44 protein-coding genes (2 of these 44 cut by a window edge) are annotated in these 57,671 nt (G+C 47.8%); 25 read left to right on the forward strand and 19 right to left on the reverse strand.

Annotated elements, in window-relative coordinates; genetic code table 11:
• Positions 1-372 carry the 3' end of an efflux RND transporter permease subunit gene (locus GA0116948_RS07270; RefSeq protein WP_089710615.1) on the forward strand. The gene continues 2,670 nt to the left of window position 1, outside the view, so only the last 372 of its 3,042 coding nucleotides appear in the window; its start codon lies beyond the left edge, outside the window; it ends in the stop codon at positions 370-372.
• 771 nt (positions 373-1,143) lie between these two features.
• Here the strand turns inward: GA0116948_RS07270 and GA0116948_RS07280 are convergent.
• Entirely contained in the window at positions 1,144-2,397 is a 1,254-nt protein-coding gene (locus tag GA0116948_RS07280) for a formylglycine-generating enzyme family protein (protein WP_089710619.1), read from the reverse strand.
• Positions 2,398-2,584: 187 nt separating this feature from the next.
• Positions 2,585-3,043 (reverse strand): NUDIX domain-containing protein, encoded by a 459-nt coding sequence (locus tag GA0116948_RS07285; protein ID WP_089710621.1) that lies wholly within the window; start codon positions 3,041-3,043, stop codon positions 2,585-2,587.
• Positions 3,044-3,373: 330 nt separating this feature from the next.
• On the opposite strand from GA0116948_RS07285, the gene GA0116948_RS07290 reads away from it, so the two are divergent.
• From GA0116948_RS07290 to GA0116948_RS07310, 5 genes are all read left to right on the forward strand, one after another.
• Positions 3,374-7,333 carry a response regulator gene (locus GA0116948_RS07290; protein ID WP_165798375.1) on the forward strand — a complete coding sequence of 1,320 codons (3,960 nt, stop codon included), beginning with the start codon at positions 3,374-3,376 and terminating at the stop codon, positions 7,331-7,333.
• Positions 7,334-7,377: 44 nt separating this feature from the next.
• The gene (locus GA0116948_RS07295) at positions 7,378-7,746 is read left to right on the forward strand and encodes a response regulator (protein ID WP_240619164.1); all 369 of its coding nucleotides are present in this window, start codon (positions 7,378-7,380) and stop codon (positions 7,744-7,746) included.
• Between the two features lies 1 nt (position 7,747).
• Positions 7,748-8,575: a CheR family methyltransferase gene (locus GA0116948_RS07300; protein ID WP_240619163.1), complete on the forward strand. Its 828-nt coding sequence runs from the start codon at positions 7,748-7,750 to the stop codon at positions 8,573-8,575.
• Between the two features lie 46 nt (positions 8,576-8,621).
• Positions 8,622-9,200, forward strand: a complete 579-nt coding sequence (locus tag GA0116948_RS07305) for a chemotaxis protein CheB (RefSeq protein ID WP_205686075.1) — start codon at positions 8,622-8,624, stop codon at positions 9,198-9,200.
• A gap of 189 nt (positions 9,201-9,389) precedes the next feature.
• On the forward strand, positions 9,390-11,021 hold the full coding sequence (locus GA0116948_RS07310) for a hybrid sensor histidine kinase/response regulator (RefSeq protein WP_089710629.1): 1,632 nt from the start codon (positions 9,390-9,392) through the stop codon (positions 11,019-11,021).
• A 516-nt stretch (positions 11,022-11,537) separates the two neighbouring features.
• On the opposite strand, the gene GA0116948_RS07315 is transcribed toward GA0116948_RS07310, so the two are convergent.
• Together GA0116948_RS07315 and queG are read right to left on the reverse strand one after the other, a co-directional pair.
• On the reverse strand, positions 11,538-12,095 hold the full coding sequence (locus GA0116948_RS07315; RefSeq protein WP_089710631.1) for a DUF1543 domain-containing protein: 558 nt from the start codon (positions 12,093-12,095) through the stop codon (positions 11,538-11,540).
• Between the two features lie 287 nt (positions 12,096-12,382).
• Complete coding sequence (queG, locus tag GA0116948_RS07320) at positions 12,383-13,315, reverse strand: tRNA epoxyqueuosine(34) reductase QueG (protein WP_089710633.1); 933 nt, start codon at positions 13,313-13,315, stop codon at positions 12,383-12,385.
• A 138-nt stretch (positions 13,316-13,453) separates the two neighbouring features.
• On the opposite strand from queG, the gene GA0116948_RS07325 reads away from it, so the two are divergent.
• The 5 genes from GA0116948_RS07325 to GA0116948_RS07345 all read left to right on the forward strand — a co-directional run bounded on the left by GA0116948_RS07325 (position 13,454) and on the right by GA0116948_RS07345 (position 23,470).
• On the forward strand, positions 13,454-15,478 hold the full coding sequence (locus tag GA0116948_RS07325) for a transglutaminase domain-containing protein (RefSeq protein WP_089710635.1): 2,025 nt from the start codon (positions 13,454-13,456) through the stop codon (positions 15,476-15,478).
• A gap of 183 nt (positions 15,479-15,661) precedes the next feature.
• The gene (locus GA0116948_RS07330) at positions 15,662-17,698 is read left to right on the forward strand and encodes a transglutaminase domain-containing protein (protein WP_089710637.1); all 2,037 of its coding nucleotides are present in this window, start codon (positions 15,662-15,664) and stop codon (positions 17,696-17,698) included.
• Positions 17,698-19,614 carry a DUF3857 domain-containing transglutaminase family protein gene (locus GA0116948_RS07335; RefSeq protein ID WP_089710639.1) on the forward strand — a complete coding sequence of 639 codons (1,917 nt, stop codon included), beginning with the start codon at positions 17,698-17,700 and terminating at the stop codon, positions 19,612-19,614. The genes GA0116948_RS07330 and GA0116948_RS07335 overlap by 1 nt, the downstream gene beginning before the upstream one ends.
• A gap of 638 nt (positions 19,615-20,252) precedes the next feature.
• Complete coding sequence (clpB, locus tag GA0116948_RS07340; protein WP_089710640.1) at positions 20,253-22,886, forward strand: ATP-dependent chaperone ClpB; 2,634 nt, start codon at positions 20,253-20,255, stop codon at positions 22,884-22,886.
• Between the two features lie 104 nt (positions 22,887-22,990).
• Positions 22,991-23,470 carry a nucleoside deaminase gene (locus GA0116948_RS07345; protein WP_089710643.1) on the forward strand — a complete coding sequence of 160 codons (480 nt, stop codon included), beginning with the start codon at positions 22,991-22,993 and terminating at the stop codon, positions 23,468-23,470.
• A 78-nt stretch (positions 23,471-23,548) separates the two neighbouring features.
• Here GA0116948_RS07345 and GA0116948_RS07350 read toward each other — a convergent pair whose 3' ends face one another.
• From GA0116948_RS07350 to GA0116948_RS07365, 4 genes are all read right to left on the reverse strand, one after another.
• The gene (locus GA0116948_RS07350) at positions 23,549-23,902 is read right to left on the reverse strand and encodes an anti-sigma factor family protein (RefSeq protein ID WP_089710645.1); all 354 of its coding nucleotides are present in this window, start codon (positions 23,900-23,902) and stop codon (positions 23,549-23,551) included.
• 20 nt (positions 23,903-23,922) lie between these two features.
• Positions 23,923-24,501: an RNA polymerase sigma factor gene (locus tag GA0116948_RS07355; protein ID WP_089710647.1), complete on the reverse strand. Its 579-nt coding sequence runs from the start codon at positions 24,499-24,501 to the stop codon at positions 23,923-23,925.
• A gap of 132 nt (positions 24,502-24,633) precedes the next feature.
• Complete coding sequence (locus tag GA0116948_RS07360) at positions 24,634-25,767, reverse strand: tetratricopeptide repeat protein (protein ID WP_089710649.1); 1,134 nt, start codon at positions 25,765-25,767, stop codon at positions 24,634-24,636.
• Positions 25,757-26,323, reverse strand: coding sequence for a sigma-70 family RNA polymerase sigma factor (locus tag GA0116948_RS07365; RefSeq protein WP_089710651.1), 567 nt, complete (start codon positions 26,321-26,323; stop codon positions 25,757-25,759). The genes GA0116948_RS07360 and GA0116948_RS07365 overlap by 11 nt, the downstream gene beginning before the upstream one ends.
• A 67-nt stretch (positions 26,324-26,390) precedes the next feature.
• On the opposite strand from GA0116948_RS07365, the gene GA0116948_RS07370 reads away from it, so the two are divergent.
• Positions 26,391-27,167, forward strand: coding sequence for a C40 family peptidase (locus GA0116948_RS07370; RefSeq protein ID WP_089710654.1), 777 nt, complete (start codon positions 26,391-26,393; stop codon positions 27,165-27,167).
• Positions 27,168-27,390: 223 nt separating this feature from the next.
• Here GA0116948_RS07370 and GA0116948_RS07375 read toward each other — a convergent pair whose 3' ends face one another.
• The 4 genes from GA0116948_RS07375 to purE form a co-directional block, all read right to left on the reverse strand.
• A complete protein-coding gene (locus GA0116948_RS07375) occupies positions 27,391-27,924 on the reverse strand; it encodes an inorganic diphosphatase (RefSeq protein ID WP_089710657.1) in 534 nt (177 codons plus the stop codon).
• A 156-nt stretch (positions 27,925-28,080) separates the two neighbouring features.
• Positions 28,081-28,560, reverse strand: a complete 480-nt coding sequence (locus GA0116948_RS07380; protein ID WP_089710659.1) for a DUF4878 domain-containing protein — start codon at positions 28,558-28,560, stop codon at positions 28,081-28,083.
• A gap of 193 nt (positions 28,561-28,753) precedes the next feature.
• A complete protein-coding gene (locus GA0116948_RS07385; protein ID WP_089710661.1) occupies positions 28,754-29,755 on the reverse strand; it encodes a PhoH family protein in 1,002 nt (333 codons plus the stop codon).
• A gap of 680 nt (positions 29,756-30,435) precedes the next feature.
• A complete protein-coding gene (purE, locus tag GA0116948_RS07390) occupies positions 30,436-30,891 on the reverse strand; it encodes a 5-(carboxyamino)imidazole ribonucleotide mutase (RefSeq protein WP_089710663.1) in 456 nt (151 codons plus the stop codon).
• Positions 30,892-31,172: 281 nt separating this feature from the next.
• On the opposite strand from purE, the gene GA0116948_RS07395 reads away from it, so the two are divergent.
• Together GA0116948_RS07395 and GA0116948_RS07400 are read left to right on the forward strand one after the other, a co-directional pair.
• On the forward strand, positions 31,173-34,187 hold the full coding sequence (locus tag GA0116948_RS07395; protein WP_165798374.1) for a PAS domain-containing sensor histidine kinase: 3,015 nt from the start codon (positions 31,173-31,175) through the stop codon (positions 34,185-34,187).
• Complete coding sequence (locus tag GA0116948_RS07400; protein WP_089710666.1) at positions 34,184-34,609, forward strand: response regulator; 426 nt, start codon at positions 34,184-34,186, stop codon at positions 34,607-34,609. Before GA0116948_RS07395 ends, GA0116948_RS07400 begins: the two co-directional genes overlap by 4 nt.
• 78 nt (positions 34,610-34,687) lie before the next feature.
• Here GA0116948_RS07400 and rpe read toward each other — a convergent pair whose 3' ends face one another.
• The 5 genes from rpe to thrA form a co-directional block, all read right to left on the reverse strand.
• Positions 34,688-35,353, reverse strand: coding sequence for a ribulose-phosphate 3-epimerase (gene rpe / locus GA0116948_RS07405; RefSeq protein WP_089711135.1), 666 nt, complete (start codon positions 35,351-35,353; stop codon positions 34,688-34,690).
• A gap of 82 nt (positions 35,354-35,435) precedes the next feature.
• The gene (locus GA0116948_RS07410) at positions 35,436-36,455 is read right to left on the reverse strand and encodes a tetratricopeptide repeat protein (protein WP_089710668.1); all 1,020 of its coding nucleotides are present in this window, start codon (positions 36,453-36,455) and stop codon (positions 35,436-35,438) included.
• Between the two features lie 133 nt (positions 36,456-36,588).
• Positions 36,589-37,890, reverse strand: coding sequence for a threonine synthase (gene thrC / locus GA0116948_RS07415; RefSeq protein WP_089710670.1), 1,302 nt, complete (start codon positions 37,888-37,890; stop codon positions 36,589-36,591).
• A gap of 60 nt (positions 37,891-37,950) precedes the next feature.
• The gene (locus GA0116948_RS07420; protein WP_089710672.1) at positions 37,951-38,886 is read right to left on the reverse strand and encodes a homoserine kinase; all 936 of its coding nucleotides are present in this window, start codon (positions 38,884-38,886) and stop codon (positions 37,951-37,953) included.
• 40 nt (positions 38,887-38,926) lie between these two features.
• On the reverse strand, positions 38,927-41,368 hold the full coding sequence (thrA, locus tag GA0116948_RS07425) for a bifunctional aspartate kinase/homoserine dehydrogenase I (RefSeq protein WP_089710674.1): 2,442 nt from the start codon (positions 41,366-41,368) through the stop codon (positions 38,927-38,929).
• 668 nt (positions 41,369-42,036) lie between these two features.
• On the opposite strand from thrA, the gene GA0116948_RS07430 reads away from it, so the two are divergent.
• The 7 genes from GA0116948_RS07430 to GA0116948_RS07465 all read left to right on the forward strand — a co-directional run bounded on the left by GA0116948_RS07430 (position 42,037) and on the right by GA0116948_RS07465 (position 50,188).
• Positions 42,037-43,194 carry a homogentisate 1,2-dioxygenase gene (locus GA0116948_RS07430; protein ID WP_089710676.1) on the forward strand — a complete coding sequence of 386 codons (1,158 nt, stop codon included), beginning with the start codon at positions 42,037-42,039 and terminating at the stop codon, positions 43,192-43,194.
• A 121-nt stretch (positions 43,195-43,315) separates the two neighbouring features.
• The gene (locus GA0116948_RS07435) at positions 43,316-44,317 is read left to right on the forward strand and encodes an aldo/keto reductase (RefSeq protein WP_089710678.1); all 1,002 of its coding nucleotides are present in this window, start codon (positions 43,316-43,318) and stop codon (positions 44,315-44,317) included.
• Positions 44,318-44,353: 36 nt separating this feature from the next.
• Complete coding sequence (hppD, locus tag GA0116948_RS07440) at positions 44,354-45,484, forward strand: 4-hydroxyphenylpyruvate dioxygenase (protein ID WP_205686074.1); 1,131 nt, start codon at positions 44,354-44,356, stop codon at positions 45,482-45,484.
• A 549-nt stretch (positions 45,485-46,033) separates the two neighbouring features.
• Positions 46,034-46,786, forward strand: a complete 753-nt coding sequence (locus GA0116948_RS07450) for a L,D-transpeptidase family protein (protein ID WP_240619162.1) — start codon at positions 46,034-46,036, stop codon at positions 46,784-46,786.
• Between the two features lie 343 nt (positions 46,787-47,129).
• Positions 47,130-47,699, forward strand: a complete 570-nt coding sequence (locus GA0116948_RS07455) for a gluconate 2-dehydrogenase subunit 3 family protein (RefSeq protein ID WP_089711136.1) — start codon at positions 47,130-47,132, stop codon at positions 47,697-47,699.
• A 103-nt stretch (positions 47,700-47,802) separates the two neighbouring features.
• Positions 47,803-49,500, forward strand: a complete 1,698-nt coding sequence (locus GA0116948_RS07460; protein WP_089710686.1) for a GMC oxidoreductase — start codon at positions 47,803-47,805, stop codon at positions 49,498-49,500.
• A gap of 241 nt (positions 49,501-49,741) precedes the next feature.
• Positions 49,742-50,188: a CBS domain-containing protein gene (locus GA0116948_RS07465; RefSeq protein ID WP_089710689.1), complete on the forward strand. Its 447-nt coding sequence runs from the start codon at positions 49,742-49,744 to the stop codon at positions 50,186-50,188.
• 276 nt (positions 50,189-50,464) lie between these two features.
• Here GA0116948_RS07465 and GA0116948_RS07470 read toward each other — a convergent pair whose 3' ends face one another.
• Positions 50,465-52,912 (reverse strand): outer membrane beta-barrel family protein, encoded by a 2,448-nt coding sequence (locus GA0116948_RS07470; RefSeq protein ID WP_123891727.1) that lies wholly within the window; start codon positions 52,910-52,912, stop codon positions 50,465-50,467.
• A 356-nt stretch (positions 52,913-53,268) separates the two neighbouring features.
• Positions 53,269-54,531 (reverse strand): aspartate kinase, encoded by a 1,263-nt coding sequence (locus GA0116948_RS07475; RefSeq protein ID WP_089711138.1) that lies wholly within the window; start codon positions 54,529-54,531, stop codon positions 53,269-53,271.
• Positions 54,532-54,751: 220 nt separating this feature from the next.
• Between GA0116948_RS07475 and fbp the strand changes: the two genes are divergently transcribed.
• The 4 genes from fbp to GA0116948_RS07495 form a co-directional block, all read left to right on the forward strand.
• Positions 54,752-55,768, forward strand: coding sequence for a class 1 fructose-bisphosphatase (gene fbp / locus GA0116948_RS07480; protein WP_089710692.1), 1,017 nt, complete (start codon positions 54,752-54,754; stop codon positions 55,766-55,768).
• Positions 55,769-55,840: 72 nt separating this feature from the next.
• Positions 55,841-56,344: a CAP domain-containing protein gene (locus GA0116948_RS07485; protein WP_089710695.1), complete on the forward strand. Its 504-nt coding sequence runs from the start codon at positions 55,841-55,843 to the stop codon at positions 56,342-56,344.
• A 157-nt stretch (positions 56,345-56,501) separates the two neighbouring features.
• A complete protein-coding gene (locus tag GA0116948_RS07490) occupies positions 56,502-57,266 on the forward strand; it encodes an ABC transporter ATP-binding protein (RefSeq protein ID WP_089710697.1) in 765 nt (254 codons plus the stop codon).
• A gap of 18 nt (positions 57,267-57,284) precedes the next feature.
• On the forward strand, positions 57,285-57,671 hold the 5' portion of the coding sequence (locus GA0116948_RS07495) for a YfiT family bacillithiol transferase (protein ID WP_089710699.1). The gene runs 156 nt beyond the window's last position; the window shows 387 of its 543 coding nt (coding positions 1-387); it begins with the start codon at positions 57,285-57,287; its stop codon lies beyond the right edge, outside the window.

Consider the following 57,671-nt stretch of genomic DNA (forward strand, 5'->3'; position numbering starts at 1 on the left):
GTGGGTACGGTAGCTATCCTGCTTATTACGGGTAATACACTTTCCTTCATATCCGTAATCGGAATTATAGCGCTGGCGGGTATTGAGGTGAAGAACAGTATTTTGCTGGTAGACTATACCAACCAGCTACGTGCAGGTGGTATGGACTTGGAAGCAGCCATCCAGGAAGCCGGGGAAACCCGTTTTCTGCCTATTATTCTCACCACACTCACTGCGATTGGTGGCCTTATTCCGCTGGTGATGGAACGCAGTCCATTGTATTCTCCACTGGCCTGGGTACTTATTGGAGGTTTAATCAGTTCTACCATTCTTACACGTTTGGTAACACCGGTGATGTACAAAATACTAAAGCCTACCGTACAGCATGATTAAGTTTTTATAATGGTGGTGAGTAGTTACTGCAACAGATATTTGCCAGACCTGAAAAAAGGTCCGGTAAATGTCTGTTGCATTTTTTTTATAAGCTAATTATTTATAGGGTTGTTGATATGTGAAATGATTTTATTATAATAATTTATTTAATATAATGAAGTGAAGTAAGATGATCAACTTGCTGAAAGTGGCTACCGGCAATGGTTACACGCAGCTCAAAAATAAATGGCATATTTATTATGTAATAGAAAATTTATTATCTTAACAGTGGCATATGAGTAGCTTATGATGAGATGTTGAATGGTTGAATCTTAAACTTATGTCTGATATTATTGCATCTTGTTTAATTGCTTGCGTTGTTTTTGTTTTTGTATTTATGCTGGTGGCCGTATTTATGTTGGGCCGTTTGCAGCGATCAGCGCATTCTCACATTAAATTCGACTGGTATCGCCGGGTGAATAGCAAAGCTTTGCGGAGTTACATGTTCATGACACAGGATGTTACGGAAAAGCGTAAGGTAAAAACAGCCTTGTTGTGTATGAGGGCAGCGGATTTACTGACCGTATCTTTGATCTGTATGTTATTGGTGTTGTTAGTATTCCGGCTATAACGCAGGGTAAAAGCACTACTTTATTTATTTTGTAAAATCTTACTAAGTTTATAATATGTAACCGGTTGGCACCGGAATGGGCTTTCGCAACTGCGGATGCCTTTTTTTATGAAGGCATGTTATCGCTGTTCAGGTTAAGTTATATCTTCTTCCTTATCTTACTACTTACTGGCCAGCAGATGGTTACTTTTTCGCCATTCCTCTTCGCTCATTACAGGGCGGAAGCCGGTATGGTTTTCCCCCGAATAGGGGTCGGTTTTCATTCGTGCCGAAGGCCGGTAGCTTGCGCAGTAATGAATGTTACACAGAAAACTGCCCCCCCTGATTACCTTTTTTTGTGCATAAGGTTCATCCGGATCGTAGGCTTTGGAAGGGCCTGCAGGATCGGTGGCGTTGGGCAGAACTTGGGAATAGGTATCGGGGCGGTACCAATCGCTGCACCATTCCCATACATTACCTATCATATCGTAAAGACCATAACCATTAGGACTATACGACATTACCGGGGCGCTCAGCTCATAGCCGTCATGTAGCAGGTTTTTATAAGGGAAATCACCCTCCCATAAATTGGCTTTGATATTTGTAGCGGAAGGAGCGTCGTCGCCCCAGGCAAATTCTTTGGCCGACAGCCCGCCCCTGCAGGCGTACTCCCATTCTGCTTCACTGGGCAGGCGTTTGTGCGCCCATTTACAATAAGCCACGGCATCGTACCAGCATACCTGGGTTACCGGATGGTTGTCGAATTGGGAGGTGCTCCACACATCGCTGGCAGGCCCATTGGGATGTCGCCAGTTGGCCCCAGGTACATACTGCCACCAGCGTGCAATATTATCCAGCGGTACCGCTCCATCGGTTTTTGTAAATACCAGCCCGCCTGCTAGAAGGGTACCTGGCTCCGGCTCCGGGGTGCCAGGGGGTAGCTGCTGTTTAAGTTGCGACCATTGCGGTGTTTTTTCTGCCTCAGTAATGAAACCAGTGGCCCGCACAAAACGTTTAAACGCACCAATGGTAAGCTCTGTTTTATCCATCCAGAAGCCTGTTATTTTTACCGGGTGTACGGGATATTCATCCTTGCGGGCCTCGCTGCCCACGCCGCCCATAATAAAATGGCCGGCAGGAATCCAAACCATATGAGGGGGCCAGGGCTTAGCTGGCCAATGTGCAGTATCCAGCACGCCTGCCTGGGCCGGCGACTGGCCGGCTACTGGCTGACTGCCGCCGTTATTACTTTTTTGCGCCATGAGTGCAGATCGTGATGCCGGGTTAATGCAGGTCAAGCTACGCGATGCTTTGCCACTAGTATCTATAGAGAAGGTGCTGGCCGTATTGGTAGCCGTTTGGTGGCAACCACCTGCCATTACTGCGAGCAGTAGAACTTCTGCAGTATGGCGCCATATATTTTTTGGATAGAGCATATAAATAATAGTTGTGCCGGGAGGCCCGTTAAAGCGGCTTATCCGGTGCCTGGCCCACCGTGGTGGCAATGGTAGGCCTGGCAACCTAAAAAATGAGAAAGTGACAACAAGATAGTAAAAGTGGGTAAGTGTTGCAAGTGGAGATTAGCCAAGTATTAGGCGGCTATGATGGGGGCAGTGGGCAGGTTTATGCCAATAGTTGTTCCAGCTCGTTAAGCAAGGCCACCTGCGAAGGAAGGATTTTTTCCCTGGCCGTGGAAATATCAAACCAGCCTGCCTTGTCTACTTCCGGGAAAGATTTTTGAATACCGGATTTTGGGGGCCACTCCATGGTAAAGGTGTTGCTGGTAATAGCGGCGGCATCCAGGTTGCCGGCAGTAGCCCAGGCGTATATTACTTTCCCGGTTTTTTGCCGGATGGGTTGTAAAGTATGGAATGGCCCGGCAAGCGTGTGGCCGGTTTCTTCTGCAAATTCCCGCTGCGCGGCAGCCAGCGGATTTTCGTTTGTATCAATTAGTCCTTTGGGGATAGACCAGACACCAACATCCTTGCGCGCCCAGAAAGGGCCGCCAGGGTGTACGAGTAAAACTTCCAAGTGTGCCTGATAAAAGCGGTAAAGTAAGATGCCTGCACTTTGTTGTGGCATGTGGTATTTTATAGGAGTAAAGATAAAAAGCTAAGATGATCTGGCATCGTTAACAACCTGTTAACTAATATTAATTTTAACTTGCATACTCAATCTACTCAATTTTTTTTTTATTCATAACCTAGCCAATTTTACGCAGGCGCCCATTCGGGTGCCTGTTTTTATTTGGCATGTCATGTGCTTATTGCATCTACAATTGGTGTACATTTAAAATAATGTTTAATTTATTAGTAGGAACAGTATCCCCACATCGTTTATATGAGAAATTTTTTTCAACGCTTACCCCTCCACGTTAAGCTTTCTCTAGTTGTGCTTATACCCTTGGTTTGTATGGTCTATTTCTCCGTTCAGCTTTTGTTTAGACAAACCGAGGAGGTTAAGGCTGTTCAACAACTCAGGGTGGGCGTAGCCGAAACGATAGGCATCATGAATATTGTAGATGAGCTACAGAAGGAACGTCGCTATACTGTGCGCTATTACTTTTCTCACAGTGACAATGTCAATGAAATGTTGTTGCAACGCAGCAAAACTGACGCCGCTATTAACAACCTGGAAACCAAGCTTCAAATACCTGCTACCAATTTTGAAAACAACTCATTGCTTGCTTTGCTAAATGCCAAACGTAAGCTGATGGATAATAATGAGATGAGCCAGCATGCAGCCATGCAGTATTTTTCCGCCATCATCTTGAGACTCAATGGGCTTGTTATCAATAACTTACCGGATATTCCCGCTGCCCGCCAGCTAAATCCCTACCTACGTGCCAAAAACATCCTGTCGCAGATGACTACCTATCTGGGCATTATGCGGCTAGACCTGTACATGCTCCTGGTTAAGGGCAGCAACGACTTCGCCGATGTGGAACAAATGCAAAGCAACCTGGAAATTTATAATTCTTTGTTGGCCGAATTTGACGAGCAAGCTCCCTCAGAAATAAAAGTGGCCTGGCAACGCGCATCCGAGAATGATGCCTATCATACTACCATGGATGTGATCGGGCGTTTTATAAGTAGCCGACAGATAGACCAGGCAATGCAGCCGGAAAACTGGTGGGCTAATAGCATTAATGGATTGCGCCCACTGAAAGAGGTAGAAACAAACCTGATAGCAAACATTAACAGCAGTACAGGAAAAATTTATGATCGGCAGTCCTATCTACGCATCCGGAGTTTTATTATACTTATATTATTGATTGGGCTGGTATTGTACATTATTGGCAGTACCCTGCGCAACATGGCGGCCCAGCTCCGGGAGCTGGAAGGGGCAGCTATCCGCATTGCCAGGGGGGCCACCGGTGTAAAGCTGCCTGCCTATACCCGCGATTCTATTGGGCAGCTTACCAAGGCATTTGCGCAGATAGACCAGCACAATGTACAACTGGCCCAAGCCGCCAACGACATTGGGCAGGGGCGTTTAAATGTAGTTATCAAACCCCGCAGCGCGGAGGATTTGCTGGGGCAGGCGCTGGTACGCATGCGCAACGATCTTAAGGCCTACCAGGATAATAACAACCAGGCGCTCTGGGTACAAACCGGGCTAAATGAATTGAGTGAAAAACTAATTGTAGAAAACGACCTGCAATCCCTGGGCAAGGTAGCCCTACATACCCTGGCCAATTATCTCCAGGCGCATGTGGGTGTGCTGTACATCCGCAACCAGCAATGGCTGGAGTTTAGCGCCGGATATGCCCTTAACGAACGTTTCCCGGTGCCGGAGCACATTGCCATAGGAAAAACCCTGCTGGGCGAGGCCGCCGAAAAACGGCAAGTGTTGCTGCTGCAACATACCGCCGATGATTTTATCCGCATCAGCAGCGCCACTGCCGAAACCATGCCTGCCCATACCCTTATCGTGCCGCTCCTGCATAACCGGCAGGTGGAAGGTGTGGTAGAACTGGGCGCTACCCAGCCCTTTGCTAGCGGCACCAAGGAATACGTGGAGGAAGCCGCAGGCAGTATCGCCATTGCCTTACAGTCGGCCCGCGGCCGCTTGCGCATGCAGGAACTGCTGGAAGAAACACAGTCCCAGACCGAAGAATTGCAAACCCAACACAGCGAACTGGAAGCCCTCAATAAAGAACTGTCTTTCCAAACACAAAAACTACAGGCATCCGATGAAGAACTACGCGTGCAGCAGGAAGAACTACAACAGAATAACGCGGAACTAACTGCGCGCAGCCGATTGCTGGAAGAAATGAACCAGGTAATTACTGCCCGCAATCTCGACATACAAAGGCAGGCCGAAGCCTTGACCCAGAGTACGCGTTATAAATCGGAGTTCATGGCCAACATGAGCCATGAGTTACGCACGCCCCTCAATTCTATCCTGCTGCTTTCCCGGCTCCTGGAGGAAAATCATGGACGCAATCTCAACGAAGAACAGGTAGAATATGCGCAAGTGATCCTTAAAAGCGGTAAAGGCCTGCTATCGCTAATCGATGAAATATTAGACCTTAGTAAAATAGAAAGCGGTAAGATGGAGCTGGAATACCAGCCGGTAAAACTAGCATTGCTCCTAGAAGATCTCAAGGCGTTGTACAATCCCATGGCCCGGGAAAAAGGGTTGGAAATTTTTTGGGAACTCCAGGAAGGCACCCCGGAATTTATTGAAACAGACCGGCAGCGACTAGACCAGGTATTGAAAAATTTATTGAGTAATGCGTTGAAATTTACCCAAAAGGGGGGCATCTATTTGCAGGTGTCTGCACTGGGGGCAGAAGAGGTACAGTTTCGCGTAAAAGATACAGGTATTGGTATTCCATTGGAAAAACAAGATGTGATTTTCGAGGCCTTCCGTCAGGCAGATGGCACCACCCGCCGCCAATTTGGTGGCACCGGGTTAGGACTGAGCATCAGCCGGGAGATCACGAAACTGCTGGGTGGCCGAATAGCGGTGGAAAGTGTGCCTGAAGAGGGTAGTACCTTCATCGTGGTAGTGCCAATTGCAAAACCAGCCGTGCTGCCCGTGGCACCGGCACCGGTAGTGGCAGCCCCCGAAAGGGTGGTACAGCCGGTTTCTGTAGCCCAGGCCGAGCCAGCCCACTACATAGCCGATTTCATTCCGGAACCCGTACCCGATGACAGGGCGCAGCTACATGCCGGCGATAAAATAATTCTGATTATTGAAGACGATAGGGCTTTTGCCAAAGCGCTGCTAGACTATACCCGCGCCCGGGGTTATAAGGGCTTGGTAGCAGTACGGGGCGACCAGGGTATACAACTGGCCCGCGAATTTCGCCCTTTAGGCATTCTGCTGGATATTATGCTGCCCATAAAGGATGGCTGGCAGGTGATGGACGCATTGAAAAGCGACCCGCTTACCCGGCCCATACCCGTGCATATGATGTCTAGTATGGAGATGAAAAAAGAAAGTCTCAACCATGGCGCGATAGACTTTATTAATAAACCCGTGGCTTTCGAACAGCTTCCCGATGTGTTTGCAAAACTGGAATACGTTTTGAATAAGCATCCAAAGAAAGTATTGATCGTGGAGGAGAATGCCCAACATGCAAAAGCATTAGCCTATTTTCTCGGAACTTACCAGGTAAACACCGAGATTATTGAGCGGTTAGACGATGGCTTAAAATTGCTGTTGGAAAAAGATATCGATTGTGTAATATTGGATATGGGCATCCCTGATCCCAGGATATATGAAACCCTGGAGGCCCTGAAAGTTAGCGCTGGCATGGAAAGCGTGCCGGTTGTTATTTTTACGGGCAAAAACCTTAGTAAGTTGGAAGAGCAGCGCATTCACCAATATGCAGACTCTATCGTGATTAAAACAGCACATTCTTACCAGCGCATCCTGGACGAAATTTCACTGTTCCTTCATTTGGTGGAGGAGCAAAACATTTCCGCCACCCCCCGCAGTAAATCACCGATGGGAAATGGCTTGAATGAAGTACTTAATGGGAAAACTGTATTGGTGGCCGATGATGATGTGCGTAATATTTATTCATTAACCAAGTCGCTGGAAAAGCATCATATGAACGTGATCTCCGCCATAGACGGGAAGGAGGCACTGGACCAATTGGAGCTGCACCCGGTAGATATAGTGCTGATGGATATGATGATGCCCGAAATGGATGGTTACGAAACCATTGCACACATTCGTGATAACCATAAATGGAGGCAATTGCCGGTGATCGCAGTAACCGCCAAAGTAATGATGGGCGACCGGGAAAAATGTATAGCTGCGGGTGCTTCCGATTATATTTCCAAGCCCGTGGATGTAGACCAGTTATTATCTTTGCTACGTGTATGGTTATATGATAAAGGTAAAAAATACTAATGCAGCTTGGTGTCCCTCATACTTCTAAAAACAATAACAAACCCGTGAATAGAATTTTAATTATTGACGACGATTCCCGCAATATTTTTGCCTTGCAGGCTGTGTTGAAAGCCAAAGGATTTACCACCTTATCCGCCACCAGCGTGAAAGATGGTATGGCCATGTTAAGAAAGCAACCGGAAATAGAGGTGGTGCTACTGGACATGATGATGCCGGAAATTGATGGTTATGAAGCAATTCAGCTATTGCGCGCCCTTCCAGGAAAACAATCCATTCCCATCATTTCTGTAACCGCACAGGCTATGGTGGGCGACCGTGAAAAATGTTTGGAAGCTGGCGCTAATGCCTATATTTCAAAACCGATTAACATTGATGTGCTGATTGGACAATTAAAGGACTATTTATCTATTTAACGTGGAATTGAACGCTGTTAAGGAAGAGGAGATTGGTGTGTTGCTCAATGACATGCTTGAATGTTATGGTTACGACTTTACTGACTATTCACTGGCCAGTATGCAGCGTCGTATTAACCGGTTGTTTAGTATGGATCGCTTTCCCAGCTTTGCGGAATTTCGTTACCGGGTACGCAATGATCCGGCTTACATCCAGCATTTTGTAGAAGAAATCACGGTAAATGTTACAGAAATGTTCCGTGATCCTTCATTCTATCTGGCGTTGCGCAAACAAGTGCTGCCCATGCTGGCCACCTACCCGTTCATCCGAATCTGGCATGCCGGCTGTAGTACTGGCGAAGAAGTATATTCTATGGCCATACTGCTTCAGGAAGCTAATCTCCTGCATAAATCGGTGATCTATGCCACCGATATCAATACGGCAGTACTGGAAAAAGCCCGTAAAGGCATTTTCCCTATCGCCAACATGCAACAGTATTCTCAAAATTACATAGCCAGCGGAGGGCAGCACGATTTCAGCGCTTACTATTCGGCCAAATACGATTATGCAAAATTTAACGAAAGCCTATGTCGCAAAGTGATCTTTGCCCCGCATAATTTAGTGACCGATGGATCGTTCAATGAGTTTCAACTCATTATTTGCCGGAACGTACTGATATATTTCAACAAAGATTTGCAAGACAAGGTGCTGAAGCTTTTTAGCGAAAGTTTGGAGCAGTTGGGTTATCTTGGATTAGGATCTAAGGAAACGTTGAAATTTACAGCGGAAGTGCATAAATTCCGGCAAATAGATAAACGGGAAAAAATCTGGAGAAAGGTGAGTATATAAACGTTAGCCATTCCTGCAAGACGTTCCCAAATAATTGAAAGTAAGTATGATGAACCCTCTCTCACTGGTAGTCATCGGCGGAAGTGCCGGAAGCCTAGAAGTACTGTTGCAAATGCTTCCGGGGCTCGACGTGCCATTGGCAGTGGCGATTATAATTGTGCTGCATCGTAAAAGTTATGCAGATTCCGTATTAATAGATTTGTTCAGCTCCCGCACCAGGCTGCTTGTAAAGGAGGTCGAAGAAAAGGACCTTTTGCAACCCGGCACTATATATTTGGCGCCGCCAGACTATCACCTGCTACTGGAAAGTAATGGTTCCCTCAGCCTAGACTATTCTGAAAAAATAAATTTTTCCCGACCTAGTATAGACGTTACTTTTTCCAGTGCCGCGCGCCTTTACGGTCCTCGTTTGCTGGCCATCCTGCTCTCCGGTGCCAATGCAGACGGTGTGCTAGGCCTGCATCATGTGCATAAAATGGGTGGTATGGTGGCCGTTCAAGATCCCAATTCTGCAGAAGTTCGCTATATGCCCCAGCAAGCTGTGGAACAAGGTGGGGTAGACAAAATCCTCCAAGTCAAAGAAATAGCTCCTTTTATCAACAAATTCGCAGCAGTAACCCGGTAGAATGGCCCGTCAGTGGCAACTTTGGCTTAGTATTTGATGGATTTCTTAGCCATTTTTATAGGCAAGGCACTAACGACCTGTGAAATTTTAACGTATACCTTTGCTGCTTTGTAAAATGGGGAAATATGCGCCTCATCTCAATCAATAGTGATCAGCGATACTGACTCACCAAAAATGAACTTTCGGAATATGATCCTGATCGTTGACGATAAACCAGAAAATATATTCTCGCTAAAAAAAACTTTAGAGCTGTACAACTTTGAAGTAGACACAGCTTTGTCGGGGGAAGAAGCACTGAAAAAAATTCTTAAAAACAGCTATATACTCATTATCCTCGACGTGCAAATGCCCAGCATGGATGGTTTTGAGGTGGCCGAAGCCATTTCCGGCTACAGTAAGGCGAAGGATGTACCTATCATATTTCTTTCGGCAGTAAATAAAGATAAGAAATTCGTGACCAGGGGTTATGCCTCCGGTGGTATAGATTATATTACCAAGCCTGTAGACCCAGACATCCTGCTGTTAAAAGTAAAAACCTTCTATAAACTTTACGAGCAAACCAAGCAACTCAGCGAAATGCAGGTATCCCTGCAAGAAGAAATAGACGTGCGCAAACAAGCCCAGGCCTCTCTCAACGAAACCGTGCGGGAATTGCACAGCATATTGGAAAGTATTCCTCAGATTGCTTTTACCGCCCGGGCAGATGGTACCCTGGATTATGCCAACCAGCATTGGTACGCTTACAGTCCGGATTTGTTTTCCTGGCCCGAAACCTTGCCCGGGCAAACGCCTTTAGAGCAGCAACTGGCCCGGGCGTTGGCCTCCGGCCAATCGCTCGAAGCAGAGGTGTATATTAAAAGACGTAGCCTAAACAATAAACATATTAATGCTGATTACCGCTGCCATCTGCTACGGGTAACGCCTGTAAAGGAAGGTACGCAAACGGTAAAGTGGGTTGGTACCTTCACCGATATTGCCCATCAGAAACAAGCTAACGAGATCCTGGAACAGCGGGTGCAGGAACGCACAGAAGCGCTTCAAGCCATGAACCTGGCCCTGGAAGTGAGTAACCACGACCTGCAGCAATTTGCTTCCGTAGCCTCGCACGACCTCAAAGAACCACTTCGCAAAATTCAGCTTTTTAGTTCCATTCTAAGGGATCGCCACCTGGGCCGGGAAGACGAGTCGCTACAGTATATTGCCCGCATTATCAATAGTAGTGAACGCATGAGTAAGCTCATTAATGACTTGCTGGGTTATAGCCGGCTGAGCGTGGATAGCGTTTTTGAGCCGGTGCAGCTTAATCAAACTATTACAGACATCCTTAGCGACCTGGAACTTTCTATCCAGGAAAAGGAAGCTGTGATTTTTGTGGCTGATATTCCTCAAGTTGAGGCAATACCCGGACAGATGAGGCAGGTATTTCAAAATATTATTAGTAACTCGCTCAAGTTCAATAAAAAAGGAGTTAGACCGGAAATCCGCATCAGCGCTACACTCGTGGCAGATAAAGATCTGAACGCCTCCCCGGATCCGCACGGCGACTGGTGCCGCATTCTTATCCAGGATAATGGAATAGGGTTTAATGAAAAATACCTTGATAAGATTTTTACTATTTTTCAACGCCTGAATGCCCGTGAAGAATACGAAGGTACTGGCATAGGCCTGGCCATTGCTAAAAAGGTCATTGAAAAACACCAGGGACTCATTGGTGCCCACAGCCAGGAAGGAGAGGGATCAACCTTTATTTTACTGCTCCCCGTATTGCAGCAGCATAACAGCCGTAAGCTAGAAGAAAGTGCAATGACAGTAAGGGGGTAAATAATAAGTCCCGCTATGGAAGCGGGACCTTACTTTGGGGTTAATTGACACGACGGATTATCGTGCCTTTGACATCGCTCAAAAATTTAATACCTGCATGCCACCATGTGAAAGGATGCCTGCGGGCCAAAATATCTTCATAAAAAAATCTTAGTCTAAAAAAGAAACTTCAAGGTAAAATATAGGAAATGCTTTTATCACAAATGGATACAAGGATGAAAAACCTGTAAGACAGGCTTTGATGAAACACTACTGCCTAACTATTATTGATGAATAAATGACATGGACATCTATCGGTGTAAAATTGCTTCGTAAGTTTTAATCTAACACTATGAATATTGCGTTGTAAGTTTTAATGTTAAGCACTTATTTTGAATATCACGTTAATGTTAAACACTTATATTCTCACAGCAAGTTTAGTGTTTTTTTTTATTAAGGCCAAATATTTTCAGCGAAACATTTTGCCTTAATAAGCCTGCTGTTAGCCAGGTAGAGCTGGTAAACAATTGAGGGCAGTCAGAGCATATTTAGTTTAATATAACCCAGTTTCAATTCGTCCACGTCACGCAAACCTGGTTCCGCTGTAATTTCCAGGCTATAGTGCTCCCGGAAGGCGGGAGGCAGGATATCTTCTACGTTGAAAATATCATCTACATCCACTCCGTACTGATCGTCGATATGTGGGCTGAGGGTTAGCCCGCCGGTATGTTTATAAAAGGTGGTGGCTTTGGCACGGTTTATAGCATCGCTGGGGTGGGTGTTAACGCTCAGCATTTTATAATGATATTCCTCCAGTTCACCTGCTTTGTACCCACCCAGGTTTAGAAAAAAAAGTTTAGGCGCCTCCGGGTGGGTTGGCTGCTTCGGTACCACGCGAATACGGTGACCTTCTACAACAGTCACGGGACGATAACCATCCACATGCAGCTTGCCGGCGTTGGGCCAGAAGTCCAGGAAATGGGGTGTCAGCGCTTTCATATCGGGGGCTATACCAAAGAAAATATCGTGTTGTTCAATATGCCGTCCTGCAGGCTTGCAACCCAGCAAAACCATAAAAAGTTGGCTTGTTTCCATACTTGTAAAATTAATAGGAGCGGCAGGCTTATCCAAAAGTGAGGCCGGGAAGTATTCCACGTGTTTTACACAGGGGAGGACAAAAAAAGGGCGCACTAGATAATGCACCCTTATATAATTTTGCTCTTTAATATCAACTAAATAAAGATAGGAGGCGCAAAAGGCTTTATAGTGAACGATTTGTTAATGATATAAAAAGTTTGTAAAAAATCTTGTTGTTCATCAGGCAGTGGTAAAGGTATACATCCTGCAATTGCCCGGTAAACAGGGTACAAACCCAGTATCCCTTAGCCTTTTAGCTTTAAAAATTGTAGATTTCTTTGTAGACCCCGGTGTTTGCTTCGTTTAATGGCGGAATGTTTAAACAACTTACGGAAAGCTTCTTCTGACATGTCTTCCCATTCCCGGGTACTAAGGTTTAAGATAACTGGTAGTGGCTTAAAAGCCTCCTGCTGGTGGGGGCGTGCAAACCGGTTCCATGGGCATACATCCTGGCATATATCACAGCCGAAAGCCCAGTTCTGCATTTGTCCTGCAAAGCTTTCAGGAATAAGCAGGTCTTTTAGTTCAATGGTGAGGTAAGAAATACAGCGGCTGCCATCTACTACGCCCGGTGCAGCCAGCGCTCCGGTGGGGCAGGCGTCCAGGCAGCGGGTGCAGTTACCGCAATGGTTGGCCACCGGACCGTCGTACTGCAGGGGAATGTCTACAATGAGGGTGGCGATAAAAAAGAAGGAGCCGGCTTGCTTGTGAATAATATTGCCGTTTTTGCCTATCCATCCTAATCCGCTGCGCTGCGCCCAACTGCGTTCCAGCACGGGCGCAGAATCTATAAAGCCCCGGCCGGCTATATGGCCTATTTCAGTTTGCATTTTAGCCAGCAATTGGTTTAACCTGGCCCGGATCACCTCGTGATAATCGGCCCCGTAGGCATATTTGGCGATCTGCGGCGCGTCAGGTCGTTGCAAGGTTTCGGGATAATAGTTGAGCAGGAGGGTGATGACCGATTGCGCACCCGGCACTAGTTTGCGGGGATCTATGCGTAAGTCGAAATAGTTTTCCATGTATTGCATGCCGCCATGCATACCCTGTTGTAGCCACCGTTCCAGGCGACGGGCGTCGTCTTCCAATTGTACGGCCTGTGCAATGCCGCAATGGTCGAAGCCCAGCGCCGCCGCTTGTTGCTTGATAAATGTGGTATGCCGCGCTGCATGGTTCATGTTTGCAAAGCTACAAAAATCTGACTCCTAGCACACGGCGTCAAATTTTATATATCTTTACCCCGTGACCTTGGATTGGAATTTAGCCGGGGCGGCCTGTCCGCCAGTAGTATCCCTCAAGTGAATTTGTCAGGTTGTATGTTGCGTTGTTTTGTTTTTACCACTCTGCTGTTTATGGGCTTTTTTATGCCCCTCCACGCCCAGGAAAAAAATCCTTATCAATTTGGTAAGGTATCTCCCGAAGATTTTAAACCCATCCGCTACGCGGTGGATACAGGTGCCAGCGCGGTGTACCTGGCAGATGTAGGCAAGGCTTATTATAACGACCGTAGCGGAGAGATGGAGATGGTTTTTAAGCGGTACACCCGTATTCATATTCTCCAGAAAAGCGGCTATGATGCCGCTAATTTCGAAATACATCTTTACCAGGGCGGTGGCAATGGAAAAGCCGATGACCTGTCTGAACTGAAAGCCGTTTCCTATAACCTGGAAAACGGTCAGGTGGTGGCCACAAAACTAGACAGCAAATCAGTTTTTACCGAAAAAGAAGAAGATGGTCGCTGGGTCGTGAAGAAATTTTCCATGCCTGCCGTAAAGGAAGGAACGATCGTGGAAGTGAGTTATACCCGCTCTAATTTTGTAGATAGAACGCCCCCCAGTTGGGACTTCCAGGGTTATTACCCCCGCATATGGAGCGAGTATGCTTTAAGTATTCCGCAATGGTACAGCTTTGTATTTTTACGCCAGGGCTATTATGATATTCCTTACAAAGCTACCAGCAGGGTGGCCACTTTTGCCTTCAATTACCAGCCCTCCAATGCGCTGGGTGCTTTGTCAGAGCGGGGTACTGCCAGCGCTGGGGTAACCGATCACGTTTTTACGGGACACAACCTCCCAGGCCTGCGCGATGAAAGGTTTACCACTACCTTGCGCAACCACATTTCCCGCATTGAATTCCAGTTGGCCTCCGTGCATTATCCCAATAGCGACGAGAAAAAAATCCTGGCCACCTGGCCGCAAATGCAGGAAGAAATGTTTAAAGACGAAACCTTTGGGGAGCCATTGACTAAAGATAATTTCTTTCTAAACGAAACCATCAAAACAGTAACTGCTGGCGCGCATAGTGAACTGGAACGCGCCAAGGCCCTGTATACCTGGGTGCAGCGTAATTTTACCTGCACGGAGCGCGACGACCTTTTCATGAAAGGGAGCAGCTTACGCCAGGTATTTAATAGCCGCCGGGGTAATAGCACCGATATTAATCTTCTGCTCGTAGCCATGTACAAACAAGCTGGCCTGTTGTCCTGGCCCCTGATCCTCAGCACCCGCCAGCATGGTAAAACCTATGAGCAATACCCCATTCATCGCCGCTTTAACTATACCCTTGCCTGGGTGCAGGTGGATGGTAATGAATATGCATTGGATGCTTCCATTTCCTTATTAGGCTTTGGTAAGTTGCCACTATACTGCTACAACGGCCATGCACGCCTGATGAGTCCCGAAGCCCCAGCGCGATACTTTTACAGCGATTCCCTAATAGAAACCACCATTACTTCCGTGCGCGTGTCCCTGGATGCAAACGGCAATCTGCAAGGCGCTTTTAGCGAACAGGAAGGATATCATAACTCTTTTGATATCCGCCACGACCTTAAAGAAAATGGGCAGGAAGCATTTCTGAAAAAGCTGCAACACAACCTGAACCCCGATGCCCAGGTGAGCAACCTGGTGCTGGCAGACCTGGATAGCCTGGATAAATCAGTCACCGAAAATTTTGACTTCGAATTAAAGGGCTCAGAGGATGTAGCGCGTATTTACCTTACACTTGTACTGGGCGCGGCCACCACCACCAATCCCTTTTCTGCCATGGAAAGGCGTTACCCGGTGGAAATGCCTTATGTACACAACGAAGTGTACACCCTTAATTGCCTGCTGCCAGATAATTATGTGGTGGATGAACTACCCCATGCTGCCACCATTAAATTGCCCGACGGGAGTGCGGTGTTTCGCTATGTTATTCAGCAAGACGGCAATCTTGTTCAACTTCGCACCATGATCAATTTTACGAGGGCTAGTTTTATGCCGGAAGAATATGAAGCATTGCGTAACTTTTACGATTATATTGTGAAGAAGGAAGCAGAGCAGATTGTGCTGAGGAAGAAATGAAAAAAACAGATAAAAACTATACGGGGCAAGCGGGAACTAAAAAATAAATAACTATTTTAGCGTTGTTCACGAATGGAGATTGTAACATTTGAGCATCATCCCGGACCACAACGAATAGTTGTTAGATTACCCAACATTACCGAAAATATAAATACCCTTTTACCTAAATACCCTTAAAACTGTATGAAGCCACCTATTATTTGCTTGTTGGGCCTCTGTGCGGCCCTGTTTGTAACTCCAATCCATGCCCAGGATAAAAAGGAAAAAGAGAAATTGCCTTACCGTTTTGGGAAGGTAACTCCGGAAGATTTTAAGCCCAAAGTTTACGCCATCGATTCCGCGGCCGATGCAGTCATCCTGGCAGATGTGGGCAATACAGAATACAATGGCAACAGCGGTTTGCTGGAAGTTATGTTTAAGCGGTACACCCGCGTACATATATTACATAAAGCCGGCTATGATGCTGCCAATTTTTCCATATACCTCAACAAAGGATATTCTAACAGTACCGACGACAGGGTGTCCGACCTCAAAGCCGTGACGTACAACCTGGAAAATGGGCAAGTAACGGAAACAAAACTGGATAGCAAATCCGTTTTCATTAATAAACTAAGCGAGGATCTTTTTGAAGAGAAATTCACCCTGCCTAATGTGAAAGAAGGTTCTATCATAGAGGTGACTTACTCCACGCACTCCTTTTCCGAATCCAATCTGCCCGGCTGGATCTTTCAAGGAGAATACCCCCGTATCTGGACAGAATATAACGTGAGCATACCTGAATGGTTCAACTTCGTGTTTCTGCGCCAAGGTTATTATTCCGTCAACGAAAGCCACAGCGACCGGCGTCAGAATTTCAACTTCCGCTATGAGCCAGATGGGGCATCCGGACGCACAGAAACGGTGAACATGGAGGCAAAGGTAACCGACTGGCGTTTTATTAGCCATAACATGCCTGCCCTGCGCGTCGAACATTATACCACAACCCTGCGCAACCATGTGCAGTCAATCGAGTTTCAGCTAGGCTCTATCACCACGCCAGACGGGGTTACCAAAAACAGAATGGGTAGCTGGTCCAAGCTGCGAGAACGTTTGATGGAAAGCGAATATTTTGGTGCCACTATCGACAAAAACAATGGCTTCCTGGCCGATGTGGTGAACAGCGTGACTGCCGGCGCCAGCAACAACGAAGAAAAGGCCCGGCGCCTCTATACCTACGTTCAGAAAAATTTTACCTGTACAGATAACGAACGGTTAACCATGGACGCCACCTCCGTAAAAACGGTTTTCAATAACAAGAAGGGCAACAGTGCAGAGCTAAACCTCCTACTGGTGGCCATGCTGCGCCGCGCCGGCCTGGAGTCCTGGCCTATTATCCTCAGCACCCGCGATCACGGTATTACTTTAGCGTTGTATCCTATTTTGCGCCGTTTTAATTATACGATAACTTACCTGCAGGATGGCGACAATGAATATGTGATGGACGCTTCTAAACCTTTATTGGGCTTCAATCACCTGCCACTGGAATGCTACAACGGTCATGCCCGACTGCTTACACCCGATGTACCACCTGTGTATTTCGTCGCCGATTCCATAAAGGAGCAATCCGTTACCAGCGTGATGGCTGTATTGGACAAAAGTGGCGATATCAGCGGCAGCTATCAGCAATTGCCCGGTTACTATTCCTCCTACAGCATCCGAGAAGCGGTAAAGACAAAAGGTAAAGAAGAATTTTTCAAAAACGCCGGCAAGGCTTTTGCCAGCGATGCTGCTATCAGCGAAACCAACATGGAGAACCTGGATAGCCTGGACATACCGCTTACGGAGAGTTTTGAGTTTAAACTACAGGGGGGCGATGAAGATCATATTTACCTGGCACCATTGTGGGGGGAGGTTCAAAAAGAAAATCCATTTGCCGCAGCAGAACGCCGCTACCCGGTGGAGATTCCCTACCTGATCAACGAGATCTATACCCTAAATTTGCAGCTGCCCGATAATTACGAAATTGAAGAGCTGCCCAAACCCGCTTTGGTAAAACTGAATGATGCCGATGGCATATTTCAATATTTGGTGCAGGGTAGTGGCAGCAGCCTACAGCTTCGCTGCGTAATCCGCCTGAACCGGGCCAACTTTAAACCAGAAGAGTACAATGATCTGCGGGAATTTTATAATTATATTGTTAAAAAAGAAGCCGAACAGATCGTGCTGAAAAAGAAAGCCTGATGAAAGTAACAACATGCTGGACGCTCTTATTCCTGGCAGGCTTTGGTGTTGTACACGCCCAGGACAAAGCGCCGCTTTACACGGTGGCCGGCATTCCCGACAGCCTTAAAAAAAATGCACACGCAGTTATAAGGGAAGAAAGCCTTGTATTTCGCATGGAGGATGCAGACCGCACCCGGGAGATCAATCACTATGTGGTAACGGTGCTAGATCCCCAGGGCGACCACTACGGCCATATAGCAAATTGGTACCAGCCAGGCATGCGCGAGATCCGCAGCATTAAAGGAGTGTTATATGATCCGTCGGGTCAGCAAATACGCAAACTCAAATCATCCGATATCCGCGACGGCAGCGATGTTGATGATGGCACCATGATGACCGACGCCCGCTATAAAAGCTACAACTTCGATTACAATAGTTACCCTTACACGGTAGAGTATGAGGTAGAGGTGAAAAATTACAACAGCTTCCAGTTTCCCCGCTGGCGCCCGCAGGACTATGACTGGGTGGCTGTACAGCATAGCACATTCACTGTACAGTTGCCAGACAACTACCCGCTACGTTATCGAACGGAACATATCGGTAAGCCAAAAGAAAGCACACCGGAAAAGGGTATGCATCAGTACGACTGGGAAGTGAGTAATGTAGCTGCCGTACACCACGAAATACTGGCCGAAGCCTGGAGCCGCCGCAGTCCTAACGTGATCACCGGTCCAGGTGATTTTGTTATGCAGCAGTATAAGGGCAACATGAATAGCTGGGATAATATGGGTAAGTTCTTTTACACACTGAATGCCGGCCGCGACGTACTGCCAGAACCCGTCCTGGCCAAAGTTCACCAGCTCACCGATACACTGAAAGACAACAATGCCAAGATCAGCGCTTTATATAATTACTTACAGCAAAATACCCGCTATGTGAGTGTACAGCTGGGCATTGGCGGCCTGCAAACCTTCGACGCAGGCTACGTGAGCAAAAAGGGTTATGGCGATTGTAAGGCCCTTTCTAACTACATGTATAGCCTCCTGAAAGCCGCTGGTATACCTTCCTGCCAGGTGTTGATTCACGGGGGCAATTATGAAACAGATTTCATCCCCGATTTTACCAGCGACCAGTTTAATCACGTGATACTTATGGTGCCGCAAGGAAAAGATACCACCTGGCTGGAATGTACCAGTCAAACGCTATTTCCTGGTTACCTGGGCGCCTTTACTTCTAACCGTTACTGCCTGGCGGTGAACGAAAAAGGAGGCACCCTGGTGCACACACCCATTTATAACATGGACAGCAATAAGGAACTACGTCGCCTTACCGTGAAGGTAGACGAAACCGGCAATGCCGTTATGGATTGTTTTACCCGCAGTACCGGCGAGGAGCAAGACAACTTGCATGGCCGCAATCACAACGTTTCGCAGGAGCGCATTTTGAAAATTCTTAAAGAGCAATACAGCCTGCCCAGTTACGATATAAACAGTTATACCTGGACTGAATGGCCCGGAAAAATTCCGGCCATTGACGAGCATATGCAGCTTACGGTAAATAACTATGCACAGATCACCGGTAAGCGCCTCTTTTTACAACCGAATGTGCTGAACCGTTCCGGCTTCAGGCTCTCTAAAGATTCTGTCCGTACGGGCAACCTGCAATTGTTTAATGCTATTCATGATTCCGATACAACGGTATTCTCCCTGCCGCTCGGTTACACACCGGAGTCTTTCCCCAAAAACACGGACCTGCACAGCGTTTTCGGGGATTATCACGCAGAGCTACAAGTGAAAGATAATACCCTTACCTATATCCGCGATTATAAACAACGCAATGGCATTTTCCCCGCCAGTACCTACCTTTCTGCGGTAGAATTTTTCGATGGCATTTATAAAGCAGACCATGCAAAGGTGGTGTTTGTGAAACAGTAGGCCCGCATGGCTATTACCTTTGATCGATAAATTTATACGCCCTATAAAAATATATACCAACCTGCATATGGACAGGTTGGTTTTTGTTTTTTATAGACCTGGCTGGCAGGCTATCGATTAATGTTTAATGGTATCCGTTTTTGGGAGGTGGTTATCGTGGTGGTAAACTTGTTTTGTGCGCCGTCATGCCTACCGGAAAGGAAAAACCAGGATGCTGCCACGATGATCAAGCGTACCGCGAACAGCGCAATGGGGAAAATGCGTCCGCGGCGGCTACGATTGTGAGGGGCCGTGCTGTAATAAGGCAGAAGATTATTGTACACCGGTATAGGCAGTCACCTGTGCGTCCAGGTAGGGTATTCTTTCTTCAAAAAGATGATGCCCCCAGTTTGTTATTTCGCGGTAGCTGTATTTTAGTGCCAAAAGCATGCCCAGCCTTGTCCACAGCGCAGTCCATATGACCTCAAATGGCAGTATTTTTTGCTACTAACTGGCAAAAAATCAGTTTTTTATAATTTAAAATGACAGAATAACCGATTCTTCCAACTGGTGTATAATTTGTTGCTTAAAGGGAAAGCAATACGGGGAATTGGATCCCGTAAATCCCAATGCTTTTTTTACAAAAGGAAATTAAACGTATGAACCTGAATAACTTCACCATTAAATCACAGGAAACCCTTCAACGGGCGCAGCAAATTGCATTTAACCTGCAACATCAATCCCTGGAAACGGGACACTTGCTGAAAGCGCTGTTAGATGATGACGACAATGCCATTGACTACCTGCTGAAGAAAAATGATGTGAATATCGTGTTGCTACAAAGCAAACTGGAAGAAGCCCTGCGCAAATATGCTAAAGCCAGCAATGGCGAGGCAGGCCAAATGCTGAGCCTCGAAGCCAACAATGCTATGCTGCGGGCGAGTGCCGCCATTACCGAATTTAAAGACGAATTCGTGAGTGTGGAACACCTGCTGCTGGGTATACTTACTGGCAGCGACGATGCCGCCAAAGCCTTAAAGGATGCGGGCCTTACCGAAAAGGGACTGAAGGCTGCCATTCGTGAATTGCGGAAAGGGCAAACCGTGAATTCGCAAACCTCCGATGCACAATTTAACAGCTTACAGAAATACGCCAAGAACCTCAACGAACTGGCCCGCGCCGGTAAGTTAGACCCGGTGATTGGCCGCGACGAAGAAATTCGCCGGACCCTGCATATCCTGAGCCGCCGCTCTAAAAATAACCCTATCCTCGTAGGGGAGCCAGGTGTTGGTAAAACTGCCATCGCCGAAGGATTGGCCCACCGCATCATCAGCGGCGATGTGCCGGACAACCTGAAATCCCGTATCATCTTTGCCCTCGATATGGGCTCGCTTATGGCGGGCGCCAAATACCGCGGCGAATTTGAAGAACGTTTAAAAGCTGTGGTGAAAGAAGTGGCGGAAAGTGATGGTAATATCATCCTCTTTATCGACGAAATCCATACGCTGGTAGGCGCAGGTGCCATGGAAGGCGCTATGGATGCAGCCAATATATTGAAGCCCGCCCTGGCCCGCGGGGAGCTGCGTGCTATTGGTGCCACTACGCTGAACGAATACCAAAAATATTTTGAAAAGGATAAAGCACTGGAACGCCGCTTTCAAAGAGTGCTGGTAGATGAGCCTTCCGTGGAAGACGCCATCTCCATTCTGCGTGGATTAAAAGAACGGTATGAAAGCCATCACCACGTGCTGATAAAAGATGAAGCCATCATTGCCGCTGTGGAAATGTCGCACCGCTATATCACAGATCGTTTTCTGCCAGATAAGGCCATTGACCTGATCGATGAAAGCGCCGCCAAATTGCGACTGGAAATGAATTCCATGCCGGAAGAATTGGACGAACTGGAACGCCGCATCCGGCAGTTGGAAATAGAACGCGAAGCGATTAAACGTGAAAATGACGATCAAAAGCTTAGCGACCTGAATTCAGAAATAGCCCGACTAAGTGAAGACCGTAATACCTTCAAAGCAAAATGGCAGCAGGAAAAAGAAATTGTAGACAAAGTACAAAGCGCTAAAGCCGCCATCGAAAATCTGAAACAGGAAGCAGACCAGGCAGAACGAAATGGCGAATATGGCCGCGTAGCCGAAATCCGTTATGGTAAAGTAAAAGAACAGGAAGCGCTGGTACAGCAGTTTACGGCGGAACTAAATAGTATGAGCATTTCACACAAACGCCTGCTGAAAGAAGAAGTAGACGCCGAAGATATTGCAGAGAATGTGTCTAAAGCCACTGGCATACCGGTAGCCCGCATGTTGCAAAGCGAAAAAGATAAGTTGCTCAGCCTCGAAACCGAACTGCATAACCGTGTAGTAGGACAGGAAGAAGCTATTACCGCCGTAGCAGACGCCATCCGCCGCAGCCGCGCAGGTTTGCAAGACCCTAAGAAGCCCATTGGCTCCTTTATTTTCCTGGGTACTACCGGGGTGGGTAAAACGGAACTGGCCAAAGCCCTGGCAGCCTATCTGTTTGACGACGACGCTATGATGACGCGTATCGATATGAGTGAATACCAGGAAAAACATAGCGTAAGCCGCCTGGTGGGTGCACCTCCGGGATATGTAGGCTACGATGAAGGTGGCCAACTGACCGAAGCGGTACGCCGCAAACCTTACTCCGTTGTATTGCTGGACGAAATCGAAAAAGCACATCCGGATGTCTTTAACATTTTATTGCAGGTGCTGGATGATGGCAGGCTTACAGATAACAAAGGCCGGGTGGTAAATTTTAAAAATACCATTATCATCATGACCAGTAATCTGGGTAGTCACATTATACAGGAAAGGTTTGAAAAAGTGACAGATCACGACGTAGAAGATATTGTAGAAAAGACGAAGGAAGAAGTAATGAATTTACTAAAGGTAACCATTCGTCCGGAGTTCTTAAACCGTGTAGATGAAGTGATTATGTTCCAGCCATTGATGCGTTCCGAAGTGAAGGGAATTATTAACATACAATTACAACAACTCAAAGAGCTGGTAGCGAAGAATGGCATAGTATTGGAGTTTTCAAACTATACACTTGATTACCTCGCAGAGCAAGGATTTGACCCGCAATTCGGTGCCCGTCCGCTAAAGCGTTTAATTCAGAAAGAGATCATTAACCTGCTCAGTAAAAAAATACTGGCCGGCGATGTGGATAAGAGTAAACCGGTACTGATTGATGTTTTTGATGGAGTTGTAGTAGTAAGAAACGCTTCAGCCAATAATACCGTTACTGCGAGCGTTCATTAAAAGAACAATTCAATTTTCTATAAATACGACGATATACAGTTACATGATACCCGGCGATTCTTCGCCGGGTTATTTTTTGCCCATTAACCGTTACATTTGAGCTTATGACAGGAGATAGAGAAAAACACTTTATGGACATCGCAATAGCCCTTTCTGCCGAAGGAATGGAAAGCGGTGATGGCGGCCCTTTTGGTGCAATTGTAGTGCAGGGCGATGCCATCGTGGGCAGGGGTTGGAACCAGGTGCTGCGTACCAACGATCCTACCGCTCACGCCGAGGTTATGGCCATTCGCGACGCTTGCAAAAACCTGCAAACCTTTCAGCTTCATCAATGCGAGATCTATACTTCTTGCGAACCCTGTCCCATGTGCCTGGGTGCCATTTACTGGGCCCGCCCGCAACGGGTGTATTTCGCCAATACCAAGGCCGATGCCGCCGCTATTCAATTTGATGATTCTTTTATTTACGAAGAATTTAACCGCCCACATGCGGAGCGCAAAATACCATTGATTGCAATGCCCTCTGCGGGCGCTTTAAGGGTGTTTCAAAACTGGAAGGATAAAGGCGACCGGCAATTGTATTAATGCCATAAAAGCGGCTCCTGGACGCATAAAAAAGGTGATCAGTAGTGGCCACCTTTTTCTTTATTATCCGGCATTGCTTTAGTGCCGGCTGTAATAGTAGTAACTAAAGAACAGGGATAGCACTATAAAGATAACTGCCAGGATAATCAATACTTGCACAATATTAAAGTCCACCGGGCGGCGCTGGCGGTTTTTCTTACGCAATTTATGCAGCATGTTTCCCTTCATTTCTTGGAGCCAGCCGGAAATCTTTTCTTTTTGATGAATAGATTGCAAACCTTCCAGTGCTTCGCTGCACATTTCGCAGCTGGCCAGGTGGTGTTCTATGGCATGGCGCTCTTCCGGATTCAACTTGCCCTGCACATAGTCAAGTAGTTGCTCCTGGCTGGGGCAATCCGTTGTCACAAAAATATCGTCGAAAGATGCTTTCATATGCCTTGTAAATGTAAACACTAGGACTTAAATGCGCCCTGTTTTTCCATGAATAACCGCAGGTTACGTTTTCCGTTCTGAATGTGGCTTTTCACTTGCAGTAACGAATAATCGGTGCTGTCGGCAATTTCCTGGTAAGATTGTTTTTCCAGGTAAAAACGGGTTATACAAATGCGCTGCGGCTCATTAAGTTGCTGCAGGGCAGCCTCCATATGTTCCAGCGCCGCTTCCCGCTCTACCGGGTTGAGGGTGCTTTCCAGGGGGGCGGCCGCCTGTTCGGAATATTGCTCCGTAAGCTCAGCGGGATGGCGGCGCTCAGGATGACGCAACTGCATTAGGCAGTAGTTTTTGGATACCTGGTAAATCCAGGCATGGAAATACACGACCTCGTGTTTATGAATATCTGACAATACTTTCAGGAAAATCTGCTGAACGGCGTCGCGGGCGTCTTCCTCGTTTTTCAGGTATTTCATACACACGCCCAGTAGCTGAAGCGCATACCGGTCAAAAAGTACGCCCACCCAATAGCTGTCTCCATCGGCAGTGTATCGCCGGAGCAGGTCCTGATCGCTGATATCGGTGTGCAGTGGTTGAGTCACAGGCTAAAGATAATATCCAAAAGACGCAAGTGCGCCTACATTTCCATAAAAATAATACGCTACCATGCCTTAAAAAAACAAATGCCTGCTATCCGCGAGGATAACAGGCCGGTATAATTGCCATGCAGTCACTTAGTCTGCATCTGATTTGTCGGAGTCTATGGCTTGCTGCGCTTGGGTTTTCATACTACCATTCATTTTAATTACTTCCTTAAACATACGTTTGGCCTTGCTATGATGGCCCTGTGCTTTGTAACACTGGGCAATCTGGTATGTGGCCAGTTCCACATATTTGGGGCTGGATGAGTTTACGATATTTTTGTAACGGGCTATGGCCTCATTCAGATCGCCATCCTGCTGCGATACGCGGGCTGCTTTGTACATGAACTCATCGAGCGAGTTACTAGGCGGTGTGTCGTCTTTCTTTTTAGTGGCTTCAGGTTTGGTTGTTTCGTTTTTCTTCGGTTCTTCTTTCTTCGGTTCTTCTTTTTTAGGCTCGGGTTTTTTAGGCTCGGGCTTTTTATCCTCCTCTTTTTTATCGTCGGTTATCTTTTTGGAAGAATCCGGCGCTTTGGTCAGTAAGGGCGCTTTGGCGGTACTGTCAGTAGTCTTCTTAATGGGGGCGCTTGCACTGTCTTTATGCTGGGGTATGGCAAGCGGGATAGCAGCCTTCCGGACACTGTCCGTATGTCTGGCTGGGGTGGAGGGCTGCATGGCGTTGGCCTGCGTTGTTACGGAAGCCAAAATGGGCGTAGCCCCAGCTTGAGCGATCGTATCGGAGTGGCGGGCGGAAGGGTGTTGCAGGTCGGTGGCTGTATTGGCTGGTATAGCGGTGGAAGAGCGATCTGGGGGTAGGCCGGCCGTTTGTAACTGCTCCCGCTGGAAGCCATTGTACACATATATGCCGCCAGCAATTAGTAATATAAAGGCAATCATCCAAAAGATGGCCAGCATGCTTTCGCGGTTGCGTTCCTTGCGGATGGCCGTTTCTTTTTTCTTAACCTGTGATGCTGGTTTTATATTTATCCGGATATATTGCTGCAATTGTGTTACCAGGGTGTTATAACGGCCCCGGTGGGTATCATTTTCCAGGATACGAAGCGCTTCGTTGCACAGGTCACAGTCTACCAGGTGTTGCTCTACCAGGTGCTTCTCCAGGTCCGTCAGTTTGCCTTCAATATAACGGGGCATCTGGTCGCGGTTCAGGCAACGCACCGGAGTGAATATTCTCAGCAATTTCGGGTTGGCGGGTACATTACTGGCCATAAGTTTGTTCCATCATTTGTACTGCTAATTTACGCTTGGCCGACTTGAGTGCCAGGCGTACTTTTTCGGTCGTGATATTCCTTGTTTTTGCCATATCGTTGAAAGACTTTCCATCGATGTAAAAGCCTGTCAGCGCCTGTTGTTCGTCTTTAGATAGGGTACCCATGGCATTGGCCAGGCGGTTGGCCATGCTGTCGGTGCTAATCGTGTTGGTGAGGGCGCTTTCCACGGCCTGTTCTACACCCAGCAGGGAGCGTTTTTCACGGGAAGGATAGGCCAGTGGCTTATCCTGCTTGTTTTGCATATTGCGGATATATTGGTGCAGCCATTCATTCACTTTGTAAATAGCATCGGTTTTAAGGCCACTGCGCAGTTTCTCCAGGAGGGCCGGAAATACTATGCCCGCATTACGTTCTGCATTGAGCCAGGGAAGGCAGGCGGCCACTATCAGGTGGCCGTAACGCTCCAGCAGCACGGCTTCCGCTTCGGGATCTTTGCCCTTTTTGTTGCGAACAATAAGTTCCTTGTCGGATAAATTATTTAACTGCTGCTGCATAGAAAAATATTCTTTATAATTTACGCTTTTATCCCTGGGATTATATAAAACATTTTATACAATTAATATGCCATACGCCATTACCGTTGTTCCCGTATCCCCCTTACGCAAGGAGGCTGCGCATGTAAGTGAAATGATCTCCCAAACATTATTTGGCGACTGCATGGAAGTATTGCACGAAGCAGAAAACGGGTGGGTGAAAATTCGCCATCAGTACGATGGGTACGAAGGGTTCATTACCGGTTCCCACATAGCGTCCATTACCTTGGAAGCTTATGAAGCGCCTGCCACGCACTATGCCAAAGGCTGGGCAAACACCATCACGGTAAATGGCCAACCCATGTGGCTGCCCTTTGGCTGTGTGCTAAAAGGGAGCGAAGCGGCAACCTGGGGCCTTACCAACGTATCGTTTGGCGATGCGCTAGCGGCCCTTCCTCATCATCATCCCGGCAGCGAGCTATTCCGGCAGCAGCTTCGGGCGCTTGCATTCACCTACCTCAATACCGCTTATCTCTGGGGCGGCCGTACCGTTTTTGGGGTAGACTGCTCCGGATTTACCCAAACCATTTACCGTCTCCTGGGCATTCCCCTGTTGCGCGACGCTTATCAGCAGGCCACCCAAGGCCAGGTGCTAGACTTCTTACAGGAAGCCCGCCTGGGCGATCTGGCCTTCTTCGATAACGCCGAAGGCCGCATTACGCATGTAGGCATATTGCTCAACGACCATGAAATACTACATGCCTCTGGAAAAGTGAGGGTAGACGCCATCGATACGCAAGGAATCATTCATGCCGATACCGGAGAAAGAACACACCGGCTTAGAATTATTAAGCGATTGTATTAAGTACCATATATAAAGCATTATGTACGACCAATTGCGTAAGAGTACTTCGGTGAGGGTCAAAGAACAATTATTAAACAAGTTACGTATTAGCCCACACGTGGCGCAAATACCCGTAATTAAAGCAGGTATAACGATATAGAGGCCGGCAACGTAACTTTTGTTACGCTGCCGGCCTCTCTTAATAGTCGTATTATCTGGTACCTTGAACAATGTTCAATGAACATTAAAAATTCTCCTGGTACAGTTTAAATGCGTCGTCGATAATTTGGAAAGCTTTTTCTTTGTTTTGAAATTCTTCCACTTTTACGGTTTTCTTTTCCAGTTTTTTGTATTCTTCAAAGAAATGGCGCATTTCTTCCAGGAAGTGTTGCGGCAGTTCGCTGATGTCGTTAATGTGGTTTACGCTCATGTCGTGGGAGGCTACTGCGATGATCTTGTCATCGGCTTCGCCGCCGTCTACCATCTGCATCACACCAATTACCTTTGCTTCAATGATACACATGGGCACGCATTCCACCTGAGAAAGCACCAGGATATCCAGCGGATCATGATCGTCGCAGTAAGATTGCGGGATAAAGCCATAATTGGCCGGGTAGTACACGGAGGAATACAGTACGCGGTCCAGTTTTAGCAGGCCGCTTTCTTTATCCAATTCATATTTGGCGCGGGAACCTTTCGGGATTTCGATAATAGCGTTGACCGTTTTCGGTGCGGCATCGCCCGGAGACACGCTATGCCATGGATTTGTCGTCGTCATTTAATACTAGCGTTTAGTTAAATGTGTGTGTAACTCCTGGTAGCCGCGCTGTAGATCGTTGGCACAAAACAGCATGGCCCCGTAAGGAAGCGCAAAATTAAGCAACTCCTGCGGAATAGCTAAAAAAATATCAGCGAAAGGAGCAAAATAATAAAATTAGTGGCTTTTACCCTGGTCGGTATTACTGGAACTATCTGACGGATAGTTAACGGCGGGAGCCAGGCTATCTGTAGGAGCGGTGCCCGGTGAGTTGGGGATAATGCTTTCTAAAGTCAGGGAAATCTTCCACTGGCCGCTTTCTTTAACCAGTTGTAACAATTCTTCTTTTTTGGAAGAAGAATTGAGGACAGTTACCGTAGCCTGATCGCCTTTTTCCTGGTGGTTAACAATGCTAATCTCTGCTTGGCGAATCTTATCGCGTTCGGCACTGTTGCGGCGGTCGTCGAAGATAGCATAGAGGCTAATCACTTGTTGGGACTCTTTGGTGGCGTATTTTTTGGCCAGTTCAAAATTTGATTGCTGAATGGCATGCATGAAGTTCAGGGCCACATCTTGTGGGGACGCATGTTTGGAGCAACTGGTCAACAACAAAGTAGCAAAGACGAAGATATAATTAAGATAAGGCCGGTAAGTCATGCGACAGTGTGATTAAATCACTTACAAAATTATTCAGAAAGATTGAAAAAGCAAAAGTTTGCTGCAAGGTCCCCAAATTTGACGGCAAACGCTAGATTTTGAGGGGCGGCATGGGTACAAAAGGTCATAAAATGCTTCCCGGTTTACAGACATCATCTTCCGGGAAGCATTTAATTATAGTATGGGCGGCCTTTTACTCCGCCAGTTTAGTGCGTTGCACATTCACATAAGGTCTTGGCTGGTCTTCCTCTTCCTGGGCCGCATCGTAGGCGCGGATGATGGCTTTCACCAGGCGGTGCCTTACCACATCTTCTTCATCCAGGCGCAGATTACCTATACCGTCTACCCCCATCAGGATACGACTGGCTTTTTCCAGGCCGGAACGTTGATTTTTGGGAAGGTCTATCTGGGTCATATCGCCGGTGATGATGGCCTTAGCATTAGAACCAATACGTGTCAGGAACATTTTCAGTTGCAGGTCGGTGGCGTTTTGGGCCTCGTCCAGAATAATAAAGGCATGATCCAGCGTGCGACCGCGCATATAGGCCAGAGGCGCAATCTCTATCACCCGGTTGGTCATAAAGTACGTGAGTTTGTCTGCCGGAATCATATCGTCCAGCGCATCATAGAGAGGGCGCAGGTAAGGATCGATCTTTTCTTTCAGGTCGCCGGGCAGGAAACCCAGGCTTTCGCCCGCTTCCACGGCGGGGCGGGTAAGGATGATCTTGCGCACGGCCTTGTTCTTGAGCGCGCGTACCGCCAGGGCTACGGCAGTGTAGGTTTTACCGGTACCGGCAGGGCCTATGGCAAACACAATATCGTTCTTGTCTACCAGTTGCACCATCCGCTTTTGGCCGGCAGTCCGGGCTTTCACGTTACGGCCATTGGGTCCGAATACCAATACTTCGTTTGGATTGCGATCTTTAAAACTATCCACGCTTTCTTCATCGCCCAGGATCTGTTCAAAATAATTTTCGCTGAGGTTGCCATTGCGTTCCAGGTATTGTACGATCTGGCTGATCTTTTCACTGGCTACATTGACTTCTTCTGCCGATCCGGATAATTTAAGTTGCGTTCCACGGGAGAGGATTTTAAGTAAGGGAAACTTTTTCTTCAGTAAATCCAGTTTTCCATTGTTGACACCGAAAAACTCAATAGGATTGATACTGTCCAGGTTAATAATAGATTCCGTCAACGGTAAGAAAATTTAATGATGAAATAAGGTGAAGGCGCCCTTAGACTTAGAGAGGTGCCGTGGTTGGCATAGCCAGCCAGCAACAGTAGGTGCGAACTTATAGCGGGCGTCATTCAGCGGCCTGGCGGCTGAAGTCCCGCTGCGATGAATTATCATGAAGGTCGGCTAAGCTAAGTAATTACGCCCGGCAGTTATCTGCCTCAGGTATTATCCCAATTTACAAGCAAAAAGCTTGCAAAACATGTTAAAAATTAGTTTATAATTAATTATTTCTGCACAGCAAGGGGATAAATAAATTTGCATAGTAATAGTACACTATTTGCGCTGCCATTTACCACGCCCCGGCACACAGTAAGTCAGATAAACTTAAAGGGCAATCGTTTAAAGAATTAACGCGGCAAACCCATTCCGGCAGTTGTTACAATCGTACTGAAAAAGGCAAGAAGAACGTAATAGCTAATGCCTGTTATACCGTTATTAATATTGGTGTAGGAAAGATAACATCCGCAGCCAGTACGGGTTCCCATAAAAAAACAATTTCCAAAAGACGAGCAGGAAGCTGTATGACAGCTCGCCTTTAGCTAGGGTCTTTTGGAAATTGAGGCCTCTTCCGTAAAAGTTAAATATTTCATCCAGCAGTGGGCACTGGGCCGTAGGCTGTTTTAAATGCAAGTAGATACTTACAGTTTGTAGCCCTGGGCTTTAAAAGCTTCCACTTTTTCTGCCACCGCTTTATCGCTTAATGCAAAAATGCGGGCTGCCAATACGGCGGCATTGCGGGCACCTGCCTTACCTACTGCCAAAGTGCCAACGGGCAGGCCGGCTGGCATCTGTACAATAGAATATAGGGCGTCTACACCACCGGGTAAGCCACCTTCCAGGGGCACACCCAATACAGGTAGTGAGGTGTAGGCTGCTACCACGCCTGGCAGGGCGGCGGCCATACCGGCGGCTGCGATCACGGCACCAAAACCATTACCTGCGGCATTCATGCACAATTCGCGCACCTTGTCCGGATTCCGGTGGGCAGACGCCACCACCATTTCACTTTCAATGTTAAAATAATTTAAAAAGTTTTGTGACTCTTGCATTACAGGTTTGTCGCTTTCAGAACCCATAATAATTAGTACTTTCATCCTCAGATTTTTTATGATGGTTTATATTGATTCCATGACAACTTTTCGTAATCGGCTAGTTATTAAATAGTTATAGTTTTTTACGCTGCTGCCTAACTACTCAGAGATCTCCCTGGCCCCAGAGGAGGTTGCTGACTATTATCAAACCTCCAACCTGCCCCGGAGCGGGTTCAAAGATATTGAGTTTTACCAAATTGGGTGCGGTAGAAGACACGGTTTTCTATAATAGATTGTGTTTTAATGAATATATTAGTTATTTTTATGATCTCTTACATATGCCTATGAACATTGCGATGATGAAGCAAATCCTGGATGTGATCCGGGATCCGGTGGCGGTATATGATAAAAATTGCTGTCTGCTGGATATGAACGCGGCATTCGGAGCGGAAATCTTAAAATATCAGGGTATTGCATTAAGAAAGGGTGATAATCTCAAAGCATTAGGCAATAAGATTCCTCTCTTTGGGCATCAGCCCCCCGACTGGCACCGCGCACTGCTGGGAGAATCATTTCAGTTTGTAAACGCTGTAAGGTTGCCGGGACAGGCCCCTGCTCATTTTGAGATCAGCTTTAAACCGCTTTTAAGTGAAAGTGGAGAAGTGGAGGCGGCCTTTTTTATTTGCCGTAATATCAGTAATGAGCTCAATTACTATAACGACCTGCGCCGGTCCGACTTTCAACTACAGAGCATACAGCAAGCAATTAATAGTTGTGCGCTGGTGTTGATGCTGGATACCACCTGGCACATTGTATCTGCTTATGCCCATGCGTGTAATGTACTACAGCAGCCTGAGCCGCTGCTTAGAGGTCGTTCTTTTGCCGACTTGATTGCACCACCCCATATACCCGACTGGCAAGCACTGGGAGGCAGCCTGGCAGCTGGTCAAACCTGGCGCAGTGAACTGGCTATAATTTTACAGGATAAACGTAGTATTTGGATAGATGCCACCTTTACTCCTATGGTAGATGAACGCCAGCTTATCACCGGCTATGTGGTGATTGGCTTTGACGTGACGGAGCGCAAGCTAAAGGAAATACAACTGCGCGAAAATGAGCGCTTCTTCCGCGATGTGCTGGAAAAACTGCCCATAGGATTGCAGGAATTCAGTCCGCAGGGACTTAGTATAGACATGAATAAAATGCAGCGCCAGATATGGGGGAATGATCATCCGGTGATGACGCAGCCTGGCTACAACCTGCTCAGCGATCCGTATTACCAGCGCAATGGCTTGTGCGACCTGTTTCTCGAAGTGCTGAACCGCAAGGAAGCTGTGAAAAAGGAACTACTGCTTAAATATAAAGAAGAGCTACAAGGCAATATCACCCGTGTATCGCCTGCTTACTACGAAGCTACGGTATTTCCCATTCTCAGTGCTGCCAACGAAGTGACCTTCCTGTTTCTCATACTGGACGAAATCACGGATAAGAAACTCGCTAAAATAGCCGTGGAAAAGAACCAGCGTTTGTTGGACAATATCATCGAGAACCTACCCATGGGTTATATCCAGTTCGATAACTTTGGCTTTATCCAGCGGGTAAACCAGACGCAGCGAACATTTTTTAATTCACCTATAGTTGAAAATTCTGTAGAACAATATAATATTCTCAGCGATCCTTTTTCCCGCCTTTTCCAATTGGACAACCTGTTTATGGAAGTTTTGCAAAAAAACAAGATGATCCGCGTGGAGAAAAAACTGGACTTTAGCCGCGAACAGAAATGGACCAATGTACGCCGCGAGGTGTATATAGACATGACCATTTTTCCCGTGGAAGACCCAGTGGATAAAGATTTGATCGTAGTGGCACTGATGAATGATGTGACCGAGAAGAAACGCCAGGAAAGCGAAAACACCAAGTCGCAGGAGTTGCTTTTGCAAACCGGCGAGATCGGCAAGATTGGCGGCTGGGAGCTGGACGTACGCAAGAAACACCTGCGCTGGAGCGATGAAACGTACAAGATCCACGAGATACCATTGTACCCGCCCATCACCTTCACCCGCCTGCAAGCCTTTTATGCAGAAGAATCGCAGGCCTTGCTGCGCGGTATGGTGAAGGCCATTATACAAGGCAAGAAGCCCAATGATGTGCAGCTTACCCTGCGCACAGCCCGCAACAATACAAAGCGGGTACGCGCCATAGGCCGCCCTGTGTATGAAAACAATAAACTGGTGCGTATCTATGGTGTGGTGCAAGACATCACCGAGCAATACCAGATGAGAGGCCAGCTCACGCGCAACCAGGAAATGATGCGCCTTTTCTTCGATTCTATCGATATGGGGTATGCTGCCATTGAAGACGATGGCCGCGTAACTTACCTTAATCGTAAGGCCCAGCAGATCATCGGCCGGTCGGTGCGTACAGACAGCAATATTTTTGAACTGCTTCCGTGGATGGTGAATACTACTTTCCATGCCCGTCTCAATGAGAGCATTAACCGCAGGGCATCGCAATCTTTTAACAGTTATTTCCAGCGCGTAGATCGCTGGTACGATTTCTTGATTGCGCCCATGCGGGAAGGTGGTGTATCGGTATTTTTCCGTGACATTACCGACAGCAAAAAAATGTCGAAAGAGCTGCGCAAGGCTAATGAGCAACTAAACAGCCTGAATAAAAACCTGCTGAAGCAAAACAAGCAACTGGAAGAATTTGCCCACATCACCTCGCACAACCTGCGTGCGCCCATTGCCAACCTGAAAGCGCTCATGCAAATGCACAACGAAGCATTGGCCCAGCAGGAAAAAGAGCTGTACCTGGGTATGCTGCATGAAGTGATCAAAAAAATAGATGAAACGTTGAACGACCTGGTAGAAGTGGTGCAAATCCGGAAAGATGTGAATGTGGAGCGAGAGTGGCTGAACTTTGCCGACCGGGTGCAGCACCTCCGTGAGATCCTTTATATGGATATAGAAACCAGTGGCATGCAGCTGACCACCGATTTTGAAGAAGCGCCTGGTATTGAATATCCGAAGGTGTACCTGGATAGCATTATCCAAAACATGATTACGAACGCTATCCGGTACCGCTCGCCGGAAAGGCCGCCCAAGCTGCATTTGCAAGCCCGGCGGGAAGACGATTTCGTAGTACTTACGGCGGAAGATAATGGCGTGGGCATTGATATGGACCGGTTTGGAAGTAAATTATTTGGTTTCCGTAAAACTTTTCATAAGAATAAAGATGCAAAGGGCATTGGGCTTTTTATCACCAAAAGCCAGGTAGAGGCGATGGGCGGCAGCATACGCGCGGAAAGTACTTTGGGCGCAGGTACGAAATTTATCATTACTTTTAAGGCCGAATGATCCCTATTATGAGCATGAAGGCCTTTAACATGATTTTTATTGTAGACGATGATCCCATTCATCAGCAGATCTCACAGATCATGTTAGAACGGTTAGGTGTGGCCAAGCAGATCATGAAATTTTGTGATGCAGAGGAGGTACTTACATACTTAAAAGAACATTTGCAGGACGCCGCCGCTATGCCAGACCTTATCCTGCTGGACTTGAATATGCCGGTGATGGATGGATGGGATTTTCTTAATGAATATGCAACCTTCTATAACCAGATTCCGCAAGGGGTGCGGATTTATGTACTTACTTCCTCCATTGATGAGAAGGATAAGGAAAGGGTGAGCCAATATCATTTTGTAAATGGTTATCTCACCAAACCGCTGGCGCATGGGGTGATGATGAAACTGCTGGAAGAAGGGCAGGAGCAATAAGGATAGCGAACAAATTATATAAAAGCAACAGCCCTATACAATGCGTACAGGGCTTTTTTATTTGCTGCGGCGACGGAATTATTTCGTTGCCGTTTTTAATGCATGGATGGCCGCGCGTGGATCGGGTGCGCCAAATACGCTGCTACCCGCTACCAGCACGTCTGCGCCGGCGGCCACAATTTCTGCTGCGTTATGGGCGCTAATGCCACCATCTACTTCTATAAGCGCGGAAGCGCCCGTTTGGTCAATCAGCTTGCGCAGCTCATGAAGTTTCTGGTAGGTCTGCGGGATGAAGGTTTGTCCGCCAAAGCCCGGGTTTACGCTCATCACCAATATCAGGTCTACATCGGTAATAATGTTTTCCAGTTGCGAGATGGTGGTGTGGGGGTTGATGGCCACGCCAGCCTTCATGCCCAGGTCTTTTATCTGCTGAATATTACGGTGCAGGTGGGGGCATACCTCGTAGTGTACGGTGAGTAGGTCGGCGCCGGCCTTTTTAAAATCGGCGGCATATTTTTCCGGCTCTACAATCATGAGGTGTACGTCACAGGTTTTTTTAATCCTTTTCTTTACAGCGGCGATGATGGGCATGCCAAAGCTGATGTTAGGTACAAAGCGTCCGTCCATTACATCGAGGTGGAGCCAGTCTGCCTCACTATCGTTGATCAGGTCCACGGCCTGATCAATATGGAGGAAATCTGCCGCCAGCAAGGAAGGAGCTATATAAAGCGGTCTGTTAGGCATGGATTTAACATTCATTTAGGTTCAGTGCAATAATAAAGAATAATTACCGGCTTTCACAAGGCGTTGCGCGATCGGTGCGTATTTATCCTTTTACCCGGTCCAGGGCAGCTTGGGCCTCGGGGTAAGATTTTTGGAAAGACAGGGCTTTATAATAATCCTCTTTGGCGGCGGTTTTGTTGCCCAATTTTTCTTCGCATAGACCGCGCAGGTAATAGGCCGTAGCACTGGTGGGGGCGGTTTTGGCGGCCATGCCATAATACAGGCCACCTTCCTTCCATCTTTGCTGCAGGCGGGCAATGTCGCCCAGGGCAAAGTAGGCGTTCGTATATGCTGCATCAGCGAGGATACATTGTTTATACGCTTCTATGGCGGCAGGGTAATTCTTTTGGGCTTGCAGGAAATCGCCGGTAGCCATCATAGGATCACCGCTGGTAGGGTCTATCTGGGCGGCTAGCAGAAAATATTGTAATGCTTTGGGCATGTTACGGGCGCTCAGCAGGTAGCCTAGTTCCATCACGGCGTCGAACTGGCTGTTTTTGCCGGCCAGGCTTATGGCGTCTGTAAGGTAGTTAATGGCGGCGCTGGTGTCTTTTTGTTCTTCTGCCATCCGGGCGCGAAGGTAGCCGGCGCGGTCGCGGGAGTGTACGTCCTTAGCCAGTTCATTCACCGCACTGTCTGCACTATGGTAATTTTTGTTTTCGATGAGGGCCAGTGATAGGCGGTATTTCAGGTAATTGTCTGCCGGCGAGAGGGCCAGTGCCTGGCGGAAATAAGCGATGGCCTTCGGGTATAATTCATTATTAATAGCGGCTTCGCCGGCGGCGGCGGGGAAGTCTGGTACGCTGGCATTCAGGCTGGTAGCCTTTTCCAGGTCGGCCAGTGCCAGGGAAGGCTGGGTATTGAAGAGCAGGAGGCCCCGGCGGTAATACAAAGAGGAGGCGGTAGGAAACCGTTGAATAGAATCGGTGAGGGGTGCTATTCCTGGTGCATACAGCGCCGAATCGTTGGCGGCGGCAGGGTGAGTAGCAGTTTGCTGTACGGGCTGTTTCTTTTGCTGGCAGGCTACAGCAGCCAGCAGGAATATTAAACAGATTTTTTTCATAGTGCGTAAAGCTACGAAAAGAGGGATTAGTTTTTATGCTGCCATATGCGTTGGATTTGTATCCTTTGGTCTGAAAAAAAAGCGCCGCAACAGTACATAGTTGCGGCGCAGGTATACCCAGTTGACCTACTTTTTATTGTTGCAGCAACCAGGCCTTTAATGCCTCATCTGTTGCCGGGAGCGGAATGCTTTGTTTGGGTAGGTCATATAGCGCCTGTACCCGTGCGGGGATGTGAATGTGGGCTTTCAGCGCATGGGGTGCGGTGTCGGCAAACTTTACCGGGTGGGCTGTTTCCAGGAAAACGCCGGTGGTCTCCGGGTGTAGGGCCAGGTATTTTTTGAGGCCCAGGTAACCTACTGCGCCATGCGGGTCCAGTAGGTAGCCATTATTTTTATACATAGCTTCCATGGCCTGTACCGTAGCAGTATCGTCGAAAGCGTAGCCGGAAAGTTTTGCCTGTAATGCGGGAAAATTTTGTTCGAACAATTGCAGCACACGCACAAAATTGCTCGGCTCTGCCACGTCCATAGCGTTACTGAGGGTAGCGATGGGGGCGGAAGGTTTATAATCACCGTTTTCCAAATAGCGGGGCACGGTATCGTTTACGTTGGTAGCGGCAATGAAGTGTGCGATAGGAAGCCCTAAAATAGATGCCAAGATGCCTGCGCAGATATTGCCAAAGTTGCCACTGGGTACTGAGAATACCGGGTTTTGCTTACCCAGTGCTTTAAGTTGTTTCACCGCCAGGAAATAGTAAAACATTTGTGGTAGCCAGCGGGCCACATTAATAGAATTGGCGGAAGTAAGCAGTACATGTTGCTGTAGCGCTGCATCGAGGAAGGCACTTTTAACCATGCGTTGGCAGTCGTCGAAGCTGCCTTGTACCTCCAGCGCCCGGATGTTGCCACCCAGGGTGGTGAGTTGCTTTTCCTGTAGGGTGCTTACCTTACCTGAGGGGTAGAGGATCACCACATTAATGCCCGGTACCTGGTGGAAGCCGGCGGCTACGGCGCCTCCGGTATCGCCGGAAGTGGCTACCAGAACGGTAACAGGGCGCTGATCGTTGCGCAGCAGGTATCCCAGGCAGCCTGCCATAAAACGCGCACCCACATCTTTAAATGCCAGTGTAGGACCGTGGAATAACTCCAACGCATATACGTTAGGCTCTACTTCATTCACCGGGAAAGGAAAGCTCAGCGTGTCGCTGATGATCTGCTTTAAAACGGTTTCCGGTATATCATCGCCAACGAAGGGGGCTATTACCTGGTAGGCAATTTCCTGGTCACTATATTTTTCGAGGGCTTGTATAAAATGTAAGTCAGGTGCGGGAAGCGACTCGGGGAAATACAGGCCACGGTCAGGGGCCAGACCCTGCACCACTGCGGTGGTGAAGGAAACTTTTAGTGCGTGGTTATTTAGGCTATAATACTGCATTATTTTATTGTTTATACGATGATTGCTGCCATTTTTTGTAGCCGGTGGAATGCCGCCTGGTTACATCGGTATTACCCGGGAACCCTGGGTGCTGATGGGGGATACATAGATGTTATAATCTACCCCCAGGGGTGCATATACTTCATTCATCACATCGCGCACCTGGCGGGCAATGATTTCACCCCGGCTCAGCATGAATACGGATGGGCCGCTGCCGGAAATGCCCCCACCTAGTGCGCCGGCTTCCTTACATTTTATTTTTAGTTCATGGAAAGCAGGTATTAGGATAGCACGCACCGGTTCCACAATCACATCTTCCAGCGAGCGGGAGATGAGTCCGTAATCTTCCTGGTACAAGCCGGCCACCAGGGCTGCCACATTGCCCCATTGTTTAATGGCGTCTGTCATCAGCACTTTTTGTTTGAGGATGGCGCGGGCGTCGGATGTTTTTACTTCTATCTGCGGATGAATAACGGTTACCCATAATGCTGCCGGGGTGTGCAAGGCGGTAATGTCCAGCGGCTGGTAACTGCGTACCAGCGTAAACCCGCCCATGATGGCCGGCGCTACATTGTCTGCATGCGCAGCACCGCTGGCCAGCCGTTCGCCTTCCATGGCGAAGCGAATGAGTTGTTTGTTGTCGAAAGGGCGGCCAAACAGTTCATTTAGGCCTACCGCGGCACCGGCGCTGCTGGCGGCGCTGGAGCCAATACCGCTGCCGGGAGCAATGTTTTTAAAAATTTCCATTTCCACACCGGCATCTGGCTGGTCCAGTTTTTTAAGGAAGTGCTGGGCGGCCACGCCGCATACATTCAACAAGGGATCCAGCGGCAGGTCTGCGCCGTGAATGGCTTTGATTACAATGCCAGGTGTGTCTGTTTTGCGCAGGATAATTTCGTCGCCGGGGGCATCGATGGCCAGGCCAATTACGTCGAAGCCACAGGCTACGTTGGCTACGGTGGCGGGCGCAAATATTTTTATACAGTCTGTATCCATATGAAGGAGTCGTTAGTAATATTTAAGATGGAAAAATGAATTACCGCGCCGTGCGGATGATGTCTGCAAAGATACCGGAGGCCGTTACATCGGCCCCCGCGCCTGCGCCCTTCACCATGAGGGGCTGCTCGGCATACCGGGCCGTGGTAAAGAGTACGATGTTATCCTTGCCCTGCAAATTATAGAAGGGATGATCTGGCCCTACTGCTTGCAGGCCCACGGAGGCTTTGCCATCTTCATAAGCGGCTACAAACTTTAAGCGTTTGCCTTCTTTTTCGGCGGCGTTGCGCAGGCCATTGAAATAATCGGCAAATACATCCAGTTGTTCATAAAAGGCTGGCACAGAGGGTGCATACAAGGCTGCTTCCGGAAGGAAGGAATTGTTTACGATATCTTCCATTTCCAGTGGCACCCCGCTTTCCCTTGCCAGGATAAGAATTTTGCGGGCCACATCTACGCCGCTTAGGTCTATGCGCGGATCGGGTTCGGTATAACCTTCGTCTTGCGCGGCCTTTACAACATCGCGGAAGTTGGCATTGCCCACGAAATGATTGAACACGAAGTTGAGGCTTCCAGACAGTACGGCCTGTATGCTGCGCACCTGGTCGCCGCTGCGTATCATATCGTTCAGGGTATTGATCACCGGCAATCCGGCGCCTACATTGGTTTCGAACAGGAAAGATGCATTGAACTGGCGGGCCAGGTCTTTCAGTTTTTTATAATTGGCATAACCGGAAGAACAGGCAATTTTATTGCAGGTGACTACCGATATACCATGTTGTAAAAATTCGCTGTACACGGCGGCCACGGCGGGGCTGGCGGTATTGTCTACAAACACGCTGTTGCGCAGGTTGAGTTTTTTAGCCTGTTGTACAAATGCGCTCATTTCCATCTGGTCGCCGGCTACCAGTGCATCCCGCCATTCGCCGGAGGCAATGCCTTTTTCACGGAAAGCCATTTGCTTACTGTTGGCCACCCCGATCACGCGAATGTGCAAGCCTAGTTCAGATTCCAGGTAGGCGTGCTGCTGGTGTAATTGCTCCAGTAGTTTGCTGCCCACATTACCCACGCCGGCAATAAACAGGTTCACCTGTTTGGTAGGTGTTTCAAAGAAAGCCTCGTGCAGTACGTTCAGCGCTTTTTTAATATCGTTTTTATGGATAACGGTAGAGATATTTTTTTCGGTAGATCCCTGTGCAATGGCGCGAATGTTAATGCCATTGCGGCCCAGGGCGCCAAACAGTTTGCCACTGGTGCCGTGGTGATTCTTCATTTTATCGCCTACTACTGCAATGATGCTCAGGTCGCGCTCCACCAGCAGGGGTTCTATTTTCTTTTCGTGGATCTCCTGTCCAAATTCGTCGTCTACCGCCGCTTTGGCTTTCAGCATGTCTGCCTCGTGTATGCCTACGGTAATGGAATGTTCTGAAGAACTTTGGGTGATGAGGATCACGTTAATGCGGGCATGCAGCAACGCGTCGAATAGGCGTTTGGAGAAGCCGGGAATGCCCACCATGCCACTGCCTTCAAGGGTAAGCAATGCAATATGTTGTATGCCCGATATGCCCGTTACGGGGTAGTTTCGCTCAGTGCTGTTTTGAATAAGAGTACCGTGATCATCAGGCGCAAAGGTATTTTTGATCCAGATAGGAATACGTTTGTTCATGACCGGTTGGATGGTAGGTGGGTAAATCACCTTGGCACCAAAGTGGGAGAGTTCCATGGCTTCTTCATAAGAGATGTGTGCAATGGGCAATGCCTGTGATACCAGTCGTGGATCGGCGGTCATCATGCCGCTTACGTCGGTCCAGATGTCCAGCAGGCTTGCATTTACAGCAGCTGCCACGATGGCGGCGGTATAGTCGGAGCCGCCGCGCCCCAGGGTGGTTGTTTCGTTTTCTGCGGTGGCGGCTACAAAGCCCGGCAGCACTGTATATGCTGCGGGGCTGCTGGCAAAAAACTGTTGTAATTGATGATTGGTAGCCGTAAAATCTACCTGGGCATTGCCAAAGCGGTCGTCCGTAAGAATAAGTTCGCGGCTATCTTTCCAGGTGGCGGAGAGTCCCAATTGTTTCAGTTTCTCGGCTACCAGATAAGAGGATACCAGCTCGCCAAAGCTCATAATTTTGTCTAGCGTGCGTTTGGAAAGTTCGCCCACTTGAAATATGCCATCGGCCAGGGTTTCCAGTGAATTGAGCCTTTTCTTTACCTGGCTGATAAGGCCACTGTGTATAGTAATGGGAAATAGGGTGCGGATGGTATCGAAATGTTTGATTTCAATATCTTCCAGGATGCGTTTGTAGTTTTCTTGTCCTTTGGCGGCGAGTGTGCCGCATTGAATGAGCTGGTCGGTAACGCCGCTCATCGCGGAAACTACAATGGCATAACGGCCACCTGGTTTGTGATGCTGAAGGATATGGCAAACCTTTTCGATGGCCTTTGCGTTACCTACGGAGGTACCGCCGAATTTTAATACTTGCATGTTTGAAAAAAGTTGATGTTGGAAAGGTCCGGAGCTTTGCCGGCGGTGTACCAGTTAACTGGTCGGAGGACGATATGTGAATATTAACCCCGAAGGGTTGTAATAATGGTGGTAGTAATCATAAAGCTACCGCCAAAAGCCACAGTGAAGCCTGTTGCAGGAACGCTGCAAGGAGAGGAAAAGTGATATGTGGATATGCTGTACACTGCGTGTTAATGACTTTCTGGAAACAAAAGTGCGAAATAACAAGGACAATTGCAATAGCATTTGTCAAACTTTTGAAATTATTTAAAGATGGTGTTGTTTTTTGATTAAATGCTGTAGCAACTAATGCCCGCTGCGTCTATTACAGGGCCTGGCTGCATTTTTACTGCGCAGGGGGGCCAGTATTTACCAGATGCGCACTATTTTTTGTGGCTTTACCGTGAAATCCCGTACATTAGCCATACAAATCACCTTCATTTTGTCATCGTTACTGAAAAATAGCATTCAACTACGCTACTATTGCCTCATGGCCACCCTGGCTATGGATTCGACGATGTAATGCATATCCCCGCAGAATGTAATGCCCTGTTTTTTTTGTACCTGCTTGCTGCTCTGGATGGCAGGTGTAGTGTATAATGAATTTGCATATTCCACTTTATATTTCCTGATTTCAATTTCCAGTCATGCCGCATTATCACCAGGCTGGCCGTATCCCGCACAAGCGGCATACCCAGTTTAGAAAGCCGGATGGAGGTTTGTTTGCCGAGCAGCTTTTTTCCACGGAAGGCTTCTCAGGCAATTCCTCATTGCTTTACCACTGCCATCCGCCCACCGAGATACTTTCGGTGGAAACGCCTTATGATGTAGCACCCCAGGTGGCGGAGGAGAAAATGTTGAAACACCGTAGCTTCCAAGGTTTCCACATAACCCCTCAAGACGATTATCTGCAAAGCCGTACGCCGGTGCTGGTGAATAGCGATGTGCATATTTCCCTGGCCGCTCCCCGTCATAGCATGGATGGCTATTGGTATAAAAATGCCGATGCAGACGAACTATTGTTTATCCACGAAGGCAGTGGTGTACTGCATTCCCAATATGGAGTGTTGACCTTTGGATATGGCGATTACCTGGTGGTGCCGCGCGGTACTATTTACCAATTATCTTTTGCCAGTGCAGACAACCGGCTTTTTATCGTAGAGTCTTTCAGTCCTATCCGCTACCCAAAGCGATACCTGAGCAAATACGGGCAGCTACTGGAGCATGCGCCCTTTTGTGAGCGCGATATACGGCAGCCGCAAAACCTTCAGACCATAGATCAGGCGGGCGATTTTGTAATTCGCGTGAAAAAGAAGGGTGTCCTGTATCCCATTCATTATGCGCATCATCCGTTCGATGTGGTAGGCTGGGATGGCTGCGAATATCCCTTTGCTTTTTCCATCCACGACTTTGAGCCCATCACGGGTCGCATACACCAGCCGCCACCGGTACATCAAACTTTTGAAGGCACTAATTTTGTAGTGTGTTCGTTCTGTCCACGCCTGTTCGATTACCACCCGCAATCTATCCCCGCGCCGTATAATCATAGCAATATTGATAGCGACGAGGTCTTATATTATGTAGATGGCGATTTTATGAGCCGCAAACACGTGACAAGGGGTATGATCACCCTGCATCCTGCAGGCATTCCGCATGGGCCGCATCCCGGCGCAGTGGAAAAAAGCATTGGCGCCCGGGAAACGAAGGAGCTGGCCGTTATGGTCGATACCTTCCACCCCTTGCAGATCACCACAGCGGCCCTGGGTATTGAAGATGCAGATTATGTGAAGAGCTGGACGGAATAGCCGCTGCCATGTATGTGTATTAATAAAATGGTAATGCAGGCCAAAGAATCTATCAAGCAGGAAAATGCTATCATAAACGCAATTACCTTTTAATTAATACAACCTACTAAAAACACAAATTATGGAATACCGTCAACTTGGAAAGAGCAATGTATCTGTATCTGCCGTAACATTCGGCGCCTGGGCTATTGGTGGATGGATGTGGGGTGGCAGTGAACATAAAGACGCCATCAAAGCTATCCAAACCTCCATCGACGAGGGAGTAACTTCTATCGATACCGCCCCGATCTACGGGCAGGGTTACAGTGAAGAACTAGTAGGAGAGGCCTTGCAAGGCGTAAACCGCGATAAAGTACAAGTGCTGACCAAATTTGGTATGCGCTGGGATCTGGCCTCCCCGCATGGAGAACTGGCCATGAAAAGTAAAGACAATCAGGGCAATGCCATTGACGTATACAAATATGCCGGCAGGGATAGTGTGATTAAGGAATGTGAAGACAGCCTCCGCCGCCTTCGTACCGATTACATAGACCTGTATCAGATTCACTGGCACGACAGCACTACGCCCATAGAAGAAACCTATGAAGCCGTGTTGCGCTTGCAGGAACAGGGTAAAATACTGGAAGCAGGCGTGTGCAATTATAACGTGTCACAGATGAAACGCGCACATGCCGTCATCCCACTGGCTTCAAACCAGGTGCCTTACAGCATGGTGGAGAAAGGCATTGAGCATGAAGTAGTGCCGTACGCCATCCGGGAGAACATTGGCATACTGGCATACAGTCCGTTGCAGCGGGGTATTCTCACCGGAAAAATTCGCCCGGGGCATGTATTTGCCGAAGGCGATAACCGGGGCAGCACCCGGTCTTACCAGCCCGAGAACGTGCGCCGTATCAACGACTTCCTGGCCAAGATCAAACCATTGGCAGAAAGCAAAAACGCCACCCTGGGCCAGCTTGTTATCCGCTGGACTATAGAACGGCCAGGCATTAGCGCTGCCCTGGTGGGTGCGCGTAATGCAGACCAGGCCTTACAAAACGCCCGCGCCGTACAGGTAAGATTATCGTCGGAGGAAATTGATTTTATTAATAAACATTTACAAGCATTATTACTCGTTTCATAAAGTCAAAACCAACCAATCCGTTACAACAACATGAACATGGAATCTACACTTGCAAACCATCCCGCCATCGCCACCCAGGAAGATTTCCTGCCGCTGAATGGCACCGATTACGTAGAGTTTTATGTGGGCAACGCCAAGCAGGCCGCCCACTTCTACAAGACCGCTTTCGGCTTCCAGACAGTGGCTTATGCCGGTCCAGAAACGGGGGTGCGCGACCGCTCTTCTTATGTGCTGGTGCAAAACAAGCTACGGTTTGTATTGACCACGGCCATGTATGCCGATTCCGACATTGCCCGCCATGTAGATAAACACGGCGACGCCATTAAAGTGCTGGCGCTTTGGGTAGACGATGCCCGCAGCGCTTTTGAAGAAACAATAAAACGTGGCGCAAAGCCTTATCTGGAGCCAGTTACGGAGAAAGATGAATTTGGAGAGGTAGTGCGCAGCGGCATTTACACCTATGGAGAAACGGTACACTTGTTCATTGAAAGAAAAGACTACAAAGGCGCTTTCCTGCCCGGTTACAAAGCAGTAAAAAGCGCCTACAATCCTGCCGATGCAGGCCTGCAATATGTAGACCATTGCGTAGGAAATGTAGGGTGGAATGAAATGAACACCTGGGTAGATTTCTATGAAAAAGTAATGGGCTTCCGTAATCTCATTTCTTTCGACGATGCAGATATATCCACGGAGTATTCCGCCCTGATGAGCAAGGTGATGAGCAATGGCAATGGCCGCGTGAAATTCCCGATTAATGAACCCGCCGAAGGAAAGAAAAAATCCCAGATAGAAGAATACTTGGATTTCTACGGTGGTCCCGGCGTACAGCACGTAGCGATTGCCACCAATGATATCATTAAAACCGTATCCGACTTGCAGGCCCGGGGCGTAGAGTTTCTCTCCGTACCAAATACTTATTATGCAGATCTACAAAGACGCGTAGGCAAGATCGATGAAGACATTGCTTCGCTGGAACGGTTGGGCATATTGGTAGACCGGGATGATGAAGGTTATCTTTTGCAAATCTTTACCAAACCATTGCAAGACCGCCCTACAGTGTTCTTCGAAATCATCCAGCGCAAGGGAGCCGTATCTTTCGGTAAAGGTAATTTCAAGGCGCTGTTCGAATCAATTGAGCGGGAGCAGGAGTTAAGGGGTAATTTGTAAGGTGTTCTGATGTTTATAAATCAAAAGGGAGGCATCTGCGCAGGCAGGTGCCTTTTCTTTTGGCAACCTTGTACTGATCAATGCAATGAGCCGCCTGGTACTGATCTTGCGGGTCCAAATGTTTTGAAACGGTCTGTTCCATTCCCGCAGCGCCTTGGATTTCAGAGCATATGCTGCAACTGAACCTATTTTAAGGAGGTGAAGAAGAAAAGTGCCATAAATTCTTGTTAAAAACAAAATACACTATTGGCTGCATGCTGCCAAAAGCCCGGCTTTTTTGTTAAATTTGTACCTGACCCGGAACCGATAAAATAATCCGCCCGGCTTTACGTTGTTATGAACAGCCATATAATAATTGGTGTAATATTTTTATTGGGGGGCATTTTCCAGAGTATTACGGCTTTCCTGGTTTTCAGGGGCCACCAGCATTACGCAGTGCGTTTCCTAGGACGTAAGGGTAGTGCAGTATTATACTTGTTGCTGGCTTGTCTTATGTATTTCATCGCCTGGTTTCACCTGGCTAACAGATAAAGAAGAAGTTGTGTCATTATGATGAAATGGACTACCTTATCCCTGTCGCTGCTGTTGCTTGCCGGAACGTTGCATGCACAACAATCCTTTTTGGAGAACCAGAAACTATTTCCTAAAGTGGGAGACGCTTACCGTATGAAGGAAGAGGCGTTGAGAAAAGAATTTGAAAAAAAAGGGCTTACCTATCCAGCCAAATATATTTACCTCCGCTCTTTTAAGCTGGATAGTGAGCTGGAAATATGGGTAAAGAATAATATTGCCGATACCTTCCGGCTGTTTAAAACTTACCGGGTATGCACCCTGTCGGGCAAGATGGGGCCAAAGCGCCATGAGGGCGACCTTCAGGTACCGGAAGGATTTTATTATATCAATGATTTTAATCCTAACAGTAATTATCACCTGTCGCTGGGTATTAATTATCCGAACTATTCCGACCGCATCTTAAGCGATCCCAAAAGACCGGGCAATGAAATTTATATACACGGCAACTGTGTAACGATTGGCTGTATTCCACTCAGCGATGAATATATAGACGAAGTATATATCATGGCGGTGAATGCCAAAAACGCCGGAGAAGATTTTATCCCGGTGCATGTTTATCCGGTGAAGTTTAGTAATACGGGTTCTACCGGTTATCTGATGAATAAAGTGTGTACCAATGATAACGATGAGCAGTTCTGGAATAAACTGCGAACGGCCTACGAATATTTTGAAAAGCATCACCGCATACCGGTGATCATGACAGACGCCCAGGGGAAATATGTAATGTAGGCAGGCGCGGCCTTTGCCTCCCCTAAGCAGGCTCATTCGTTGCAAGTAGTAGTGAAAAATAATATAACCAAAATACCCTGTATAAGCCAGCAATTCCTTGGGGAACTTGCTGGCTTTTTCTTTTGCCCGCTATGGCCCCCTGTAGCCTGAATTAGGTCATTTTGACGCAATGAAAGCCTGCATTAGAAAAATTTAATTTCTGCGCCAATCCCTTACTGGTAAATACTTAGCATGAGCGAATAAGCGTAAAAATGTCCCATTTATCAATTAAGCCCTTGAAATGTCAGAAATTTTTTTCAACTTGTTGGGAATAGGTTTAATTCCACTTATCCAACTCAACACCATGAACAGAAGAGAAGCCATCAGAAGCGTTGCCATCCTGCTGGGTACGGCCGTTTCTGCCTCCACTTTAGCTGCGCTGAATGGTTGTAAAACGGGTCCAAAGAACTATGCTTTACAAGCGCCGGAAACCAAGGCCCTGCTATCAGAAGTAGCAGAAACCATCATCCCTACAACCAATACGCCTGGCGCTAAAGCCGCCGGGGTGGATGCATTTATTATTACCATGCTGAATGATTGCTACAAGCCTGAAGACCAACAACGGGTGCTGGACGGCCTGAAGCAGATAGATGAAGCCAGTAATAAACAATTTTCCAAAAACTTCATTGATCTTACGCCGGAGCAGCGTACACAGTTGCTCACCGGTATTGATAAAGAAAGGGTCGCTTACAATCAGCAGCCCAAGAAAGATGGCGCTGGCCCTCATTATTTCCAAGTAATTAAGGAACTTACATTACTAGGTTACTTTACCTCAAAACCGGGTGCTACCGAGGCGCTGCGTTATGTGGCAGTACCTACCAGATTTGATCCCTGCCTGCCCTATAAAAAAGGCGAAAAGGCCTGGGCAATGTAGTACCTGTATTCCCCTTATTCGTGTATATTACTTATTTAACAAGGAAGCCATCAAACCCACGACCTAGTGCGCCCGGGTGCGATACAGACGAAAATATTTCCACATGAACTTAAACGTAAAAGCAGCCGCGCAAAATACTTATGACGCCATCGTAATTGGATCTGGCGTAAGCGGTGGTTGGGCCGCTAAAGAGCTTACCGAACATGGTCTTACCGTATTGATGCTGGACCGTGGCAAAAAACTGGAACACGTAAAAGATTACGAAACGGCGACCAAAGACCCGTGGGAGTTCCCTCACCGGGGACGCATTACAGTAGAACAGCGGGAAACTCATCCCAAACTGAGCCGCGACTATCCTTATAGCGAACACAATGAAAAATATTGGATCAACGACAGCGAATCGCCTTATAACGAGGAAAAACGCTTCGACTGGTATCGCCCAGATATCGTGGGAGGCAAATCTATTATGTGGGGCCGCCAGAGCTACCGCTGGAGTGATCTGGATTTTGAGGCTAACCTGAAAGATGGCATTGCCATAGACTGGCCCATCCGTTATAAAGACCTGGAAGCCTGGTATACCTATGTAGAACGCTTCATTGGCGTGAGTGGCCAGGCAGAAAAGCTGCCTCAGCTTCCCGACAGTCATTTCATGCCGCCTATGGCCATGAATTGTGTGGAAGAAGCGGTAAAACACAGTATAGAAGGCAAATTTTCTAACCGCCGCATGACCATTGGCCGGGTGGCCAATATCACGGAGCCCCTGCCTGGCCGTACCAACTGCCAGTACCGCAATTTGTGCAGCCGGGGCTGTCCATTCGGGGCCTACTTCAGTACGCAGTCATCTACACTGCCTGCTGCCGTAGCTACCGGCAAACTCACCCTGCGTCCGGATAGTATTGTAAATTCTATAATTTATGACGAAAAAGCCGGCAAAGCTACCGGCGTGCGCGTGATTGATAAACACAGCAAGGAAGTAACCGAATATTACGCCAAGATCGTGTTTGTGAATGGCTCTACCCTGGGTTCTACATTCGTGCTGATGAACTCTATCTCCAACCGTTTCCCTAATGGATTGGGCAACGATAGTGGTGTACTGGGTAAATACCTGATGGACCACCACTTCCGTACCGGTGCCTCCGGTAAAGTGGAAGGGTTCGACGATAAATATTACTTTGGCCGCCGTGCCAATGGTATTTACATTCCCCGCTATCGCAACATTGGTAGCGATAAGCGCGACTATCTGCGTGGCTTCGGCTACCAGGGCGGTGCCAGCCGGGAAGGATGGGCGCGGGGTATCGCAGAAATTGGCGTAGGTAAAGACTTTAAGGAAATGCTCACCGAACCAGGCGACTGGAGTATGGGCCTGGGCGGTTTCGGAGAATGCCTGCCTTACGAAGATAACTACGTAACGCTGGATAACTCCACCAAAGACGCCTGGGGGCAGCCTGTGCTGAAGTTTCACGCCGAATTCAAGGAAAACGAGCAGAAAATGCGCAAGGATATGATGAACGACGCAGCCGAAATGCTGGAAGCCGCCGGGTTGAAAGATGTGAAGACCTACGACGGCGGATCTTATCCCGGCATGGCCATTCATGAAATGGGTACTGCCCGCATGGGACGCGATCCTAAAACCTCTATTCTCAATGGGTACAACCAGATGCATAGCGTAAAGAACGTGTTCGTAACAGACGGAGCCTCCATGGTATCTGCCGCCTGCGTAAATCCTTCCCTTACCTATATGGCCATGACCGCCAGGGCGGTGGATTATGCCGTGAAGGAAATGAAGAAAGGCAACATTTAATTATTTTTGTCAGCCAATAACAGTGGCCGTTCCATTAGGAGCGGCCTTTTTGTATTAAACATTTTTAAATATATCCTGCACCCAACCGTTAACATCCCATATCTGGCTTTTTTATTATCTTAGAAATAGCACATATTCCACTTTGATAAGTACTATAATTATTTCCCCGTTTCTTAACATGGACGTTCGTCTTTATTCCTGTTTTCCAAAATTATAATCTTTCATCGCTAAACTCCAGCACATGACTACCGTAAAACAAATCCTGCAGGTGAAGGGCCATGCAGTGTACACCATTCAACCGGACAATTCGGTGTACCAGGCGCTGGAAGCGCTGGTAAATTATAATGTGGGGGCCCTCATGGTATTGGATGCTGGCGGCCATTTCCTCGGCGTGTTTTCCGAACGGGACTATGCACGCCGTGTGGTACTAAAAGGCCGCAATTCCCGCGAAACATTTATTCACGACATCATGTCCGAACATCCCATTTCGGTAAGGGAAGAAGACACATTGGAACACTGCATGCAGCTTATGACAGATAAGCATATCCGGCATCTACCCGTGGTTGATGCCCAGCAACGGCTAGTAGGACTGGTGTCTATCGGCGATCTGGTGAAGCAAATCATGCGTGAGCAGCAGCATACCATTCAAAACCTGGAGAAATATATTTCCGGCGCTTATCATGGATGATGCCTGGGTTTATTGCGGATTTCCATTGACGTCCTGAAAGCTGGTGCTAAAAGAATAAAATTAACAGGATCAGAAATGGGATTTACGGCCCACATTGCAAGGAGGGCATCCATAAAGCTAAAACAAAAAGGGCGCAGGAAAAATCCTGCGCCCGTACTTGGTAGTACAAATCCGAAAAAATCCCACGGCGAATGATGCATTACGATCTGCACTCCTTGTTAGCATCCAACGATGCCGATCCCTCTACACCATCCGCCGTGGAACAAGGCCTGTACGTTAGTTTCCTTTCACGCGGTTTTCTTCATCAGAGCGATGTTCCCGGATGGGTTTCACATCCGTTTTACCAAAGCGGTAAGTAAAGCTCAGTGATGCAGAACGGCTGTCCCAGCTATTGCGGATGTCGATGTTTAGTTGGGGAGTATGAGTGCCGCCAATAAACTGCTGCGTGTTGAAAATATCTTGGACATTGAGTTTCAATGTAGCCTTCTTATCCAGGAATACATATTGTGCGCCTATGTTCACCGAATATTGAGCCTTTCCTTTCCACAACCCTTCGGCAAATTTGGAGTAGTAGTAACCACTGAGTTCCAGCTTCACGGCCTTGCTCACCGTGAAGGTATTGTTACTGTTAAAACCGTAGTTGAAATTGGTGTTAGAAAAGTTCAGTAACTGATGGTTTACCGGGTCGTATTTCAAGCGGTAATTGGTGTGGTTCACATTGGCATTGTTACTGGAATTCCACCACTTGGTGATATCCACCGGTATGGTCACAGCCAGGTCCCACCCATCGGAATTGTCGTAGTTAATTTGGGTATCGTAGGCCACTTTGGTAACAGTATCGTTAGACATGTATTCATTAATCAGGGATTTGGAATGGCGGTATCCCAGTGTTAAAATGTACTTGTCTTTGAAGGTATAGGCAGCTTCCAGTTTGTTCATATACTCGGGCATCAGGTTAGGATTGCCAGAGCCATACAGGAATTTATCTAAGAAGAACAGGAAGGGGTTCAGTTGGTCGTACTGCGGGCGGTTAATGCGGCGCGAATAGGAAATGCCCACCTTGTGCAAACTGTCCAGTTTTTGGTCTACAGACAGATTAGGGAACAGGTCTAAATAAGAGCGTTTAAAGCTGCTGGTCAGGGTGGGAGAAATGCCGGTGGCGGATGTTTGTTCAGCGCGCAGGCCAACTACAACATCGGTCTTTTTGAATGAATGTTTTAGCATGGCATAGGCTGCATAAACATTTTCCTTGTATATGAACTGGTTACTTTGTGAAGGGGCAAACTGGTAGTGGCTCTCCCGAAGCGAGTCGTAGCGGAGGTCGTTGTCTGTTTTTACAAAGCTCATTTTCAGGCCGGCGTCTAATTTGGTGGTTTTGTTGAAAGGCAGCGTGGCATCTATTTTTGCGGTGGCAATGCGGATGCTGGTTTTTGTATTGTCACGGATACCGTTAATGGCTGTGTACTTTTCCTGTGCCTGGTTATACATGCTGTCGTTCAGGTGTTCCAGCCCGGTATTCCTGAACCGGGCGAAGTCGCCGTCGAAAGTAATTTCTTTGCCCAGGGAATCCAGCGTGGCCTTATAATTCAGGTTGTACGTCTGGTTTTTATAATGCTCATCATTGGTAGTACGGGAATGCAGCACCGAATCAATGTCCATGCCCACATTACGGATGGAGGTGTTACTGGGGCGGTTGTTCTGCCATTGGCTGTTATAGCCGTTAAACATAAAGCCCAGTGTTTGTTTTTTGGTCAGGAAATAATCGATACCCGCCTTATAGTTATTACTGCTGTAGTGATGTATTTCTTTTACACGTTGTTGAAATAGCAGGTCATTTGGATCGCCAGCTACTTCGCGGTCCAGGGCGCGGGTGGTACCTTTATGGTTATTGGTATAGTGATAGTTGCCAAACAGGTTCAACTTATTGGTCATGTAATTGATGTTGGTGCCGGCGTTATAGCGGCCATACATGCCTTTTCCGGCGGTTGCATTTACTGAGCCATTGAGGCCGGTGAGTTTGCTTTTCTTGGTTTTAATATTAATGATGCCTGTGCTACCGGCGGCGTCGTACTTGGCAGAAGGGTTGGTAATGATCTCTATGGAAGCGATGGTTTCGCTGCTCATATTTTTAAGCAGGTTGGCCAACTGGTCGCCGCTGAGGTGGGTGAGGCGCCCATCGAGCATAACGGTGGCGCCACCCTGGCCTTTTAGCAAAATGTTATCATCTTTATCGATGGTTACGCCGGGGGCTTTGCGCAAAATTTCCAGTGCGGTAGAGCCGGTACCGGAAACACTATTCTCTACATTGAGTGTGGTGGTACCTCCCACGCGCTCAATGAATGGTTTTTGACCTACCACATTTACTGCTTGCAGGTTTTTGGTGCTAACAAGGAGGATGATGTTACTAAGCCTGGCGGAAGGATGAGCAGCATCTATGATAAACGTTTTGGTTTGCACTGTTTGATACCCCATCAGCGAAGCCTCCACGAAAAAATGTCCGTAAGGTAATTTGTCTACAGCCACATGGCCGGTTTCAGTACTCAACTCGCCTTTTACCAGGGAGGAGTCCTGTGCTTTTTTAACCAGGAGTGTAACAAACGGCAAGCCTTTTCCTTGGGCGTCCTGTACGGCTAATTGTACAGTACCATTGTCCGTTTGTTTATTTTGGGCGCGCAGGGTCATTCCAGCCAGGAGCAATAGTCCTGCAAGTAAATAATGCTTCATATATGCAGCAGTTATAAAATCTTTGAATAAGGTGATGGCGGGGTGGCCCACCCACTACAGTTGATCGTTGACAGAAATTGTGATAAACAAACCTTTGTTGTAAGATGTAGCTGAGAAGGGAAAGTGCTTTTTTCGGATGGTACTTTTGGCCTTTGCAACTGATCTACATTAAAAAGACGGATGATATTGAAAAAGGTTGCAGGGAGGGGTTAATTATTTTTAAACAACTTGTCTTGTGGTGCTGAAACTAGCCAGGAGTGGAGGTTTTGGTAATAAAAAAAGATTAGCCGCCTGGTGATGTAGTGGAATAACTACAGCAGTGGGCGGCCATTTTATAGCGGATATGGTAGCTGCTTCTAATACACGACTTGCACCGTATGACGGGACCTTTGTTCCAGCAGTGCTTCCCGGCCTTTGAGTAATTCGTCCAGAAGCGGTTGGTTATAATGACGAACGGTGAGCAGCGACAACCCTTCGTTGTAAGTAACCTTAAAACCAGCCTGGAGAGCTTTAATCAAGGCGGCTATCTTTTCTGGATTATGGTCTATGCAGCAAGAAAAACTGATGGCTGCATTTTGCATAAGGTTGATCTGTATTTTCAACCGGTGGAAAATGTCGTAAATACCGCTGATGCTTTTCTCGGTAACGAAACCGAAATCTTTGGTGATGATAGACAATAATACCTGCTGCTGTTTTAAAACGATGAGGGGCGGCAGTTGAGCTGTATTGGCGGTATCGCTGATCTTGGTGCCCGGAAGGTCTTTGTTTAGGAAGCACTTTACATATAGCGGGATATGCTTGTTTTGCAGTGGTTTTATGGTTTTAGGGTGAATAACCTGGGCGCCGTAGTAAGCCATCTCTATCACCTCGCTATAGGTGATCTGGGGAATGTTCACCGTGTTGGGGAACAGTTTAGGGTCGGCGTTTTTGAGACCTTCCACATCTTTCCAGATGGTTTGGCTTTCGGCATTGAGCAGGTTGGCAAATACCGCTGCACTATAATCACTACCTTCCCTTCCCAGCGTCACACTTTCGTTTTCATCGGTGCTGCCGATGAAGCCCTGGGAAATTACCAGGGGTACCGCATTGAACAAAGGCAGGATTTTTTCGGTGACGTTGCGCTGGGTTACTTCCCAGTCTATATTCGCATCCCGGTAGTTATCGTCCGTGCGAAAAATGTCGCGTACATCTACCCAGGCATTCTGTAAACCGTTTTCATTAAAGTAGGCACTCACGATAGCGGTGCTTAGCAGTTCGCCCAGGCTTACTAACTGATCGTAATAGTAATCATACATTTGTACCGGCGTTTCGCCGATGGTCCATTCTGCTTCCGTAAAAAATTGCTGCAATTGATGATACACCGGGTGGGCAGGGTTTTGCAGCAACTGCTTTGCCACGGCTACGTGTTGCGCTTCGATATGGGTTAGTAGCTGCAGGGCCAGTTCCTTTTGGCCATTATAGAAATGCTGTACTACCTTTTCCAGATCGTTGGTGGTTTTGCCCATGGCAGAGATCACGATCAGCAGCTTTTCCCCCGCAAAACTGCGCACGATGGCGGCTACCTGTTGTATGCGTTCAATGCTGGCAAGGCTTGCACCGCCAAATTTAAAAACCTTCATATTGAATTGATCTACGCTAATTAATGCGCGACAAAGTACGGCAATTGCCGGATTTTCGCTAAAGAATCCCATTAGGAAATGACAATCCCGTTAGGAAAGCCTGGCAGGGAGGGGGCAGGGGGTGGCTGTTTAGCGCGAATTATCCTACATTCGCCCCATTCATTTTAGTTTTACCTTATAATCATTAAGTTCAACAACCACACCAAAACAACTCTTCGTTATGAACAGCAAGCAAAGCGTCATGACCCTGGATGAATTTACCATCCAGGAGTTACGTAATTTTCCAGGTGCCACCGGACAGCTCTCCGGACTATTGCGCGGCATAGGACTGGCGGCCAAACGCGTAAACGTAGCCGTAAATAAAGCCGGCATTGCAGACATTCTCGGCGAAGCCGGACGCACCAACGTACAGGGCGAATCGGTGAAGAAACTCGATGAATTTGCCAACGGGCAGTTTATCGATGCCCTCCGTACCAGCATTTATTGTTGCGGGATGGCCTCCGAAGAAAATGAAGACTTCATTCCTTTCCTGGATGAACATTCCATGCAATCCAAGTATGTGGTACTTATTGATCCGCTGGATGGTTCGGGCAATATCGATGTGAACATTAGCATCGGCACCATCTTTTCGGTATACCGCCGCATTACTCCCGAAGGCACACCCTGTAAGCTGGAAGATTTTCTTCAGCCGGGAAGCGCCCAGATTGCGGCGGGTTACATCATTTACGGCTCCTCCACCATGCTGGTATATGCCACCCGCCGCTCCGTGCAGGGCTTCACGTTAGACCCGGCCATCGGGGAATTTTGTTTGTCGCACCCTAATTTAAAATGCCCGGAAGCCGGCGATATTTTTTCGGTGAACATGGGTTATTACCACTTGTACGAAGCGCCCGTGCGCCAGGTGATAGATAGTTTTATGGCCAAAACAGCCCAGGAAAAGGTGTACCGGCATCGCGCTGTAGGATGTATGGTGGCCGAAATACACCGTACGCTCATCCAGGGCGGGGTGTTCCTCTATCCCGCCTTTGGCCAATACCACCACGGCCGTTTACGGCTTTGTTATGAATGCAACCCCATGTCCTTCCTGGTGGAGAAAGCCGGCGGCATGTCCCTATCTGCACCAGGACAGCGATTGCTCGACGTGCAGCCTGCAAAGCTGCACCAGCGGATACCTATTTTCATTGGTTCCAGAACCATGATGGAAGGGGTACATCATCTGTTTAGCGAAGCGCAATAATTTCAGCAGGAGTAACGTTTTACAGCCGGTATTATTTTTGCAAATACCATTTGTAATAAAATCGTTTATACCTTGAAAACACACCACCTTATCGCGCTCTTTGCTGCGGTGGTCGTAACGGGAAGCCCGGCAGCCGCCTGCTCCCGTGGCGCCATGCCACCCGCCAAGACTACTGTGAAAACCGCCCGTACCGACGCTGCTACGTTAAATGCGCAAATTCTTTTTTATGTAAACAAGTATCGCAGCTCCAAAGGGCTGCCACCACTACAGGCCAATAAGCTGATGGACAGCCTGGCCGAAATGCATAGCCAGCAAATGGCTGATGGCATTACACCCTTCGGGCATGATGGCTTTGAAGACCGGGTGGCCACTTACAGTAAGCTCAAAGGCCGGGTAAGCGCGGCCGCCGAAAACGTGGCCTATGGTAACCTGGATGCAGAAGGGGTCGTGAATGGCTGGATACATAGCCCCGGCCACCGTAAGAATATGGAAGGCAAATACAACCTTTCCGGCATCGGTACGGCACCGGGAAAAGGAGGGGTGATCTATTTCACCCAGCTTTTCATTAACCAATAACTTAACGCGGAATCAGGCATATGCCGGCGGCAGTCTCATGGCGAGACTGCCGTTATTTTTTTAGACCCTGCCGCCGACCGCTGCCGCAAAGCAAAAGCTATCGATATTTATGATATGAACCATTGTATAAATTCCGAATCTGGCGTACCTTGCCCGCATGGAAAGGAAAAAGATCATTGAAGTGAAAGAACTGGTGAAGCAATATGGCGACTTTACCGCGGTGAAAGGGATTAGTTTCGATGTATTCGAAGGAGAAATTTTTGGCCTGCTAGGACCTAACGGCGCTGGCAAATCCACTACCCTGGAGATCATTGAAACCCTGCGCGAAAAAACGGCAGGCAAGGTGCTTGTAGACGGGCTAGATCTCGACAAATCGCCCGAAGCCATCAAAACCCGCATTGGCGTGCAGTTACAGACCTCCGGTTACTACCCTGGACTTACCCTCACGGAGCTTATAGACCTTTTTAGCGGCCTTTACAACCAACCTGTGAACGCCACAGAGCTACTGAGCCGCTTTAACCTGGAAGATAAAGCCAAAGCCAAATTCAAAGAACTTTCCGGGGGACAAAAACAACGGTTTTCCATCGCCACCACCCTCATAAATAAACCTAAGATCATCTTCCTGGACGAGCCTACTACTGGTCTTGATCCGCAGGCCCGCCGCAATCTTTGGGAGCTTATCCAGCAGGTACGCGCCCACGGCACCACGGTGGTCATCACCACCCATTACATGGACGAGGCAGAATTTCTTTGCGACCGCTGTGCTATTGTAGACAGTGGCCAAATCATCGCTATCGATTCGCCCGATGCACTGATAGACCAATTGGTGTCTTCCGGTTTTGAAAGACCCAAACAAGTGAAGAAGGCCAACCTCGAAGATGTATTTATTCAACTAACGGGTAAGAATATACGCGAAAATTAAACCACCCGCTTACAGCCCATGGAAACCGACGATATAGAAGTTTTAAAATATCCCATCGGGCATTTTGAATGGCCGGAGGAGATTTTCCAACACGTACTGGAAGGTTGGATCAATGATATCCGCCATCTGCCTACCCTCCTGGAAATTGCGGTACAGAATCTGGACGAGGCCCAATTGCTTACACCCTACCGTCCCGGCGGCTGGAACGTAGCACAGGTGGTGCATCACGTGGCAGATAGCCACATCAATGCCTACACCCGCTTTAAACTAGCTCTCACAGAAGACAATCCCACCATTAAACCATATGAGGAAGGAGCGTGGGCCGAACTGCCAGACACAAAACAAACGGCCATCAATGTTTCCAACACCTTATTGCACGCCCTGCACAAACGCTGGACGGTGTTG

It is taken from the genome of Chitinophaga costaii (genome assembly GCF_900094705.1).
In the GTDB taxonomy this organism is placed as follows: Bacteria; Bacteroidota; Bacteroidia; order Chitinophagales; family Chitinophagaceae; genus Chitinophaga; species Chitinophaga costaii.

Coding starts and splice junctions, on each gene's coding strand:
- GA0116948_RS07350 (WP_089710645.1), bottom strand. CDS start 23,902: ATGAAAGCATCTTTCGACGATATTTTTGTGACAACGGATTGCCCCAGC.
- GA0116948_RS07435 (WP_089710678.1), top strand. CDS start 43,316: ATGGAATACCGTCAACTTGGAAAGAGCAATGTATCTGTATCTGCCGTA.
- thrC (WP_089710670.1), bottom strand. CDS start 37,890: ATGCAGTATTATAGCCTAAATAACCACGCACTAAAAGTTTCCTTCACC.
- queG (WP_089710633.1), bottom strand. CDS start 13,315: ATGAACCATGCAGCGCGGCATACCACATTTATCAAGCAACAAGCGGCG.
- purE (WP_089710663.1), bottom strand. CDS start 30,891: ATGAAAGTACTAATTATTATGGGTTCTGAAAGCGACAAACCTGTAATG.
- GA0116948_RS07325 (WP_089710635.1), top strand. CDS start 13,454: ATGTTGCGTTGTTTTGTTTTTACCACTCTGCTGTTTATGGGCTTTTTT.
- GA0116948_RS07420 (WP_089710672.1), bottom strand. CDS start 38,886: ATGGATACAGACTGTATAAAAATATTTGCGCCCGCCACCGTAGCCAAC.
- GA0116948_RS07280 (WP_089710619.1), bottom strand. CDS start 2,397: ATGCTCTATCCAAAAAATATATGGCGCCATACTGCAGAAGTTCTACTG.
- GA0116948_RS07290 (WP_165798375.1), top strand. CDS start 3,374: ATGGTCTATTTCTCCGTTCAGCTTTTGTTTAGACAAACCGAGGAGGTT.
- GA0116948_RS07395 (WP_165798374.1), top strand. CDS start 31,173: ATGAACATTGCGATGATGAAGCAAATCCTGGATGTGATCCGGGATCCG.
- GA0116948_RS07335 (WP_089710639.1), top strand. CDS start 17,698: ATGAAAGTAACAACATGCTGGACGCTCTTATTCCTGGCAGGCTTTGGT.
- GA0116948_RS07360 (WP_089710649.1), bottom strand. CDS start 25,767: ATGGCCAGTAATGTACCCGCCAACCCGAAATTGCTGAGAATATTCACT.
- thrA (WP_089710674.1), bottom strand. CDS start 41,368: ATGCAAGTATTAAAATTCGGCGGTACCTCCGTAGGTAACGCAAAGGCC.
- GA0116948_RS07315 (WP_089710631.1), bottom strand. CDS start 12,095: ATGGAAACAAGCCAACTTTTTATGGTTTTGCTGGGTTGCAAGCCTGCA.
- GA0116948_RS07375 (WP_089710657.1), bottom strand. CDS start 27,924: ATGACGACGACAAATCCATGGCATAGCGTGTCTCCGGGCGATGCCGCA.
- GA0116948_RS07450 (WP_240619162.1), top strand. CDS start 46,034: ATGATGAAATGGACTACCTTATCCCTGTCGCTGCTGTTGCTTGCCGGA.
- hppD (WP_205686074.1), top strand. CDS start 44,354: ATGGAATCTACACTTGCAAACCATCCCGCCATCGCCACCCAGGAAGAT.
- GA0116948_RS07475 (WP_089711138.1), bottom strand. CDS start 54,531: ATGAAGGTTTTTAAATTTGGCGGTGCAAGCCTTGCCAGCATTGAACGC.
- GA0116948_RS07490 (WP_089710697.1), top strand. CDS start 56,502: ATGGAAAGGAAAAAGATCATTGAAGTGAAAGAACTGGTGAAGCAATAT.
- GA0116948_RS07365 (WP_089710651.1), bottom strand. CDS start 26,323: ATGCAGCAGCAGTTAAATAATTTATCCGACAAGGAACTTATTGTTCGC.
- GA0116948_RS07410 (WP_089710668.1), bottom strand. CDS start 36,455: ATGAAAAAAATCTGTTTAATATTCCTGCTGGCTGCTGTAGCCTGCCAG.
- GA0116948_RS07345 (WP_089710643.1), top strand. CDS start 22,991: ATGACAGGAGATAGAGAAAAACACTTTATGGACATCGCAATAGCCCTT.
- GA0116948_RS07305 (WP_205686075.1), top strand. CDS start 8,622: ATGATGAACCCTCTCTCACTGGTAGTCATCGGCGGAAGTGCCGGAAGC.
- GA0116948_RS07370 (WP_089710654.1), top strand. CDS start 26,391: ATGCCATACGCCATTACCGTTGTTCCCGTATCCCCCTTACGCAAGGAG.
- GA0116948_RS07455 (WP_089711136.1), top strand. CDS start 47,130: ATGAACAGAAGAGAAGCCATCAGAAGCGTTGCCATCCTGCTGGGTACG.
- GA0116948_RS07470 (WP_123891727.1), bottom strand. CDS start 52,912: ATGAAGCATTATTTACTTGCAGGACTATTGCTCCTGGCTGGAATGACC.
- fbp (WP_089710692.1), top strand. CDS start 54,752: ATGAACAGCAAGCAAAGCGTCATGACCCTGGATGAATTTACCATCCAG.
- clpB (WP_089710640.1), top strand. CDS start 20,253: ATGAACCTGAATAACTTCACCATTAAATCACAGGAAACCCTTCAACGG.
- GA0116948_RS07380 (WP_089710659.1), bottom strand. CDS start 28,560: ATGACTTACCGGCCTTATCTTAATTATATCTTCGTCTTTGCTACTTTG.
- GA0116948_RS07310 (WP_089710629.1), top strand. CDS start 9,390: ATGATCCTGATCGTTGACGATAAACCAGAAAATATATTCTCGCTAAAA.
- GA0116948_RS07460 (WP_089710686.1), top strand. CDS start 47,803: ATGAACTTAAACGTAAAAGCAGCCGCGCAAAATACTTATGACGCCATC.
- GA0116948_RS07400 (WP_089710666.1), top strand. CDS start 34,184: ATGATCCCTATTATGAGCATGAAGGCCTTTAACATGATTTTTATTGTA.
- GA0116948_RS07465 (WP_089710689.1), top strand. CDS start 49,742: ATGACTACCGTAAAACAAATCCTGCAGGTGAAGGGCCATGCAGTGTAC.
- rpe (WP_089711135.1), bottom strand. CDS start 35,353: ATGCCTAACAGACCGCTTTATATAGCTCCTTCCTTGCTGGCGGCAGAT.
- GA0116948_RS07430 (WP_089710676.1), top strand. CDS start 42,037: ATGCCGCATTATCACCAGGCTGGCCGTATCCCGCACAAGCGGCATACC.
- GA0116948_RS07330 (WP_089710637.1), top strand. CDS start 15,662: ATGAAGCCACCTATTATTTGCTTGTTGGGCCTCTGTGCGGCCCTGTTT.
- GA0116948_RS07285 (WP_089710621.1), bottom strand. CDS start 3,043: ATGCCACAACAAAGTGCAGGCATCTTACTTTACCGCTTTTATCAGGCA.